Annotated in this window: 59 protein-coding genes and 1 pseudogene (1 of these 60 running past the window's edge); 17 read left to right on the top strand and 43 right to left on the bottom strand. The window is 46.3% G+C overall.

The window, feature by feature from the left end; all coding sequences use genetic code 11:
- Positions 1-285, top strand: a pseudogene (locus tag Q9M42_RS09145) (hypothetical protein); the annotation flags it as partial.
- Positions 286-319: 34 nt separating this feature from the next.
- On the opposite strand, the gene Q9M42_RS09150 reads toward Q9M42_RS09145, so the two are convergent.
- Positions 320-478, bottom strand: coding sequence for a hypothetical protein (locus Q9M42_RS09150; RefSeq protein WP_176967740.1), 159 nt, complete (start codon positions 476-478; stop codon positions 320-322).
- 110 nt (positions 479-588) lie between these two features.
- Positions 589-2,307, bottom strand: coding sequence for an acetate--CoA ligase (acsA, locus tag Q9M42_RS09155; protein ID WP_322526189.1), 1,719 nt, complete (start codon positions 2,305-2,307; stop codon positions 589-591).
- A 173-nt stretch (positions 2,308-2,480) separates the two neighbouring features.
- Between acsA and Q9M42_RS09160 the strand changes: the two genes are divergently transcribed.
- From Q9M42_RS09160 to Q9M42_RS09170, 3 genes are read left to right on the top strand one after another with little or no spacing between them, the layout of a single operon-like run.
- Entirely contained in the window at positions 2,481-3,113 is a 633-nt protein-coding gene (locus Q9M42_RS09160) for a GNAT family N-acetyltransferase (protein ID WP_322526385.1), read from the top strand.
- A gap of 33 nt (positions 3,114-3,146) precedes the next feature.
- On the top strand, positions 3,147-3,788 hold the full coding sequence (locus Q9M42_RS09165; RefSeq protein ID WP_322526386.1) for an acetoin utilization AcuB family protein: 642 nt from the start codon (positions 3,147-3,149) through the stop codon (positions 3,786-3,788).
- Positions 3,785-4,951, top strand: coding sequence for an acetoin utilization protein AcuC (locus Q9M42_RS09170; RefSeq protein ID WP_322526387.1), 1,167 nt, complete (start codon positions 3,785-3,787; stop codon positions 4,949-4,951). Before Q9M42_RS09165 ends, Q9M42_RS09170 begins: the two co-directional genes overlap by 4 nt.
- Positions 4,952-4,988: 37 nt before the next feature.
- On the opposite strand, the gene ccpA is transcribed toward Q9M42_RS09170, so the two are convergent.
- The 14 genes from ccpA to Q9M42_RS09240 all read right to left on the bottom strand — a co-directional run bounded on the left by ccpA (position 4,989) and on the right by Q9M42_RS09240 (position 19,401).
- Entirely contained in the window at positions 4,989-5,999 is a 1,011-nt protein-coding gene (ccpA, locus tag Q9M42_RS09175) for a catabolite control protein A (protein WP_322526190.1), read from the bottom strand.
- A 341-nt stretch (positions 6,000-6,340) separates the two neighbouring features.
- Positions 6,341-7,417 carry a bifunctional 3-deoxy-7-phosphoheptulonate synthase/chorismate mutase gene (locus Q9M42_RS09180; protein ID WP_022795222.1) on the bottom strand — a complete coding sequence of 359 codons (1,077 nt, stop codon included), beginning with the start codon at positions 7,415-7,417 and terminating at the stop codon, positions 6,341-6,343.
- Between the two features lie 205 nt (positions 7,418-7,622).
- Positions 7,623-8,054 (bottom strand): YtxH domain-containing protein, encoded by a 432-nt coding sequence (locus Q9M42_RS09185; RefSeq protein WP_322526191.1) that lies wholly within the window; start codon positions 8,052-8,054, stop codon positions 7,623-7,625.
- Between the two features lie 15 nt (positions 8,055-8,069).
- A complete protein-coding gene (locus Q9M42_RS09190) occupies positions 8,070-8,483 on the bottom strand; it encodes a DUF948 domain-containing protein (protein WP_022795220.1) in 414 nt (137 codons plus the stop codon).
- A gap of 210 nt (positions 8,484-8,693) precedes the next feature.
- Positions 8,694-10,004: a UDP-N-acetylmuramate--L-alanine ligase gene (gene murC, locus Q9M42_RS09195; RefSeq protein ID WP_322526192.1), complete on the bottom strand. Its 1,311-nt coding sequence runs from the start codon at positions 10,002-10,004 to the stop codon at positions 8,694-8,696.
- A gap of 180 nt (positions 10,005-10,184) precedes the next feature.
- Complete coding sequence (locus tag Q9M42_RS09200; RefSeq protein ID WP_322526193.1) at positions 10,185-10,826, bottom strand: hypothetical protein; 642 nt, start codon at positions 10,824-10,826, stop codon at positions 10,185-10,187.
- A gap of 25 nt (positions 10,827-10,851) precedes the next feature.
- Entirely contained in the window at positions 10,852-11,952 is a 1,101-nt protein-coding gene (locus Q9M42_RS09205; protein WP_322526194.1) for a nicotinate phosphoribosyltransferase, read from the bottom strand.
- Positions 11,953-12,058: 106 nt separating this feature from the next.
- Complete coding sequence (locus Q9M42_RS09210; RefSeq protein ID WP_322526195.1) at positions 12,059-14,647, bottom strand: DNA translocase FtsK; 2,589 nt, start codon at positions 14,645-14,647, stop codon at positions 12,059-12,061.
- A gap of 99 nt (positions 14,648-14,746) precedes the next feature.
- Positions 14,747-15,385: a YtpR family tRNA-binding protein gene (ytpR, locus tag Q9M42_RS09215; protein WP_322526196.1), complete on the bottom strand. Its 639-nt coding sequence runs from the start codon at positions 15,383-15,385 to the stop codon at positions 14,747-14,749.
- A gap of 63 nt (positions 15,386-15,448) precedes the next feature.
- The gene (locus tag Q9M42_RS09220) at positions 15,449-16,249 is read right to left on the bottom strand and encodes a DUF1444 family protein (protein WP_322526197.1); all 801 of its coding nucleotides are present in this window, start codon (positions 16,247-16,249) and stop codon (positions 15,449-15,451) included.
- Between the two features lie 120 nt (positions 16,250-16,369).
- The gene (locus Q9M42_RS09225; RefSeq protein ID WP_322526198.1) at positions 16,370-16,705 is read right to left on the bottom strand and encodes a thioredoxin family protein; all 336 of its coding nucleotides are present in this window, start codon (positions 16,703-16,705) and stop codon (positions 16,370-16,372) included.
- Positions 16,706-16,742: 37 nt separating this feature from the next.
- Positions 16,743-17,753, bottom strand: coding sequence for a PTS transporter subunit IIC (locus Q9M42_RS09230; protein WP_322526199.1), 1,011 nt, complete (start codon positions 17,751-17,753; stop codon positions 16,743-16,745).
- A 62-nt stretch (positions 17,754-17,815) separates the two neighbouring features.
- Complete coding sequence (locus Q9M42_RS09235) at positions 17,816-18,325, bottom strand: DUF84 family protein (protein WP_322526200.1); 510 nt, start codon at positions 18,323-18,325, stop codon at positions 17,816-17,818.
- Positions 18,326-18,327: 2 nt separating this feature from the next.
- Positions 18,328-19,401, bottom strand: coding sequence for a M42 family metallopeptidase (locus Q9M42_RS09240; protein WP_322526201.1), 1,074 nt, complete (start codon positions 19,399-19,401; stop codon positions 18,328-18,330).
- A gap of 153 nt (positions 19,402-19,554) precedes the next feature.
- Between Q9M42_RS09240 and Q9M42_RS09245 the strand changes: the two genes are divergently transcribed.
- Positions 19,555-19,860: a PepSY domain-containing protein gene (locus tag Q9M42_RS09245; protein ID WP_298785361.1), complete on the top strand. Its 306-nt coding sequence runs from the start codon at positions 19,555-19,557 to the stop codon at positions 19,858-19,860.
- Between the two features lie 99 nt (positions 19,861-19,959).
- Here Q9M42_RS09245 and Q9M42_RS09250 read toward each other — a convergent pair whose 3' ends face one another.
- From Q9M42_RS09250 to Q9M42_RS09275, 6 genes are all read right to left on the bottom strand, one after another.
- On the bottom strand, positions 19,960-21,972 hold the full coding sequence (locus tag Q9M42_RS09250; protein ID WP_322526202.1) for a PTS fructose transporter subunit IIABC: 2,013 nt from the start codon (positions 21,970-21,972) through the stop codon (positions 19,960-19,962).
- Between the two features lie 13 nt (positions 21,973-21,985).
- A complete protein-coding gene (gene pfkB, locus Q9M42_RS09255; RefSeq protein WP_322526203.1) occupies positions 21,986-22,924 on the bottom strand; it encodes a 1-phosphofructokinase in 939 nt (312 codons plus the stop codon).
- Positions 22,921-23,676 carry a DeoR/GlpR family DNA-binding transcription regulator gene (locus Q9M42_RS09260; RefSeq protein WP_322526204.1) on the bottom strand — a complete coding sequence of 252 codons (756 nt, stop codon included), beginning with the start codon at positions 23,674-23,676 and terminating at the stop codon, positions 22,921-22,923. Before Q9M42_RS09260 ends, pfkB begins: the two co-directional genes overlap by 4 nt.
- Positions 23,677-23,939: 263 nt before the next feature.
- Positions 23,940-24,794: a YtnP family quorum-quenching lactonase gene (locus Q9M42_RS09265; RefSeq protein ID WP_322526205.1), complete on the bottom strand. Its 855-nt coding sequence runs from the start codon at positions 24,792-24,794 to the stop codon at positions 23,940-23,942.
- A 46-nt stretch (positions 24,795-24,840) separates the two neighbouring features.
- Positions 24,841-25,482, bottom strand: coding sequence for a tRNA (guanosine(46)-N7)-methyltransferase TrmB (gene trmB / locus Q9M42_RS09270; RefSeq protein WP_322526206.1), 642 nt, complete (start codon positions 25,480-25,482; stop codon positions 24,841-24,843).
- 85 nt (positions 25,483-25,567) lie between these two features.
- Entirely contained in the window at positions 25,568-26,404 is an 837-nt protein-coding gene (locus tag Q9M42_RS09275; RefSeq protein WP_322526207.1) for a phosphotransferase family protein, read from the bottom strand.
- Positions 26,405-26,749: 345 nt separating this feature from the next.
- Between Q9M42_RS09275 and purU the strand changes: the two genes are divergently transcribed.
- Positions 26,750-27,619 (top strand): formyltetrahydrofolate deformylase, encoded by an 870-nt coding sequence (purU, locus tag Q9M42_RS09280; RefSeq protein ID WP_322526208.1) that lies wholly within the window; start codon positions 26,750-26,752, stop codon positions 27,617-27,619.
- Positions 27,620-27,626: 7 nt separating this feature from the next.
- On the opposite strand, the gene Q9M42_RS09285 is transcribed toward purU, so the two are convergent.
- The 4 genes from Q9M42_RS09285 to thpR form a co-directional block, all read right to left on the bottom strand.
- Positions 27,627-28,550, bottom strand: coding sequence for a hypothetical protein (locus Q9M42_RS09285; protein ID WP_322526209.1), 924 nt, complete (start codon positions 28,548-28,550; stop codon positions 27,627-27,629).
- Positions 28,551-28,656: 106 nt separating this feature from the next.
- Positions 28,657-29,346 carry an LrgB family protein gene (locus tag Q9M42_RS09290; RefSeq protein ID WP_322526210.1) on the bottom strand — a complete coding sequence of 230 codons (690 nt, stop codon included), beginning with the start codon at positions 29,344-29,346 and terminating at the stop codon, positions 28,657-28,659.
- Positions 29,339-29,707 (bottom strand): CidA/LrgA family protein, encoded by a 369-nt coding sequence (locus Q9M42_RS09295; RefSeq protein WP_322526211.1) that lies wholly within the window; start codon positions 29,705-29,707, stop codon positions 29,339-29,341. Before Q9M42_RS09295 ends, Q9M42_RS09290 begins: the two co-directional genes overlap by 8 nt.
- 16 nt (positions 29,708-29,723) lie before the next feature.
- Positions 29,724-30,266: an RNA 2',3'-cyclic phosphodiesterase gene (gene thpR / locus Q9M42_RS09300; protein WP_322526212.1), complete on the bottom strand. Its 543-nt coding sequence runs from the start codon at positions 30,264-30,266 to the stop codon at positions 29,724-29,726.
- A gap of 103 nt (positions 30,267-30,369) precedes the next feature.
- On the opposite strand from thpR, the gene cysK reads away from it, so the two are divergent.
- Positions 30,370-31,305 (top strand): cysteine synthase A, encoded by a 936-nt coding sequence (gene cysK / locus Q9M42_RS09305; RefSeq protein ID WP_322526213.1) that lies wholly within the window; start codon positions 30,370-30,372, stop codon positions 31,303-31,305.
- Between the two features lie 428 nt (positions 31,306-31,733).
- Positions 31,734-31,952 (top strand): DeoR family transcriptional regulator, encoded by a 219-nt coding sequence (locus Q9M42_RS09310; protein WP_091616630.1) that lies wholly within the window; start codon positions 31,734-31,736, stop codon positions 31,950-31,952.
- 47 nt (positions 31,953-31,999) lie between these two features.
- On the opposite strand, the gene Q9M42_RS09315 is transcribed toward Q9M42_RS09310, so the two are convergent.
- The 6 genes from Q9M42_RS09315 to Q9M42_RS09340 form a co-directional block, all read right to left on the bottom strand.
- Entirely contained in the window at positions 32,000-33,451 is a 1,452-nt protein-coding gene (locus Q9M42_RS09315; RefSeq protein ID WP_322526214.1) for a xylulokinase, read from the bottom strand.
- The gene (locus Q9M42_RS09320) at positions 33,441-34,187 is read right to left on the bottom strand and encodes a pseudouridine synthase (protein WP_322526215.1); all 747 of its coding nucleotides are present in this window, start codon (positions 34,185-34,187) and stop codon (positions 33,441-33,443) included. The genes Q9M42_RS09315 and Q9M42_RS09320 overlap by 11 nt, the downstream gene beginning before the upstream one ends.
- Positions 34,174-34,851: a hypothetical protein gene (locus Q9M42_RS09325; protein WP_322526216.1), complete on the bottom strand. Its 678-nt coding sequence runs from the start codon at positions 34,849-34,851 to the stop codon at positions 34,174-34,176. The genes Q9M42_RS09320 and Q9M42_RS09325 overlap by 14 nt, the downstream gene beginning before the upstream one ends.
- Before the next feature lie 106 nt (positions 34,852-34,957).
- Complete coding sequence (gene ftsW, locus Q9M42_RS09330; protein ID WP_322526217.1) at positions 34,958-36,109, bottom strand: putative lipid II flippase FtsW; 1,152 nt, start codon at positions 36,107-36,109, stop codon at positions 34,958-34,960.
- Positions 36,110-36,231: 122 nt separating this feature from the next.
- Complete coding sequence (locus Q9M42_RS09335) at positions 36,232-37,854, bottom strand: putative polysaccharide biosynthesis protein (RefSeq protein ID WP_322526218.1); 1,623 nt, start codon at positions 37,852-37,854, stop codon at positions 36,232-36,234.
- 129 nt (positions 37,855-37,983) lie between these two features.
- Positions 37,984-38,388: a secondary thiamine-phosphate synthase enzyme YjbQ gene (locus Q9M42_RS09340; RefSeq protein WP_322526219.1), complete on the bottom strand. Its 405-nt coding sequence runs from the start codon at positions 38,386-38,388 to the stop codon at positions 37,984-37,986.
- A gap of 131 nt (positions 38,389-38,519) precedes the next feature.
- Between Q9M42_RS09340 and Q9M42_RS09345 the strand changes: the two genes are divergently transcribed.
- Entirely contained in the window at positions 38,520-39,815 is a 1,296-nt protein-coding gene (locus Q9M42_RS09345; RefSeq protein WP_322526220.1) for an NAD(P)/FAD-dependent oxidoreductase, read from the top strand.
- 22 nt (positions 39,816-39,837) lie between these two features.
- On the opposite strand, the gene leuS is transcribed toward Q9M42_RS09345, so the two are convergent.
- A complete protein-coding gene (leuS, locus tag Q9M42_RS09350; RefSeq protein ID WP_322526221.1) occupies positions 39,838-42,258 on the bottom strand; it encodes a leucine--tRNA ligase in 2,421 nt (806 codons plus the stop codon).
- A 366-nt stretch (positions 42,259-42,624) separates the two neighbouring features.
- On the opposite strand from leuS, the gene Q9M42_RS09355 reads away from it, so the two are divergent.
- The 3 genes from Q9M42_RS09355 to Q9M42_RS09365 are packed head-to-tail and all read left to right on the top strand — an operon-like array spanning position 42,625 to position 44,795.
- On the top strand, positions 42,625-43,593 hold the full coding sequence (locus tag Q9M42_RS09355; RefSeq protein ID WP_322526222.1) for a TIGR01212 family radical SAM protein: 969 nt from the start codon (positions 42,625-42,627) through the stop codon (positions 43,591-43,593).
- Positions 43,594-43,625: 32 nt separating this feature from the next.
- A complete protein-coding gene (locus Q9M42_RS09360; protein WP_322526223.1) occupies positions 43,626-44,225 on the top strand; it encodes a class I SAM-dependent methyltransferase in 600 nt (199 codons plus the stop codon).
- Between the two features lie 6 nt (positions 44,226-44,231).
- A complete protein-coding gene (locus Q9M42_RS09365) occupies positions 44,232-44,795 on the top strand; it encodes a beta-class carbonic anhydrase (RefSeq protein ID WP_322526224.1) in 564 nt (187 codons plus the stop codon).
- 42 nt (positions 44,796-44,837) lie between these two features.
- Here the strand turns inward: Q9M42_RS09365 and Q9M42_RS09370 are convergent, their stop codons facing one another.
- Both Q9M42_RS09370 and Q9M42_RS09375 read right to left on the bottom strand, forming a co-directional pair.
- Entirely contained in the window at positions 44,838-45,896 is a 1,059-nt protein-coding gene (locus tag Q9M42_RS09370; RefSeq protein ID WP_322526225.1) for a tetraprenyl-beta-curcumene synthase family protein, read from the bottom strand.
- 32 nt (positions 45,897-45,928) lie between these two features.
- Positions 45,929-46,705, bottom strand: coding sequence for an alpha/beta hydrolase (locus Q9M42_RS09375; protein WP_322526226.1), 777 nt, complete (start codon positions 46,703-46,705; stop codon positions 45,929-45,931).
- A gap of 122 nt (positions 46,706-46,827) precedes the next feature.
- On the opposite strand from Q9M42_RS09375, the gene Q9M42_RS09380 reads away from it, so the two are divergent.
- Positions 46,828-47,349 (top strand): gamma carbonic anhydrase, encoded by a 522-nt coding sequence (locus Q9M42_RS09380; protein ID WP_322526227.1) that lies wholly within the window; start codon positions 46,828-46,830, stop codon positions 47,347-47,349.
- A 16-nt stretch (positions 47,350-47,365) separates the two neighbouring features.
- Here Q9M42_RS09380 and Q9M42_RS09385 read toward each other — a convergent pair whose 3' ends face one another.
- Positions 47,366-47,491 carry a hypothetical protein gene (locus Q9M42_RS09385; RefSeq protein WP_322526228.1) on the bottom strand — a complete coding sequence of 42 codons (126 nt, stop codon included), beginning with the start codon at positions 47,489-47,491 and terminating at the stop codon, positions 47,366-47,368.
- Positions 47,492-47,665: 174 nt separating this feature from the next.
- On the opposite strand from Q9M42_RS09385, the gene Q9M42_RS09390 reads away from it, so the two are divergent.
- Positions 47,666-48,565 (top strand): helix-turn-helix domain-containing protein, encoded by a 900-nt coding sequence (locus Q9M42_RS09390; RefSeq protein WP_322526388.1) that lies wholly within the window; start codon positions 47,666-47,668, stop codon positions 48,563-48,565.
- Between the two features lie 45 nt (positions 48,566-48,610).
- Here Q9M42_RS09390 and Q9M42_RS09395 read toward each other — a convergent pair whose 3' ends face one another.
- The gene (locus tag Q9M42_RS09395) at positions 48,611-49,255 is read right to left on the bottom strand and encodes a FusB/FusC family EF-G-binding protein (protein WP_322526229.1); all 645 of its coding nucleotides are present in this window, start codon (positions 49,253-49,255) and stop codon (positions 48,611-48,613) included.
- Between the two features lie 167 nt (positions 49,256-49,422).
- A complete protein-coding gene (locus Q9M42_RS09400; RefSeq protein ID WP_322526230.1) occupies positions 49,423-50,295 on the bottom strand; it encodes a LysR family transcriptional regulator in 873 nt (290 codons plus the stop codon).
- A gap of 108 nt (positions 50,296-50,403) precedes the next feature.
- On the opposite strand from Q9M42_RS09400, the gene Q9M42_RS09405 reads away from it, so the two are divergent.
- The gene (locus tag Q9M42_RS09405; protein ID WP_322526231.1) at positions 50,404-51,396 is read left to right on the top strand and encodes a YeiH family protein; all 993 of its coding nucleotides are present in this window, start codon (positions 50,404-50,406) and stop codon (positions 51,394-51,396) included.
- 81 nt (positions 51,397-51,477) lie between these two features.
- A complete protein-coding gene (locus tag Q9M42_RS09410) occupies positions 51,478-52,347 on the top strand; it encodes a DMT family transporter (RefSeq protein WP_322526232.1) in 870 nt (289 codons plus the stop codon).
- 150 nt (positions 52,348-52,497) lie between these two features.
- On the opposite strand, the gene Q9M42_RS09415 is transcribed toward Q9M42_RS09410, so the two are convergent.
- Together Q9M42_RS09415 and Q9M42_RS09420 are read right to left on the bottom strand one after the other, a co-directional pair.
- On the bottom strand, positions 52,498-52,644 hold the full coding sequence (locus tag Q9M42_RS09415; RefSeq protein WP_322526233.1) for a hypothetical protein: 147 nt from the start codon (positions 52,642-52,644) through the stop codon (positions 52,498-52,500).
- A gap of 144 nt (positions 52,645-52,788) precedes the next feature.
- Positions 52,789-53,037, bottom strand: coding sequence for a hypothetical protein (locus Q9M42_RS09420; protein ID WP_322526234.1), 249 nt, complete (start codon positions 53,035-53,037; stop codon positions 52,789-52,791).
- Between the two features lie 364 nt (positions 53,038-53,401).
- On the opposite strand from Q9M42_RS09420, the gene brnQ reads away from it, so the two are divergent.
- Positions 53,402-54,727 (top strand): branched-chain amino acid transport system II carrier protein, encoded by a 1,326-nt coding sequence (gene brnQ / locus Q9M42_RS09425; protein ID WP_322526235.1) that lies wholly within the window; start codon positions 53,402-53,404, stop codon positions 54,725-54,727.
- Between the two features lie 42 nt (positions 54,728-54,769).
- Here brnQ and Q9M42_RS09430 read toward each other — a convergent pair whose 3' ends face one another.
- The 3 genes from Q9M42_RS09430 to Q9M42_RS09440 all read right to left on the bottom strand — a co-directional run.
- Entirely contained in the window at positions 54,770-55,609 is an 840-nt protein-coding gene (locus Q9M42_RS09430; protein ID WP_322526236.1) for a formate/nitrite transporter family protein, read from the bottom strand.
- A 99-nt stretch (positions 55,610-55,708) separates the two neighbouring features.
- Positions 55,709-56,881 carry an iron-containing alcohol dehydrogenase gene (locus Q9M42_RS09435; RefSeq protein WP_322526237.1) on the bottom strand — a complete coding sequence of 391 codons (1,173 nt, stop codon included), beginning with the start codon at positions 56,879-56,881 and terminating at the stop codon, positions 55,709-55,711.
- 166 nt (positions 56,882-57,047) lie between these two features.
- Positions 57,048-57,671: the 3' portion of a hypothetical protein gene (locus Q9M42_RS09440; RefSeq protein WP_322526238.1), read on the bottom strand. Its footprint extends 438 nt past the window's final position; 624 of the gene's 1,062 nt are visible here — the last part of the coding sequence; its start codon lies off the right edge, out of view; it ends in the stop codon at positions 57,048-57,050.

A 57,671-nucleotide genomic window follows, 5' to 3' on the forward strand; every position in this document is an offset into this window, starting at 1 on the left:
ACTGACGAAGAGGAATCCACTGAGGACTCCTCTTCTGCTCCTTCTGAGGATGACAGCACTGAAGAAACCGAAGACTCCGGTGGAGAATCATCCACTGACGAAGAGGAATCCACTGAGGACTCCTCTTCTGCTCCTTCTGGGGACGACAGCACTGAAGAAACCGAAGACTCCGGTGGAGAATCATCCACAAATGAAGAAGCCCCTGACGAGAATTCTTCGTCAGAGACTTCTAGTGATACTGAAAATGAAACAGATGAAGGCAGTTCTTCCGAACAAGAAGAGTAAGGAATAAAAAGCCATTATGTATTGAAATTAAGAATTAAGCCATTTGGGCCAGTCCAATCCATACCAGCAATATCGCAATAGGCACTGAAACCATTCCTGCTGTCCGCAGAAAACGTCGATTTTCTTTACTTCCTTTAAATATTAAATAGAAACTTTCCAGTAAAATAATAATACCAATAATTAAAGCAACCAAAACCGCCTCGCCCCCTTTCTATTCTTTCTGTATATCATACCTGAAGGGTCATTAGAAATAAAGAAGCCTCCGTACTTATTATGTACGGAGGCTTCTTACATTTTCGCACTCTAGTCTTCCATAGTAGAAAGATCACCAGTAGGCAGATCAAGCTCCCATGCTTTCAAGACACGGCGCATAATCTTACCACTTCTTGTTTTCGGAAGTGATTTACGGAATTCAATTTCTTTCGGTGCAACGTGACCAGCAAGTTCTTTTTTCACGAAGTTTTGAATTTCTTCCTTCAACTCGTCTGAAGCTTCATATCCTTCCCGCAGGGCTACAAATGCTTTGATGATTTCCCCGCGTACCGGATCCGGCTTGCCAATAACCCCTGCTTCACCTACAGCCGGGTGTTCAACCAGTTTGCTTTCTACTTCAAATGGTCCGACTCTCTCACCAGCAGTCATGATAACGTCATCTACACGGCCCTGGAACCAGAAGTAGCCATCTTCGTCCATATACGCAGAGTCACCGGATACGTACCAGCCATTTAATTCAAAGTAGCTGTCATATTTTTCTTTTCTATTCCAGATAGCTCTCATCATTGCCGGCCAGGTTGGCTTGATAGCCAGATTACCCATTCGATTCGGCGGAAGCTCATTGCCCTGATCATCGACAATTGCTCCGTAGACTCCTGGGATTGGTTTCCCCATGGAACCGGCTTTAATTGTCATTGCCGGGTAGTTACATATCATCATTGCACCTGTTTCTGTCATCCACCATGTGTCATGAATGCGGAGATTGAACGCTTTTTCGCCCCAGCGTACCACTTCTGGATTTAACGGCTCCCCGACACTCAAAATGTGTCGCAGCGAAGAAAGATCATATTCTTTCACAAGTTCGTCCCCGGCACTCATGAGCATCCGGAAAGCAGTTGGTGCACTGTACCATACGGATACATTGTACCGATCCAAAGTATCATACCAGTCCTGTGCGCTGAAGCGTCCGCCGCGCACCACGTTTGTTACTCCGGCAAGCCATGGACCGAATATGCCGTAGGATGTGCCGGTTACCCAGCCCGGATCGGCTGTACACCAGTATACATCCCCGTCTTTCAAATCCAACACCCATTTCGCTGTCTGATAATGCTGTATCATCGCATTGTGTACGTGATAAACACCCTTGGGCTTTCCAGTAGAGCCTGAAGTATAATGCAGAATCAGTCCGTCTTCACGGTCTACCCATTCCGGTTCAAAATCGCTGCCTGCCTGCTGAAGTCTTGCATCAAAATCCAAAAATCCGCCTTTTTCATCGTCTACGCCTCCGTGGATGAACACCGTTTCCAGATTTGGAAGGTCATCAAACGGTACCCGTTCTACTAACTGAGGCGTTGTAACGAGTGCTTTTGCTTCGCTGTCTTCAAGACGGTCCCGGACAGCTCCTTCCATGAAGGCTTCAAACAATGGGCCAACGATAGCGCCCACTTTAACTGCTCCGAGAAGAGCAAAGTAAAGTTCGGGAGAACGGGACATGAAAATGAAGACACGGTCTCCTTTCTCAATACCTGCTTCCTTCATTACATTTGCTGCTTTGTTTGTGTATTTTTTCATATCCGCAAATGTATACTCCTCTTTGCGGCTTCCATCTAAATAATGAAGTGCTACCTGATTTTGCTTATCAGGATTCTCAGCATGGCGATCAATTGCTTCATATGCCATGTTTACTTTTCCTGTTTCGTACCAAGAGAATTGTTTTTCGATTTCCGACCAGTCAAAGTTTTGTTTTGCTTCTTCGTAGTCTTGTAGGTTGTAATTTCCGTCAATTGGTGGAAGCGTTTGCACTTTCATTTGAAACATTCCCTTCTGTCGATCTTGATTTGCACAAATTCATTATAATATAAGTTCATACATTGTTCAATTCTTTCATTTCTTAATATTCTCATTTCTTCCACCAATCTGAAGTAATTTTCTGATATGATAATAATGTAAGCAGTACCATAGGTGGATGAAGGATGGTGTACATGATTCACAAAAAGACCTATTATTCCAGGGAAATCGCATGGAACAACCACACTTTGCTCATGGAAGGCCCTGTTTCTGGTAAAACACTTCACGATTACGACTTTCATCCAGGCCTTACAGCGTTTCGCTCCCATGAAGAACAAAAAAAGGCATTGATTGGCATTGCTGATCTTCCTGAAGGGCGTATTAATATTGTCGCTGATGGCAAAACGATTGTCGGCTATGTCACATTTGTCTATCCGGATCCTTTAGAACGCTGGTCAGAAGCCCGGTTGGACAGTCTCCTGGAGCTTGGGGCCATAGAAATAGCCAAAGAGTACAGGGGAGCTAAAATTGGCAAACGTCTGTTAGAGTTTTCTGTGCTCGATGATGCCATGGAAGACTATATTATTATTACCACAGAATACTACTGGCACTGGGATCTTAAATCAAGCGGCTTAACCGTCTGGGAATATAGAAAACTTATGGAAAAAATGATGAATGCCGGCGGGCTCGAATGGATGGCAACTGACGATCCTGAAATTTGCTCTCACCCCGCAAATTGTTTAATGGTAAGAATAGGCTCACGTGTATCAGATACCGATATTCAACAATTTGATAATGTTCGTTTTACTAATAAATTTATGTTTTAACCGCCTGCACAGAGGAGGAATGTTTGCTTGTTCGTGGAAGAAATTATGGTTAAAGACGTCATAACAATTGAACGCACCACGCTTATACGCACAGCTTTAGAGCTTTTGGAAAAGCACCGCATCCGGCATATACCTGTGATTGACGAAAATCGTTATGTCGTTGGTATTGTAGCGGACAGGGATATCCGCGATGCCAGCCCTTCCATTTTTCAGCCTGGCGATGACAAAAAAGAATTGGAACAGCCCGTTTCTACAATTATGACTTTTCCCGTCATCACCATCATGTCCTATGATCTGATGGCTGATGCTGCAGTAGTCTTATATGAGAACGATATCAGTGCTCTCCCTGTCGTTTCCTCAGACGATAAACTGGTCGGCATACTAACTGAAACCAACGTTCTGCATACGTTAGTAAAGATGACAGGAGCCAATCAGCCGTCCTCTCAGATAGACGTTGTTGTTCCTAATTTATCCGGGCAGCTGGCAGAATTATCATTGATTTTTAAAGAAAAAGGGACAAATGTTATCAGTGTACTGCTCTTTCCACACAATGAAATTGATAAGCAGGTGCTCAGCTTCCGGGTGCAGACAATGGACCCCCGAAGGCTGATTGCCGCCATTGAAGAAAAAGGGTACACCGTACAATGGCCGAGAATGCCGGAGCCGGGATCATGACAATGAATCACGCTCTCGTTTATTCTCCGGATATGCCGCAGTACAAATTTAATGACGATCATCCTTTCAGCCCCCTTCGTCAGCAAATTACCTTTGATCTGCTACTGGAAATGGGGGCAATCAATGATAATCAGCTCATTCCGTCACGGATGGCAACGGACGAAGAAATAATGCTTGTACACGACCAACATTACGTAGAGGCAGTTAAAGCGGCAGGAAAAGGCGAGCTTAGTATTGGCGTTGCAAACAACTACGGCCTGGGAACGGAAGATACACCTATTTTTGACCATATGCACGAAGCTTCTGCCACGCTTGTCGGCGGTACTCTTCAGGCTGTTGAAGCAGTTCTTTCCGGGAAAGCAACTCATGCCTTCCACCTTGGCGGAGGTCTGCATCATGGCTTTCAGGGAAAGGCTTCGGGCTTTTGTGTATATAATGACAGCTCCATTGCCATTGAATACGCCCGTAAACAATTCGGTGCACGCGTTTTATATGTTGATACCGATGCCCACCACGGAGATGGAGTCCAGTTTTCTTTTTACGAGGAACCGGATGTTTGCACACTATCAATTCATGAAACAGGAAGATACCTGTTTCCAGGCACCGGCAGTGTTGGTGAGAAAGGCGCCGGGCAGGGCTACGGTACTTCCATCAATATACCAGTGGACGCCTTTACAGAGGATGAGTCCTTTCTGCATTGCTATGAGACAGCATTGCGGGAAGCAGCCGAGTTTTTCAAACCAGACGTCATTTTTACACTTAACGGGGCAGACGCGCACTATTTCGATCCACTCACTCATCTCTCCTTAAGCATTGAATCATACAAGGCCATTCCTGCTATCGCCCATCAAGTAGCCCATGAATACTGCGAAGGCAGATGGATTGCAGTCGGTGGCGGAGGTTACGATATGTGGAGAGTCGTACCAAGAGCCTGGGCAGCCGTATGGCTTGAAATGAGTGAACAGACCCAATTATACGAACAAAACTGTCCAGAAGAATGGCGGAGCCGCTGGGGAACAAATGCGCCTATCGAGCTTCCAACCAAATGGCTGGACCCGGAGCAAATGTATGCCCCTATCCCCAGACGACCGGAAATTGAAGAAAAAAATATACGTTCATTAGAAAAAGCCCTTTTTCATATTAGAAATGAAAAAAAGCCGTGATAATATAAAAATAAGGGAAGCAGCCAGGCTGCTTCCCTTATTTTTCGGGGATAGTCGTTGATTGTCTGTACTCCAGACGGTGTGGAAGGACTACAGTGCTTTCATCCACTTCCTCTTTGTTCATAAATTTCGTCAAAAGCCGCATTGAAACTGCTCCGATATCATACATCGGCTGTACTACAGTCGTTAATGTCGGCCTAACCATGGTAGCAAGACGTGTATTATCAAAGCCGATGACGTTAACCTGCTCCGGTACGCTGAAGCCATCATCCTGAAGCCCGTGAATAACACCAAGAGCCATTTCGTCTGTAGAAGCAAAAATAGCAGTTGGAGGGTTTTCAAGCTTCATCAGGGACTGGGCAGCCCGTAGTCCGGAATCATATGAATAATCTCCTACTGTTACTAATTCTTCTTCAAAAGTAATATTGTTTTTATTCAGAGCTTCCTTATATCCGCTGAATTTTTTATATCCATTTACCGGATCTTCAAGAGAGCCGGAAACCATACCGATTCTTTGGTGGCCGCCTTCGATCAGTTCTTCTACAGCATCAAAAGCAGCATCTGCATAATCAATATTTACTGAAGGCACTTCCTTATTTTCATCAACTGTTGCAGCCAGAACGATCGGCACCGGGGAGTGCTTGAACTGTTCTACATGCTCCTCAGTAATTTCGCCGCCCATAAATACAATCCCATCCACCTGTTTTTCAAGCAGCGTATTAATCAGATTGATTTCCCGGTCTTTATTCTGATCGGAGTTGCTCAGAATGATATTGTATTTATACATCATCGCAATGTCTTCTATCCCGCGGGCCAGTTCAGCAAAGAAAATGCTTGATATATCCGGAATAATCACACCGACAGTGGTCGTTTTTTTGCTTGCAAGACCACGTGCTACAGCGTTTGGACGATAGCCGAGCCCTTCAATGGCATCCAGCACCTTTTTTCTTGTAGCTGGCTTCACGTTTGGATTGCCGTTCACCACACGCGAGACGGTCGCCATCGAAACGCCAGCCTCTCTTGCTACATCATAAATTGTTGTATTCACTAGTAATCCTCCTTCAAGTCCCTTTCATCCACTTCTTAACAGATGATGCTATCATATAATAATGGTTATCGCCTCTGCAATTCATTTATGAAAACTTTTCATAACTTCCTATTCAACAAAGTAAGTTCCGGGTTGTTCTTTTCTTCACAATCACAGATTTTCCAATCATACCATATTAAGCGCAAAACGTCTTTATTCTTGATTTGGCTTGTTTTCAATTGTTTTCATTTTACTATGTTTTCATGCTTGTTTTCAAGAAAACGCTATCAAATAATTTAAATTAATCAGCAGGACTTATCACATAAAAAAGCACAGGAAGCCCTGTGCTTTCTTGTGCTGAATTATGATTTGTATAATCCGGAAGCCCGTAAAGAATCCAGGAACGATTCAAATTGAGCAAGATCCATTTGCTGAGCGGAATCAGAAAGAGCGACAGCTGGATCAGGGTGTACTTCAGCCATAACTGCATCTGCACCGATAGCAAATGCTGCACGTGCTGTTGGTTCAAGCAGATCTCTTCTGCCCGTAGAGTGTGTCACATCCACCATTACTGGAAGGTGTGTTTCTTTTTTTAGAATTGGTACTGCAGAAATATCGAGGGTGTTTCTCGTTGCTTTTTCGTACGTACGGATGCCGCGTTCGCAAAGAATAATATTTTCATTCCCTTTAGCCAGAATGTATTCGGCGCCTTTAATCAATTCATCAATAGTCGAAGACATCCCGCGTTTCATTAAGACAGGTTTGTCTACGCCACCCACTTCTTTTAATAGTTCAAAGTTCTGGGAGTTTCTCGCGCCGACCTGAATAACGTCGAGGTAATCCAGTGACATCTCTACATCCTGCGGGCTCACAATTTCGCTGATCACTACCATATCCAGCTCATCAGCTACACGGCGCAGAATTTCAAGGCCTTCCTTGCCAAGTCCCTGGAAATCGTACGGGGAAGTTCTCGGTTTGAATGCCCCGCCGCGCAGAAGGCGAATGCCCTGGCTTTTCATGAATTTAGCTACTTCATACACCTGTTCGTAGCTTTCCACGGAACAAGGACCTGCAACAAGACGCTGAGAACCGTCTCCGATTTTCTCGCCTTTCAGGTCAACAATTGTATCTTCAGGCTTTTTCTTACGGGAGACCAGCAGTTCTTTACGATTATCGTCTTCCTGAAGCTCAAGGCCTGCCTGGAAGATTTGTTTGAAAATATGCTGAACCGTGGAAGTGTAGAAAGGCCCTTCGTTATGTTCTGCAATATGATCAAGCATATGGCGCTCACGTACCGGATCGAATCGCTTCTGTCCAGACTTGCTTTTTACGTCCCCGATTTCCCGGACTAGGCGTCCACGTTCATTAATCAGTTCCAACAGCTTTACGTTCACATCATCCAATTGTTCTCTCAGGGCATCTAACTGTTCGTTACTCATACTCTCCACTCCTTCAGTCAATTACTTATCTTTTCGATTACGCCCCATTATAAACGAAGAATTCTGTTCTGTCAGCCCTTTTTTCTTTATTTCTTAAACGCTTTTAAGTATTAAAGCGTTTTTACCTTTAGAATAAGCTTTTCGTCTATATTTGATTAAAAAAACATATTAAAAACCGCTGCGTTTGACGCAACGGCCTTAACTTTTACGTATTATTGCTGTTGTTTTCTGTTGAATCTTTATGCAGATCGCGTACATCTTTTTTTACATCTTCTGCCGCTGCTTCTTCACTTTCATCAATACGTTCATTAAGTTCTTTTGCCAGCTCTTCAGCAGACTTTTCCTCGTTTTCTCCCGAGCTTCCTTTCACTCGTTCATATAAATGAGAAGACTGGGCAGAAACATTTTTGGCCAGCTCGCTGGACTTATCTTTAGCACGATTTGCCCAATCACTGCCTTTTTCGTACGCTTCGGAAGTTAATCCGCTTGATTTCTGTTTTACTGACTGGGTGCCTTCAGAAAGATCCTGGCGCCATTCTTCCCCTGACTTCGGAGTAAGAAGAAGCGCTGTTGAAGCCCCTACAATACTTCCTATAATCGTGCCAACAATAAAGTCTTTTGTGTTGTACGAAGCCATTCTTTATCGTCCCCTTTATTTTGTCCGTTTTTTCCAGCGGGCATACAAATCAATAAAGGCATTCCCCCACTGAATCACCTGGGTGACCTGCTCTGATTGTTTTGAAGAATAATTGGAAACAGAATCGGCTACACGGCGGAATGAGTGGTTAACATTGTCCACCGATTCCCCGACATTTTGCAGCGACCCTACAAAACCATTAATACTTTCTGTTTTGGTCTGCACGTCTTCCATAATAGTATTAGAACGGTTAAGCATAGCCTCTGATTCCCTGGTAATGCCCTGTACCTGCTGCTCCACTTGTTCCATTGTATTTCCTACGCGCTCCATCATTGTGGTAGCTGTCTTCAGCGTTTTCACGAGGAAAATAATTAGAACGGCAAAAGCGATCGCTGCAATCAGCGCGCTTATGTACCCTAAAATAGCCATATCACAATACACCTCCTGTCGCCATTTTACCACTATTTGTCTGGTTTGAAACTCCATTCTTCATAGAGGATCTTTCTATTCCACTTTTCCCCTTCTCCGTAAAAAGTATGCCTCTTGACTGAAAAAACAATCACCTAAATGCTGGTTCATCCTCTTTTTTTGCTAGTGATACAAAAAAACGGAAAGCTATTGCTTTCCGTCCTTTCAATTTTACTGTTTGGAGGATTCAAGGTGAGCTTCATAGGCACTTTGAAACTTTTGAATGTCTCCGGCTCCCATAAATAAAAGCACAGCATCATTATGCGTTTCAAGCACCTGGATACCGTCCTCCTGAATTATTCTTGCTCCAGGAATACGCTGCTTTAAATCATCGATGCTTAAGCTTCCATCCTTTTCCCTGGCTGAGCCAAAAATATCGCAAAGGTAAACGTAGTCTGCCATCTGCAGACTGTCTGCGAAATCATCAAGAAAAGCCTTGGTTCTTGAAAACGTATGCGGCTGAAAAACAGCTGCTACCGAACGGTTCGGGTACTTTTGCTTCGCCGACTCAATGGTGGCCCTGATCTCCGTAGGGTGATGGGCATAATCATCAATCAACACCTGCGACCCGGAAATTTTTTCTGTAAACCGGCGTTTCACCCCGCTGAAAGAAGCCAGCTGTTCACGGATAATAGAAGCGGGCACCTCTTCATAGTGGCAGATGGCAATAACGGCGAGCGCGTTTAGAATATGATGGTTGCCATAGCCCGGAATAGTAAAACGGCCGAAACGGTCCCCGCGGATTTGAACATCGAAGCTGGTGCCGTTTTCGTCTACTAATATGTTTTCTGCATTAAAATCATGCTTTCCTTCAATACCGTAATAAACAATTGGTACCGGAGCGTGCAGCTTTTGAAGATGCTCATCATCACCGCAGGCTACAATACCCTTTTTTACTTTTTGAGCCATTTCATTAAATGCCTGCACCACATCGTCCACATCAGAAAAATAGTCCGGGTGGTCAAAATCGATATTTGTCATGATGGCGTAATCAGGTACATAGTTCAAAAAGTGACGGCGATATTCACAGGCTTCAAACGTAAAAAAGCGGCTGTTTTCCATGCCCTTTCCTGTGCCGTCACCAATCAAGTATGAGGTTGGCTTATACGCTTCGAGCACATGGGCTAAAAGACCGGTGGTGGTCGTTTTACCGTGAGATCCTGCCACTGCTATCGATGTAAAATTCTGAAGAAATTCTCCTAAAAACTGAGGGTATGAATGAACTTCCAGTCCTGACTGCTTTGCCTTTTTCACTTCTTCGTGTGTATCACCATAAGCTGCTGAAGCAACTACTGTCTGGCCTTCATGGATGTTATCAGCCTGAAAAGGAAGAATAGAGATGTTTTTCTTTTCAAGAGGCTGCTGGGTAAAAAACGTTTTTTCAACATCTGAGCCCTGTACAGTATGATTCATATCGTGCAGAATCTGGGCAAGAGCACTCATACCGGATCCTTTAATTCCAATAAAATGATAATTAGACATATTGTCTTCCTCCGTTCTTTCAAAAAACCTTGCCGCCGAAACGCACAGGTGAAAGAGATCGTTTTTCATGGTGTGTATCATATGTAAACATACTTGTCTTATTATAGCAAAAACCTTTAGTTCCTCCAATGGAACGGCTTGAATTGGGCAGAAAAGCTTGAATCCCGTCTTCGTTTAAAGTTAAAAACTAACAGACGGGAGTGCAAACTGCAGCCAGGAAGCCCCTTTTTCTTTATGCCAACGAATGTGTTCTTCTTTCTGGTAAGCTTTTTCCGCCTCAAGCATAAGTGCCTGAAAACCTTCGAAATCAGACCGGAGCGGTACTGCCTGTCCCAGGCGGGTATCCTCAAAACCCACACGTGCTGTCCGGGCGAGCCAGATGGAGGACGCAGCCGGTTCCAAAGCAGCGTCCTGCTGCAGCCGGTTTGAAAATTCCTGTTTGCCTACTGCTCTCACCCAGTAATTTTTTTCATTCAATTCCACTGGCATCCAGGAAGCCGTTAACAGCAGACCTCCGAGCTGGAGATCCATCCGGGTCCTCGCAGGCAGCGTCTGCTTTAAGAACATATCAAATAAATGCGTTCCGATGATAGTTACATAGTCATATGAAAACCATTCCTCAAACAGCATGTCCCACGGTTTCTTTTCCACCTGGCCCACCTCGACCCCAGTCTGTTCGGCAAAAAGATGCTTGGCACGCACCTTTTCACGCAGGTTCGCATTTTCTTCTTTCCAGGCTTTAAATGCTGTGAGCAGGCTTTCGAGGCACCGGTCTGCTTCCGCCTGCCGGCGCTGTCGATACCTTTGTATATCCGAACGCACGGCCAAGAACTCCTTTCCAGGAAAATTAATACTCAACGAGCTCCATTCGATTATTCGGGCGGTGTTTCCGCCCCGCTTTAGCTTCATGTTTTCCATTTAGCAATACATTGTCTCCCGTAAAGCCGATATGGATTTTTAATAGGCTGCTGCCAATACCATAAATATCAACGGGAACGTCTTTAGCTTCATATTCCTCAATACGGGCCGCGTTGAAACCACCACTTACCATTATTTTAACGTGCTGAAATCCTTCTTCGTCCAACACTCTCCGTAAGGCAAAAATTAATTCGGGGTTGGCGCCGGTAGGATTGAAGGAGCCAAGCACTTCCGGATGCCGGCAGAAATATTGATCCACCATACTGCCCGACGTATCGAGACGCACTGTCTGAAGCTCACTGCCAAATTCCCTGGCCACTTTCAAAGAGTCGGTAATAACATCATTATTATAATCCACCAGTGCTACGAGTTCATCTTCAGGGAATGTTTCTTTGTATGCGCGTGTCGCCTGAATAATGTCTCCCTCGAAGAGCTGGAGCAGGGCGTGCGGCATCGTGCCCATTCCCTTTTTCCCCCACCATTCGCTCATCGCGTGAGTCGCCTGTGCCTTGGATCCCCCAATAAAAGCGCTGTATCCGTCTCCTGCCTGCTGCGTGAAATGATCATCTCGGTCTCCCATAAAAATTACAGGCTTTTTTCTTCCGGAAATTTTTGCCGCATTCACGACGTTAAAGACATTTGTAGCAACAGATGTACGCCTCGCAAGTATACCGTCGATCAGGCCTTCGAGGAAGCCGAAATCCTGGTACTTTCCTTCCACCGTCATTACCGTTTCATACGGTTCGATTTTGTTGCCGTCTTCAAGGGCATGGATGACAAGTTCTCCTGGATTGGAGGAGAAGGTTTTCACTAAAGCAACAGCTTCATCCACTCCGCATAAAACGGCGTGATCCTTTTGAAAAAACTGCATCAGCACGCGTTCGTCCGGCTTATATTTCTCTGCGATTTTTTTGGTCTTCAAAAAGTATACTGCGGAGAACCAGCCTTCCTTTACCCGTTCGTCAAATTTAAAGGTTTCGTTTGTTAATCGTTTTTGTTTTCCTTGCAGTTTGAGTTCAATCTCTTTCATAACAGCTGCTCCTTAACCTATGTATCAGAATAAGAGCCCGTGATTTTCCACGGGCTGCTTGTTTTTATTCTATTTATCATATAAAACCTTTCAAGGGAAAGCAAGCCTATACCGACTGCTCCCACTCCTGCCGGGTTACTAATACATTTCTCGGCTTGCTGCCTCTCGCCTCTGAAACAATACCGCGGTTTTCCATCGTATCGATCAGCTTGGCCGCGCGATTATACCCTAAAGAAAACCGGCGCTGCAGCTGGGAGGCGGAAGCCTGCTTTTGATCAATAACGAATTCACATGCATTATCATAAAGGGGATCCTGGTGCTCTTCTTTTTCGAGGTGCTTCTGCAGCTCCTCTTTTTGGAACTGATAAACAGGCTTTTTCTGTTCTTTTACAAAGTCTGTCACGGCATCTATTTCTTCATCTGTTACAAATGTGCCCTGGACACGTGTTGGTTTGGATGCCCCGTTCGGATAGAAAAGCATGTCGCCCTTGCCAATTAACCGCTCAGCGCCTCCCCCGTCCAAAATAGTCCGTGAGTCGACCTGGGAGGACACAGAAAATGCTATTCTCGTTGGAATATTTGCTTTAATAAGACCTGTAATGACGTCTACTGATGGACGCTGCGTGGCCACAAGCAGGTGCATGCCGCAGGCTCTTGCTTTCTGCGCAATACGACAGATCGCATCCTCCACATCCTGTGGCGACACCATCATCAGGTCTGCCAACTCATCAATTACAATGACAAGGTACGGCATTTTATCAGCATAGCGCCCCTGTTTTTCCATGCGCTCGTTATATTTTTTCATGTCTCGCACGCCTTCGCGGGCCAGTCGCTCGTAGCGGTCTTCCATTTCCTGGACCGCCCATTTCAGCGCTCCCGTGGCTTCCTTGGCATCGTTTATTACCGGTGTAATAAGGTGAGGAACTTCCCGGTACGAAGCAAGCTCCACCATTTTAGGATCGATCAGCATCCATTTGCACTCTTCCGGAGAAGATTTATACAACAGGCTCAACAGAATGGAGTTGATGCAGACACTCTTTCCTGATCCTGTAGCACCTGCAATCAACCCGTGCGGCATGTTTTGCAGGTCGGCTATGACAGGGTTGCCGCCAATGTCTAGACCCATGGCTACTGAGAGCGGCGATTGATGATTTTTAAATACGTCCCGGCGGAGAATTTCCCGTAAAAATACCGGTGCAGATGTCGGATTGGGCACTTCAATACCAATAGCATTCTTCCCCGGGATAGGGGCTTCCATTCTTAAATCTTTCGCCGCGAGAGCCATTTTAATATCATCTGTGAGGTTAGTTACTTTTGTCACTTTCACGCCTGGCGCCGGCTGGACTTCAAACCTTGTAACCGAAGGTCCTTTTGTAATCTGAGAAACCTTTGCATCCACATGAAAGTTTTTCAGCGTAGTTTCAAGCTGTTCTTTCTGCTCTTCAAGCTCACTCTCATCTTCATCTTCTTTTTTAGGAGGAATATTGAGCAGTTGAAGCGATGGCAGCCGGTAGCCCTTTTGTTTTGGCTGCTGAACGGAACGCTTATCTTTAGGATACATCATGACATTAAACGGGGTAGACGTGGACGTCCGCTTGCTGCCGTTTTGTTTTTTCGCCGGTGCTTTCGCTTTTTCTTTCACTGATGAAGGCGAAGGAGTTTTCAGTTCTTCTGTTTTCGGTTCTTTTTTACTCACGGGCAGTTCGCTTTTTTCCTGTGCTGGCACAGGTTTGTTTTCTACTGCTGCCGGCTTTGTTTCCTGCACGTCTTCTGTGACAGTCTCTGGAGTACGTTCTTCTTTCCAATGGAGCGAGGCCGTCTGAGGAGCATGATCTTGTTCCAGCCCCTCTTTTTCGACAGGCTCTTTATCTGCTTCTTCCTCCGGCACTATTTCAAACGCAGTGCCTGAGGGAAACAGATCAGAGTCTTTTTTTTCTTCTGACTCAGGCTCAACCTCCGATATACTGTTCTCTTCTTCCTGGCTTTTTGCTTCTGAGTCCCATCTCCCGCTTCTCTGTGCCCTGCTGATTTCCATAAAGCGGTCGGTATCTTCCTGCAGAATGGAAGGTGCCCTCCGCTTTCGCCCCGCTTCTTTCTCTTCGACCTGCTTCGTTACGGATGAAGGCCTTCTATCTCCCGCGCGGATTGAATTCAGGAAAGCAATATCCTCCCGAATCTGTTCCTGCACAGAAGTTTCCTTTCTGTTTTCCGCCTCCGGATCTCTTAAATTACCCGGATGCAGGTCGGCCTGCTGATACCCAAATATTGGGGAAGGGATACTGCCTGCTTCAAAGTTTTTTCCCCGGAAATAGCTGGACTCCTCTGTTTCGGTCTTTTTTTCTCCTCTGGGCTCAGAACGTTTAGAGCTTTTCCCACTGCGTTCCTGTTCGGTTTCCCATCGGTCGTGACCGGCTGTGCGCGGTTCAGCAGAAGATCCCGAAAGCTTTGCTGGGCTCGGCCGGTCAGGGGCGCGGGCACTGCTTTTTTGTTGTTGTGCTTCCTCATAGCTTTTAGGGTAAACGTTAAACATTTTCACCGGCTCAGATTCCTGATACGTCATTCTCGCTATGTATGGAGGAGGATCCTCTCCGGAGCGCTTTATACGATTTTCACGGTTGTTTTCCTCTGGTTGCTCTTCATCGTTAAAAAGAAAATGCTGCATTCTTTTCATCCATTGTTGAAAGGATGACGGCATTTTCAACCCCTCCTTTTCTTACCGGGCCTTTTTGAGTTTATTTTTCTTTACCTGCACAAGAAAAACCCCTAGCACGACTAGCGGTTTTTCATTCACTTACTAAACGGAGGCCGATACCGGTCGTTCATGATACTGCTTATAAAAGTCCTCTCCTGTTTCATAAGCATCACTGAGAACGAGGATACCTTTTTCTGTCTGCTTTTCCGGCAGGGCAAGCTCAGACACCGAGCAGATCATACCAGTAGAAGTCACACCGCGCAGCTTCGATTTTTTAATTTTCATTCCTGATGGCATCACTGCCCCCGGTACTGCTACAGCCACCTTTTGGCCTTTATCCACATTCGGGGCACCGCAGACAATCTGAAGCGTGTCTGCTCCTGTATCCACCTGGCAGACGCTCAATTTATCTGCGTCCGGGTGCTGTTTTTTCTCAGTCACATAGCCCACCACAAATTCGGACTGGGACGGCACTTCAAGCGAACCGTCTATATTGTTTTCTTTCAGGACTTTATTAATGAGCTGGGTATGGCCTGCATCCGCCGCTATTCTTCCTGTTCCTTTGATGTCTCCGTAGGAGGAGGCGTTAAAAATATGGTAGCCTGCTGTTTCTTTCGTTGTAGCATGGGTGAGCACGGCCACATCTCCGTGTCTTACCGTTTCACGCTGTTTTGAGTTTATTGGTTTTAATGAGATGAGAAGTACATCCCCGATTCCTTTGGGATTATAAAAAATATTCATTCGTTGTGGCTCCTTTACGCTAACTTAACTTTTATTGTATCACAGCTTGAACGCTCCCGCGAATCAGGTTTTAGGGCGTTTTTTAGCTAAAATAAAGATTGGTTCGAATTCTCCGTTTTCATACATAAACGGGAGAGCCGTAATCGGTACCCGGCCATCATTAAAAAAGCGGAAAGCCATCTGTCCGAGTACATCGAAGCCGTTATCGTTTGTGATATCTGCAATAATAAAGACGTCGTTATGGGGAACTGCTACTGCCATATCCCCCTGCACATCTTCAGCCACACTCTGCAGTAAAGCCTCGTTTAATATACGACTTGCATCATAGCCATCATTTGTATTAATAAAATAAAACGTGTTTCCTGCCACCGTATCTTTCTTCATAGGAACTTCCAGCTTTTTCAAATTACTGCTTGCAGCCTGGCGGATGCTCTCCGTTTCTATCTGTTCAGCTTCGAGCGTTTCCTGTTCGATCAATGAATACGCTTCTCCCATATCAAGAGCATAAAAAATTCTTGTTTCCGCTGTATGGTCGTCCCATACGAGCTCCTTTCCGTCTTTCGTTTCGGTTGGAAAAGAGGTCGAACGTATTACTGGATAAATATATTGTTCCTGGCCGGAAAGGGAAACATCACGTTGCATGGCACGAAATGAGGTATCGATATAATGCACAACCTCCTCCACGGCCTTTTCCCCTTCTCGTTCATATTTTGCTGCCCACTTGCTTAAATCCAGATCAACTCCGGTTTTCAGCTGCTTGTGCTCGACCCGCAGGGAGCTTTGTTCATCATCATATTTAAACGTACGGGAATTGTCGTCTTTTAGTCGTTCCCGCAGTATTCGCTGTAGCTTACGTACTTCCATTCTTAATCGCTCCTCTTGAACATTCTTAATTCCATCGTAACATGTGCAAAGGTGTACTCCCACACTCGTGCTTACTGTCAAAAAAAGACTGCCCCTTTTTAGGGACAGCCCTCTACACCTTTATGAATCAGCGTTGACTTTTTCTAGTGATTCATTCAGGAAATGCTGTACTTCTTCCGGCGTCTTCCGCTGCTTGCTTACAAAGCGGTGCACTTCTTCCCCGTTATGAAAAGCAAGAAAACTCGGTATGCCCATCACTCCGTAATCAATGCATACATCCATAAGCTCGTCACGGTCCGCTTTGTAGAATGTAAACTGATCATACTGCTGTTCGATTTCCGGCATCGCCGGGTCAATATACGTGCAATCCGGACACCAGCCGGCGGAGAACATAATCACTGTATTTCCACTATCAATAGCTTGATTGAAAGATTCCTGAGTAGTTAAATTTTCCATGGTTTTGCCTCCTTTAAATTAATGCATACAGAGAAGGTTATCCTTCCCGTATCTTCATATCCCCCATTCTAATCCAATTTCGTTTGCGCATCCACTCTGACAAACCGAGACTGATTAATGCGGGGGCAGCGATATGAAGCAGGAGAACTGCACCAAGCACTTCAAAAGAAAAACCCATCGTCTGGAAAGTCATAATCTGGCCTACGAGACCACTCGTGCCCATGCCCGCACCTGCTGCATTATTTTCCATCATAAAGACCATTGTGGAAAAAGGAGCAACGGCCATACCGGCAACTGTCGGCGGAATTAAAATGAGCGGCCGCCTCACAACGTTTGGAACCTGAAGCATGGATGTACCAATGCCCAGAGCAGCAAGGCCGGAAAATTTATTTTCCCGAAAGCTGCTGGCTGCAAAACCAACCATTTGTGCTGCACACCCAACAGTCGCTGCTCCGGCTGCAATACCGTTCAAATCAAGAATAATAGCAATAGCGGCACTTGAAATCGGTGCTGTGAGGGCAAGACCCATTAATCCGGCAACTAAGATGCCCATAATAAGCGGCTGCCGTTCCGTGGCCCATACGATTACATCTCCAAACCCTGTCATAAACGCTTGAATACCGGGACCGAGAAGCTGTGCTATTCCATAGCCGGCAATAATCGTCCCGAGCGGCGTTACTATGATATCCAGACGTGTTTCTTTAGATATCAGCTTACCAAGCTCCACTGAAACGAGAGCTGCGATAAAAGCCCCTGCCGGGCCCCCGAGCTCCGCTCCGGCAGCTCCCGTAGCTACTGCGGAAAAAATAACCAGCGGCGGTGCCTGGAGGCCATATGCCACTGCTACACCGATCGCCGGCCCCATTAATGAAATCGCAAGCGTACCCATGTTTTCAAAAAAAGCAATACCGAGCTGCTGACCGATTGTCTGAATAATTAAACCAATAATTAAAGACGCAAACAGACCAAGCGCCATGTAGCTCAAAGCTGTAACTCCATATGTCTTTACACTTAAATTTACACCCTTTTTCAAAAAAAATGAACGCATCCACTCTCTCCCTTTCTTTTATTCCATTGTACTCGTATTTTAATTTAATGAAAAGGCGCCGTTTAAAACCGGCGCCCCGTTTGATATATCCACTGGCCATAAAGCAGAGAGACTATGTGATGAAATAATGCAGTACGGTCCACCTGGCCGGCGGTTAAAATACCGATAGCCCCTTCATTTTGATGCACATTTTCCAGCTGCGTATAGTGGTCCACTGCCGTTTTTAATTCCACTCCATTGTGAAGCATAACGGCAATACGTTCCGGAAGCAGTATACGGGCCCCGCCCGCAGTCCACACAGCGGTTCCATCCGTAAGCGCTCCCCAGCTGCACAAATATATATCCTTTCCTTCCGGCTGAACGCCGCCTTCAAGACCTATGCCGATATCAGCATATTTTTGTGCATGCCATGACCGGTTCACAGCTCCTTCTCTAGTTTCCTGATCAGAAAATGGCTGGTCATTTACTCCTGAAGCAGCAGACATGCCTGCCACAGAAAAGTCCGGGCTCAATACCTGGCGGACAGCCGCCACCTTTACAGCATTTTTCGACCCCACCATAACCTTTTTCAACTTCAGACTCCTTTATGAATCATATCGAGAGCCTGCTGGTCTGTAGTTCGCACAAGCTTCGTCAGCAGTTCCTTTGCAGCAGCATAATCATCTACATGCAGCAGTGAGGCAGACGTGTGAATATAGCGGGAGCATACACCGATAACTGCAGATGGAATACCTTCATTGGCCATATGCACCCGGCCGGCGTCTGTCCCTCCCTGGGAAATAAAGTACTGATAAGGAATACTGTTACTTTCTGCAGTGTCGAGAACAAAATCCCTCATACCGCGGTGCGTAATCATCGTCTGATCAAATATGCGCAGCAGCGCCCCTTTACCCAGCTGTCCAAAGGCATCCTTACCACCTGTGGAGTCGTTCGCCGGACTTGCATCCAGCGCGTAAAAAATATCCGGCTGAATCATTTGAGCAGCCGTCTGCCCTCCGCGCAGTCCTACTTCTTCCTGCACTGTAGCACCTGCATACAGCGTGTTCGGAAGGGTTTCATCCTGGACTTCTTTCATCAGTTCGAGTGCCAGTCCAACTCCGTACCGATTGTCCCAGGCCTTCGCCATAATTTTTTTCTCATCCGCCAGGGGAGTGAAAGGGCACACCGGAGATATTGGCATTCCCGGGCGTATGCCCAGCTGTTCTGCATGCTCACGGCTGTCGGCTCCAATATCAATAAACATTTTATTTAACGGCATAGGCTTCTCGCGCTGCGCTGGTTCAAGCAGGTGCGGAGGTGTGGATCCGATCACCCCCGGCATACTCCCTTCCTCTGTATAAATCTGTACACGCTGTGCCAGCAGAACCTGGCTCCACCAGCCGCCAAGCGTCTGAAATCGGATCATTCCGTTTTCATCAATGGCTTTGACCATAAAACCGACTTCATCCATGTGACCGGCTACCATAACCTTTGGTCCTTCCTGCCTGCTGCGCTTCACTCCAAACACACTGCCAAGCCGGTCCTGCACGATTTCGTCACTTACCGGTTCAAGCTCTTTTTTCATATATGTACGAATCTGATGTTCAAATCCCGGGACCGCCGGTGTCTCTGTTAGATACTTAAACATGTCGAGTGTTTCCTGCTTCATAAAATACTCCTTTCAATTATCAGGCTTTGCCTAATTTTTATTTTATCGGACGAGTCACGTTTTTACCACTATTGAAAACGGGTATGTATTTGGATATACGCAATATTTGCGGTATACTGATTAAATAAGAAATGGAAAGGCAGGGACATAATAATGAGTACAAAGAATATTCTTATTGGAGTAGGTCTTGGTGTTGCTTTGGGGATTTTGGTTAAGCAGTTCACAAAGAAAGATGAGATTTCTCCGGAAAAAGCGCTGAAGACAGTAAAAGAAAACGTGCAGGATCATCTTCCAGTTAACGGCTCCTGGATTCACATGACGCCGGAAACGTACAAAAAAGACGACCTGGAATACAAAGTTTACCGCGGCGGTCTTTCGAGCACCAATCAGGGAGAGACCCGTCAATTAGACTTTATTGTAGATGCTGAAACCGGCACTATTTTGGAGCTAAGCTCTTAACTCAACATAGTCTCCGGCCCTTTAAAAGGCCCGGGGGCTTTTAATTTCCGCTGAACAAAAAAGACAGGCCGCACGATCGCGGCCTGTCTTTTGTATTAATTACGATGCTTCTTTTTTCTCTTTGGAGTCCTTGTAATCCTGCACTTCGTTTTTCGACTGCTCCAGCGGCTTCTTCAGAATAGCCAGCATAATCATCGTCACGAGCGATCCGATCAGAATCGCAAGGAAGTATAGGAAAACTCCTCCGCCCTGTACAGCGTTTAGGAAGAACACGAGGAATCCTCCGTGCGGTGCAAGCAGTTCTACGTTGAACAGCATGGCCAGACCACCTGCTACTGCAGAACCAGTAACGATGGAAGGAATAACCCGGAGCGGATCCGATGCTGCAAATGGAATAGCACCTTCAGTAATGAAGAACGACCCAAGGGCATAGTTTGTATACCCGGCTGAACGCTGCTCTTTTGGAAAACGGTTCTTAAAGAACGTAACCGCAAGTGCGATACCAAGCGGCGGCACCATTCCGCCAGCCATGACAGCTGCGTGCGGGGCGTAAATACCCTGTCCGATTAAAGCGACGCCGACGGTGAAGGCCGCTTTGTTAAACGGTCCGCCCATATCGATTGCCATCATACCGCCGAGAAGAATACCAAGAAGCACTAAGTTGCTTGTACCAAGGCCGGTGATCCAGTCCTGCAAAGCCGTGTTAAGAAATGCGATTGGTGTAATAAATACGTAGTACATCAAGAGACCGGTGATCAGGATATTAATAACTGGATAGAACAAAATCGTTTTAATACCATCAAGCACCTGCGGAAGCCCCGACAGTGCTTTCTTAACACCGAGGGCAACGTACCCGCCGAGGAAACCGGCAATAATACCGCCAAGGAAACCAGCTGTTGCATCTTCAGACCCCGGGATACCCTGAGTGGCCATAAAACCGCCGACCATTGCCGGCATGAAACCAGGACGATCTGCGATGCTCATGCCGATAAAGCCGGCAAGCACTGCTACGAATAATCCAAACGCATACTGTCCACCTATCGCGTTCAAGGCCTGGGCAAATCCATTAAACTGGTCACTTTCCGGATCTGCTGAGTTAATTCCCCAGAAGAACGAAATAGCGATAAGAATCCCGCCGCCGATAACGAATGGCAGCATGTTCGAAACCCCGTTCATCAGGTGACGGTAAATAGCATTACCAACTGCTTTTGCACCGCCTCCGCCGCCGGCAGAAGCTGATTCTTCATCCGACGAAGAGCTTCTTCCAGAGCCACGGTATTTCGAAAATTCTCCGTTTACAGCCTGGTTAATTAACTGTTCCGGTTTACGGATTCCGTCCGTAACTTTCGTGGATAAAAGCGGTTTTCCATCAAAACGTTCCATTTCAATTTTTGTATCGGAAGCTACGATAATTGCTTCCGCATTTGCGATTTCTTCAGAGGTGAGACGGTTTTTGACCCCACCGGAACCGTTTGTTTCCACTTTAATGGAGACACCTAGCTCCTTTGCCTTATCTTTAAGCGCGTCTGCTGCCATATACGTGTGAGCGATACCAGTCGGGCAGCCGGTCACTGCAAGAATTCTCGGCGTACTGCTGTCTCCGGCAGCCTGAGCTGAAGAAGCTTCTGATTCTTCTTCCTCGTCGCTTCCAAGCTTATCTCTTTCTTTTGCATCCACAGCCGCCATAATCTCGTCTTCAGATTCTGCATTCAAAAGATCCTGGCGGAAGTTTTCATCCATTAACAGCGTAGATAAACGGGAAAGCGTAGTTAAATGCGCTTCGTTAGCCCCTTCTGTCGCTGCAATCATGAAAAACAGATGTGCCGGCTGTCCGTCCAGTGATTCGTAATCGGCGCCTGCCTGAGAACGTCCGAATGCGATGGCCGGCGTATCCACGGCACTTGTTTTTGCGTGAGGAATGGCAATGCCTTCACCAATACCTGTGGAGCTCTCTGATTCCCTTTTTTCAATCGCTTCTTTAAAAGCACGCCGGTCATTTAAACGGCCGGCAGTGTCAAGCTTGTTTACCAGTTCATCAATCACTCCGGCTTTGTCTGTCGAAGAGAGAGACAGCAGCACGGTATCTCTTTTTAATAGATCAGTAATTTTCATTCTGCTCACCCCTTTAAGCTTGATTAGTTTCTTCGCTTTCCAGCGAACGAATAGTTATTTTTTGGCTTAGTTCTTCTACTTCTTCTTTCGTGCAGAATGTTTCAGAAAAAGCTGTAGCGCTTCCGGAAGCGACTGCTTTGTTCAGCACCTGATCCGGAACCAGACGCTCCGTAATTCCGGCAGCGAAGCCAGCTACCAGGGAGTCCCCCGCTCCTACAGAGTTCACGGCTTTCTGTTTTGGCACAGAAGCATGGAGAGTCTGTGATTTATTAATATATACAGCACCTTCCCCTGCCATCGATATAACGACGTGCTCAATATCAAAATCCTCCAGAAGCTTTCGGCCATACACCGCAGCATCTTCCACGCTGTTTACTTCCACTTCGTACAATTCTGCCAGTTCAAGATGATTCGGCTTAACGAAATAAGGCCGGCCTTTCAACGCCTCACCGAGCGCTTCTCCGCTCGTGTCCAAATATACCCGGACTCCTTTGTTTTTCACCCGTTCCATCATATCCAGATAGATGGTGTGAGGAAGCGAGGAAGGAACGCTTCCCGCGAGTATTAATTCATCCTCCTCCGTAAGCACATCCAGCTTCTGGTACAGCGCTTCCACATCCTCGCGTGCGACTCCCGGGGAAGCTCCATTAATTTCTGATTCCTGACCGCCGCGGATTTTCACGTTAATTCTTGTGTCCTCTTCCACCTGTACAAAATCCGTTTGAATCTGTTCTTTTTCCAGGGTTTCTTCAATATACCGTCCGGTAAAGCCGCCCACAAAACCTAGCGCAGTGGACTGCTGGCCGAGTCTTTGCAGTACCCTTGAGACGTTAATGCCTTTGCCGCCTGGATATTTCAAATCATTTTTCGAGCGGTGGATACTCCCTGGAATGAATTCTTCCAGCTCTATTACATAATCGATCGCCGGGTTCAGCGTTACTGTGTATATCATGTACTCACGACCTTCACATCTGTGTATTTCTTCAAGTTTGTCCGTTCATCGTCCCGCAGTCTGTCCGACGTAATAACTTCCGCTAAAGCGAGTTCACCAATGTTTGCAAACGTGATGGAACCGACCTTCGAATGATCCGCCAGCACATAGCTCCTTTCCGCAAGGTCGAGCGCTGTCCGCTTAACCACTGCTTCATCCGGATCCGGGGTTGTATACCCATGAACGGGATGAACGCCGTTAATGCCGAGAAAGCAGGCATCAAAACAAAATTCCCTCAATGCCTCTATAGCTTTAATTCCTACCAGTGCTCCTGTTCCCTGCTTACCTTTACCTCCGATGACATACGTTTCAATGCCTCTTTCAAGCAAAAGCGGTATATGGGGAATGCCATTGGTCACTACGACAAGATCCCGGTCCGCCAAATAAGGAATCATCTCCAGGGTTGTCGTTCCGGCGTCTAAAAAAAGGCATTCTCCAGGTTCAAGCAGGGATGCTGCAGCTTCTGCAATCTTTTTCTTTTCCCATTGGTTTACGCTGCTCTTTTCTGCGATAGTTGGTTCATTTCGGCGGCGCCTGGAGAGAGAAGCTCCGCCGTGGATACGTTTAATCTGCTCATCAGATTCCAGTTTGGATAAGTCTCTTCGAACTGTTGCTTCTGAAGCACCTGTTAATTCCACCAGTTCATGAATGGAGGCAGTATCTTTAGTTTTTAAAATCTCGATGATTGTTTCCCTGCGCTCCGTGTGAAGCATCCTCTTCCCTCTCCTTTCCGGCTCCGCCGTATAAGCAACAGGCATCCGCGAAAGTTTTGATCGTTTTCTGCGTCTGCTTGTTCGATTAACTTCATTGTACACGCTTACTTAATCATAATCAATCAATTTTATTCAAAAACAATCAATTATTTTTGTTTTTTGATCGAAAATGACATTTTTATTCTTTAAAACCGTCACATATTTCCAAACGAAAAAAGCACGTCTCCTTTTTCAGAAACGTGCTTGAAGGTATACAACTGTTATCAGCTGCCATTCAGCTTTTCCCGGGTCACTGCTTCGATTACCTCTCCCGAGGGATTAAACTTTAAAGCGCGGTACAGTTCATCGTGGTAGAATGTAAACCATGCGTGGCGCTGACAGCCCCAGTTCATGTAGTGCTCTTTCATGTACACAGAATCCATCGGATAGTCATCATAGGCTGTCACCCAGAGAACATTCTGGTGGGCATGCGTTGGCATATTGTCAGCCATGTGAATCAGCGTACTGCTTTCATCTTCAATCAGAATAATGCTCATTCCGGCGCTGTGTCCGCCTGTATGAACCATCCGTATATTTTCAGTAAGCTGCAGCTCTGACTCAAATGTCTCCACCTGGTGGGCCACCGGCTTCCAGTTTTTTTCCCAGTACGTGTTCTCTGAACGGATGTTTGGATTTTTCATTTCCTCCCATTCCGTTTCCGACACATGAATGACCGCATTTCGAAAGACCGGAACGCTCTGTCCCTGTTCTTCCCGGGCAAGCCCTGAGGCATGGTCAAAATGCATATGCGTCATCAGCACAGCGTCAATATCCGAGGCGTAAAGGTTCATTCTTCTCAGGCTCTGCTCGACATTTGATTCTTCCGTTACGCCGTAGTTCCGCTGCTGCTTTTTGCTGAGCCGGCCGTTGCCAAGACCTGCATCGACCAGTATGTTTCTTCCTTCGCCCTGTATAAGCAGCGGGTCGGTCGGCAGCGGCACCTGATTGTTATCATTTACCGGGTATTTTTTGGACCAGAGAGGTTTTGGAACCACCCCAAACATCGCGCCTCCATCCATGTTAGTCACTCCGCCTTCAAGCCATGTAATTGTATAATTACCTATGGTTAACTGATTCATGACAGCAGTGCCTCCTTTTCATCAAAGAAAGCGCCTATCGCACACATTACGGTCTCACCGCTTCTGTAAAGTAAATAGGCTCTCCCTTCGCGTAAAATTTCTCTTCGTATTCTGTCATCACGTTTCCTTCGGCTTCTTCACTTTCATGGAGATGAAGACGCACTTTCCTCAGGGCAAAGCCAAAGGTGGAAAGAGAAGATAGGGAATATTCAAACAGCCCCTGATTGTCAGTTTTCATCTGGACTGTGCCCCCGGGCACCAGAATCTGCTTATACAGCTCCAGAAAATCAGGGTGCGTTAGCCGCCGTTTTTCATGGCGCTTTTTCGGCCAGGGGTCGGTAAAGTTAATATAAAGAGTTGCCACCGAGGAAGGCTCGAAGTAATCCATTACATGGCGCACATCCCCGTGAATGAAGGCAAGGTTCGCCGGCTGCTTGAATAAAGCACGCTGCACTCCTGTGGCAAGAACACTTTCATACATTTCCATCCCGATAAAATTAATGTCCGGATGCTTGATACTGTTGTCGCTTAAGTATTTTCCTTTGCCCGTGCCTACTTCTAAATGAATAGGCTGGTCATTTCCAAATCTTTTTTGCCAGTCTTTATTCACCTGTTCCGCTTTTGTGACCACCAGTTCCGGGTGTTCCTGTAAAAACTCGTGAGCCCACGGCTTATGACGGAGTCTCATCGTACTTTTCCCTCTTTCTTCATATATTAACTATATATTTAACATATAAAATCCGCTGAAAACGCAGTGACGTTCCAGCGGATTTTTATATTTGCAATGAGTCCCGGTCCAACACAGCTTCCAGCTGTTTTTTATAAAACTCTGCTTCTTTTATCCGGTTCGTAAGTACTGCCTGCTGGGCGTAGTCAAGCAGGTGGCTGATAATCTGCCAGCGCATCCGCCTTTGTAAATGGGGGGTTAAAGGAAGACCGTATCCCTGAAGCCAGTCGTCCCATTCCTCTTTTGGAATGTATTCATACAGGATAAGGGCCAGGTCTAGCGCCGGGTCGCTGACGGTGGCATTGTCCCAGTCCACTAAATATAAATCCCCATTGGCATCAAACATCCAATTATTATGGTTCATATCACCGTGACAGACCACGAGACGGGGAGGTTGGACTTCACCCGAGGTCCCTGCAAGTTCTTCGAGAGCACCTGCCATTGAAGTCGTAATATAGGGAAGCTGCTCCTGCTGCTCTCTTAATACAGCTATTGTTGCTTCCGGCGTGCGGGCATGGTTTCCTATTCTCTTAAACATATCCAGCAGTTCGCTCGACGAATGAATTTTGGATAACAGCTGAGCCACGCGTGTATTATCCATATCGCCGCCTGTTAATTCGCGGCCGTCAACCCAGCGCTGAGCGGTAATTACGTCACCGTTAGCCTGGCGCTTTGTCCAAAGCAGCTTAGGCACTATTCCTTCTGCCGAAAGCACAGCAAGAAATGGAGAAGAATTTCTTTTCAGAAATAACACTTGTTCCCCGGCACGCGCGAGGTACGCTTCTCCTGAAGAGCCACCGGCTGGTTCAATCGTCCATCCGTCTCCCATCAGCAGTTCCAATACTTTCACCTTCGATCTATCATAGTGGTCTGAATATTTCATAGCCGATCCTTTTTAACAATATTTTATTCCCATGCTTGTCTTATTTTATTTAATTGTATGTATAAAATACCCTCTATGAAATGATCTCCTCTACTTCTCGTGCGGGTAAAAGTGTTTCTGTTTACGTTTTTAATTTTACAGCGAATCGTTCTTAATAATAGCAAACATTGAATTTATAAGTCAATCGACCAAAATACTTGTGACCGACCTCTCGGCTGCTCTTCTTCCGAGTATCTTCTATTTAATCTCTCTTCGTAACTTCCCCTTTTTTTCCATCATTCAGAGTGGTATAGTAATTTCGTTCATTATTACATGACAACTGTTTATCTGAAGGAGGACGTTACTATGTCAGACCGCTCATTCGGTAATGGCCGGCTGCTGATTACCTGCCCGGACCAGCCGGGGATTGTGGCCGCTATATCTGATTTTCTGCACCAGCATGGTGCTAATATTATTCATTCTGCCCAGCATACAAATGATCCGGAGGGTGGACGTTTTTTTATGAGGATTGTCTTCTCCATCTCTCCGTACCCGGACAAATTTTATCAGGTAAAAGAAGAGTTCCTTCCTATTGCTGAGCATTTCGGTATGGAGTGGTCTTTAGAGCGCGAAGACCGCAAAAAAAGTGTTGCGATTTTCATCTCAAAAGAAGACCATTGTTTAACAGAATTATTGTGGAGATGGCGTTCCGGAGAACTGCCCATTCATATCAGCTGCGTTATCAGTAACCATACGACGCTGAAAAATGTGGTCGAAAGCTATGAAATTCCTTTTTATCACATACCGATAGAGAAAAACGCCAAACCGGAAGCAGAAAATAAAATACTGCGCACGCTTGAGCAGTATCCGATTGATTTCCTTGTCCTGGCCCGGTACATGCAAATACTGTCACCGGATTTTGTCGCTCACTACCCGGCAAAAATAATTAATATCCACCACTCATTTCTTCCTGCCTTTATCGGAGCGAACCCTTACAGACAGGCTTTCGAGCGTGGGGTGAAGCTAATCGGTGCTACTGCCCACTACGTGACCAACGACCTGGATGAAGGACCGATTATTGAACAGGACGTACTTCGGGTTAATCACCAGTACAATGCCAACGATTTAAAAATTACCGGGCGCAATGCCGAAAAAATTGCGCTGGCAAGAGCCGTTACCTGGCATGCAGAAGACCGTGTTATTGTCGATGACAATAAAACGATTGTTTTTCGATAATCCCTTTTTATCCGTCATACTCGCCCGGAGAGTAGATTTCGCTCCGGAGTACAGAAACGGTTGCAGTCTGCTCCATCAGTGCTTCAGCAGAAAACAGCTGCCGGTTTTTCACCGGGGACGGATTGGTGATGCGTTTTTCCATCCATCGTTTGTATTCACGTTTGTCTGCTGTATGAGCGTATAAAATTTCACGATTATCAATGATCGAAGCGGGAGAAACAACCGTCGCCTGAGCGGGGAAGGTGGTCCCCGCTTGTTTTAATACGGCTTCCACCACATTCATTGTTCTTTTCAATGCAAGCACCGGGCTGACAAAGGTATGCTGCTTCTGATTCACATACTCCTTCCAGAATCTGCTGTCTGCCGGCTCGAATACACTATACATTGTGCCTTCTAAAATGTGTATAACGTCTATTCCCACAGGCCCGATGATGGTTATAGCGCCCTCCATGGTGGTCTGCTTTGTGTGGAATACTGGATAATACATAACAAAATACGTATCGGGGAGCTCCCGGAGCAGGGTGCGCAGGCGATAGTCATATTTCAATTTCGGATCCATCATCGAAATTTCAGAAATGGTGGAGGAAGCCCATTCCAATTGGATCAAAAACCAGTTATCGTAAAAAATATCCTTCAGTTCCTCGAGCGTTTTTCCTTTAAAAAACAAATAAGCATCCTTCTCGTTTATTTCCGCCTCTTCTTCATTTTCTTGCTTCCACCACTTTAACCGGTTCACTGCTTTTCCCATCCGGTTGTTTTTCTCCAGCAGCTCATCCTCCGGTGCTTTCGGGGCCGATTTGTTTGCGATCATCCAATCTGTTTTCATTCGCTTCCAGTATGCCTGCTTCGCTGATAAAAATTCCGCATTTTGATGAAGAAAATGATGTTCATAACGCGAAGCGTAATCTTTCATTTTTATTAATTGAGCCATTCAACTCTCCCTTCTCTCCCGTCGCAGCATTTTCACGGCATTTGCGCAAAAAACTGTGGAACTCCGCTTTTATTATAATATCGTCATTGCTTGTGTATTATTCACGTTAAAGGAATAAATTACCTGCCAACGGAGCCAAAAAGGCCACAATAACAGCGCTGACTGTCATGGCCACCGAACTGACAGCTCCTTCCGTTTCACTGTTTTCAAGCGACTTGGCTGTGCCTATTGCATGAGCGGCGCTCCCCATGCCTATTCCTTTGGCGACCGGGTCCGTCACGCCAATTACATCCATTACCCTCGCATGAACAACTACTCCGCCAATACCCGCCACCATAACAAACATGGCCGCTAAAGGGGCATCGCCACCGAGTGTCGTTGTAATATCCATTGCTACCGGCGTCGTTACCGACTTAGGCAGTACCGCTGCGACCCATTCTTTGGACGCGCCAGCTGCCGCTGTAAACACAAACCCGGAAACAATACCTATAACTGCTCCTGTCCCAATGCCACTGAGAATTGGGAGCAGATACCGTTTTAACAGATGCCTTTGTTCATAAAGCGGACAGGCAAGTGCTACTACTGCCGGCCCGAGCAGTGATTCTATCCACTGGCCTCCGTTCATGTAAACACTGTACGGAATTCTGGAAACCAATAAAAATAATATGATAACAATGGTGCCGGTAACGATTGGAAGCATTAGCGGAATAGGAAACCACCGGTACGCCCTTTTAGAAGCAGCATATACTGCTATCGTTCCCGCAATGGCCGCTGCTGCTGTCCACCATTCACTCACGGTACCTCTCTCCTTTTTTCAATAAATACTGAGTCACCCACGAGCCTGTTCCCATTACAAGAAGCGTACTGATAAACACAGCGGTTACCAGCCCGGCTCCAAGCAGCGAAAACAGTTCTCCATGCACCACCAGCCCGGCAGTCACAGGCAAAAAAAGCAGCGGCATATTCCCAAGCAGCAGCCCGGACCCGTCCTGAAGCCATCTTGGAGTAGCTGCCGTAAAAACAAAAACCGCAAGCAAAAGCAGCATGCCAATAATACTCCCCGGGATCGGAAGCTGTAGCACATCCTGGATCCAGGTGCCCAACCAGTAAAATACGTATAAAACTACTATGTGAATCACCATTCTAACTAAACGCATATGGTCCCCTCTTTTACTAAGTCAATTCCGCCCAATGTACTGTTTCATATTTTACACTCCGTCCTGGATGAATGCGATAAAGGTGCAAATGAGCAGCCTCGAAAAATATCGTTTCCGGAAGCGGCACCGCAGGCCATGCGAATTCGAGTTCTTTTATCCGCTTTTTGGCCAGGGTCATATGAGGACTGTACGGGCGCTCCCCGGTCTTCATTCCCAAATCATTCAATTGAACTTTCCATTCTTTATATAAAGAAAACAGGTCCTCCTCTGCCTCTACTCTTGTATATAAAACGTTCTCACGCCCTTTCGGACCGAAGGAATCTACGCCGTTGAGACGGAGTCCGGGCTGGTAAGGTAATTTCACTTCATTCATCTTTTTTTCGATAATACCCAGCTGTTCCGGGGAAAGCTGTCCAAAAAAGTGAAGCGTAATGTGAAAATCCTGAGGATGGACCCACTGCTTAAAAGGAAGATCGTTTTTTACCTGTGAAATCCACTTCCCCCATACGGACCTCGCCTTCTCTGGAACCGGCAGACCAAGAAAATAATGATTATCCATCGATTTCTCTCCCTTCCTTTCCTCAAAGCTGTTATGAACGAATAAACGCTGTAAATGTGTTAGAATATACGAATGAATGATAGAAAAAGGATGTGTAGCAATCATGCGTGTAGCAAATAATATGTCAGAACTAGTCGGCGATACGCCTTTAGTTAAATTAAACCGCCTTCCGGATACCGGGGGAGCAGACGTATACTTGAAGCTCGAATTTCAAAACCCGAGCGGAAGCGTGAAGGACCGGGCCGCAAAAAATATGCTGAAGCAGGCCGAAGAAGAAGGGAAAATCAACGAAAATACTACTATTATAGAACCGACTTCAGGAAATACCGGTATCGGCCTTGCCATGAACGCCGCTGCTCGGGGCTACCGGGCAATACTGGTTATGCCGGACACGATGTCCCAGGAAAGGATTAACCTGTTGAAGGCTTACGGAGCAGAAGTAGAACTCACGCCGGGTGATAAGAAAATGCCCGGGGCCATTTCCCGTGCTCATGAGCTTGTAGAGACAATTGCTGACAGCTTCATGCCTATGCAGTTTGAAAACGAAGCCAACTCGGATGCTCACCGGGAAAGTACAGCACTTGAAATTGAAGAAGCGATGAAAGAAATCGGCAAGCCGCTGGCTGGCTTCGTGGCCGCCTCCGGCACGGGAGGCACTGTAACAGGAACCGGAGAAAAATTAAAAGAGCTGTACCCCGACGTTCAAATTCACGTCGTGGAACCATTTGGCTCTCCGGTTCTTTCCGGCGGAAAGCCCGGGCCCCATAAGCTTGTCGGCACCAGTCCAGGGTTTATACCACCAATTTTGAATCAGGATATATACGACCATATTTACAAAATTACCGATGAAGATGCCTATAAAACTACAAGAGCTCTCGCCGGCCAGGAGGGTATTTTGGTCGGGCCCTCTTCAGGTGCTGCCTGCTTTGCTGCTATGGAAACAGCCAAACAGATGTCATCGGATCAGGTTGTCGTTGCCATTGCCTGTGATACCGGCGAACGGTATTTATCCACTGACCTTTTCCGATTCGATGACTAAAATAACTTTATTCAAGGCGCCTTTACACAAAAAGGTGTCTTTTTTTACATAATTTTTACATTTGTCTTTCTGTGAAATAAAGCAGGTGGTTTCATCGATCGTTCTGCTTTTTGAAGCTTAATCACGTACAATTTCGCATGTTATTTTTCAATTCATTCGCGTTTTATTTTTATTCACAGATGAATTGAGCAGTTTTTCGACAAAAATTTTGCGATATATAAATAAATAGTATAAACTATTAATTACAGGGACGCTTACAAAATATTTTGAATACTCTCATCCTACTTGCTGCTGAATTTCTTTTCAGAAAGTTTTCCAGAGCAGCTGACGCAGAAACAGTCGAAGCCATCAAATATAATTCCTACTTACGTGCGCAGTCCCGGGCATGTCTTCAAGTGCCATAAATTCATTGGCTAAGGAGTGGTTTTTTGAGAACGTCCACCGACCGAATGATAACCCGTATTAAGTCTATCTATCTCTATATTAAAAAGAGAGGAACGGTGACCACCGGGGAATTGGTTGACGAATTCGGAATTACACAGCGCACTATTCAGCGTGACCTGAATGTACTCGAATACAATGAATTGGTCAGCAGCCCTTCCAGAGGGGCCTGGACGACGACTGCCCGAAAAGTAAAAGCTTCCTGAAATGACTATATCTATGTGCGGCGCCGGAATTAAACTTCCGGCGCTTTTCACGTATCAAAAAGTCCCCGCATTCTTCCAGCTGCTTCGGTGAAAAGGCGTTCCTTCTGCTCTAATTCTTCTTTTTTTGATACGTCAGGGGCGACAATAATATCTTTTTCCTCCACACTCTGCACGGCCCTCGCTGCCTTCACCCACGAGCATGTATGGATCGCTCTAAAGGCGCATGCAGCCGCTCCAAATGAAGCCAGACGCTCCTGTTCAGCACTCACCTGCACCCTGCATTGAAACACATCTGCCACTGTCTGGCGAAAAGCTCTGCTTTTAGTGCCGCCACCAACAAGAAAGAGCGTGGAGGAAGCAATCCCGGCCTGAACAAAGGTCTGCTTTAAAGAAAAAGCCAGGCCTTCAAGCACCGCCCTGGCCATTTGTGACTGCGTCACCTGGCCGTCGATGCCGATAAATGCGCCCCTGGCTTTCTCATCAATTACTGGATTCCTTTCACCATTTAAATACGGAATAAACAAGAGCGGACCGGGTACTGAAACCTGCTCGGCCATCAGCTGTTCAAAAGCTTCGAAGTCACCTCCGCACCACGTATGCACCGCCCATTGATGAACATTTCCCATGTTAAGCAGGGGCATGATTTTAATAAACCGGCCATGCTGAGGCGCAGCCAGATGAAATACACTGCCTTCCTCTGATACGGTCAGCGTATCGGCAGGTACCGCTGTCCATCCTGTTGTTCCTGCGTACGCATAGCCCTGGCCATCACCCGCATGAGCACTGGCAGCAAGAGTCACCGCGCCTCCGTCCCCGAGGCCACAGTAAACGGGGGTTCCAGCTGGTATTCCCGTCTGGCTGGCAGCTTCCTTTAATACATAGCCTGCTGTTTCTTCGGGCTCCAGAAGACGGGGAAGCTGGCGCCGGGAAATCCCGCTCCCTTCCCAAAGCTTTTCCTCCCATGCTCTTGTATGTATGTCCATCATTCCTGTCACAGTGCCATTTACCGGATCGCAGACTGATGAGCCCGTTAAATGGTAAATTAAATAATCCTTAGAACCAAAGAGTACCTGGTCCCACCGCTCCGGGCATTCGTCCGCCAGCCACTTCATTAGAGGAGTTGTTGCTTTCCAGTCGTTACCTGTAAACGCCGTTACCACATCCGGAGGCAAATGCCTCTTTGTTAATCCTCTGCTTCCTCTGGTATCAGAATAAAGGACCGCTGTTTCTGCCCTTCCATCTTTAAAAGGGATAAAATCCTCCATCTGCCCAGTGCACACGACTCCATCAACGTCCAGGCCAATTCCCTTACTCTGCAGAGTACTGCATGCTTTTCTAAAGCTCTGCCACCATTCCGAGGGCTTCTGTTCGTGATTCCCTCCGTCGGTATATGTATGGATAGGCTCTGACGCACTGCCTTCGACCTGGCCTCCGCAGTCCAGGACCATTACTTTTAAAGACGTCGTTCCCAGATCTGCACTCAGCAGTCTACAGCTCATCACTGCCCGCTCCCTCTGATTTCTCACCGACGCTGTTCCGAAGCAGCTGAATTTCATCATCATTTAATTCCCGGTATTCTCCCGGCAGCAAATCCTCGTCGAGCGACAGCTGTCCGAATGATTCTCTTTTTAAATAAACGACTTCATTGCCCACCGCCTCAAACATCCGTTTCACCTGGTGAAATTTCCCTTCGGTTACTTCCACATATACTTCGCGGTGGGTATCGGGTACTCTTCGCAGAACGGCAGGCTTACAAACATAGCCGTCATCAAGCTTTACACCCTTTTTGAAATGTTCAATATTCTTTTCTTCTATCGGCTGTTCGAGTACCGCCCGGTATATTTTTACTACCCCATGCTTCGGTGACGTAAGAAAATGGTTAAGCTTGCCGTCGTTAGTCAGCAGAAGCAATCCTTCAGTGTCAATATCAAGTCTGCCCACTGGAAAAGGTTCTCTTACTGCGTCTTCCTGTTCCAAAATATCCAGAACCGTATCATGAACGCTGTCTTCTGTGGCGCTGATGACCCCTGCTGGTTTATGCATCAGAAAATAAACAAATTCGGTGTAGTGAATGTCCTCACCGAATACGCTTACCAGCTGCTCTTCAGGATCCACCTGCACCGCCCCGTTGTTCACCGGCTCCCCGTCGACAAAGACTCCCCCTTTTTTCAGCATTTTTTTAACTTCCTTGCGGGTACCATAGCCTAGCTCCGCCAGTAATTTATCCATTCTCATGCTGATCACCTCTTTCCATCTGTTCGAGAATTCCTGCAGCAAATTCCCCATGCGATCCGTTCATATGAGCTTCAATAACTCCGGCAGGAATCTGACGGAGTACAGCCTTCTGAACTGTTTTTGATACGTTTTGCTCCTGGAGCCGTTTTTCAAGGTTTACTATCATCCGCAGCGTCTCTTCCACCGCTGTCTTATTTGCCGTTTCCACCTCTTGTTCGCTTCCTTCTATGACTGTGAAAGCGTTTCCCAGCCAGCTTTGGAGATATTTGCGATCACTGCTTCTGGAACTGTTAACGACAAAAACATTTTCTTCACTGCCGGCTGCGGCTCTTTCGGCATGCCCCGCAAATTTGGCTGCGGCCTTCCGTACATGGGCAGGCACTTCCACCTGCTCGGTATAAAGCGACGTTGCCGGAATATATATGACAGTTCCCTCAGCCAAATACGGTCCGTGCCAGTAGATAAAATCTTTTATTCCATCCGGGGGCAGTGCTAAAAATATATAGGGATAACGGGGAATCTCCAGCTCATTCACCTGTGAAATCTGCTTTGTTGTTTCCCTCATCCAGGCCTTTTCCCCGCCCCGGTACATCACAGAGACAGACGAAGGCTCACTTTTCACTGCGACAAGCTTCGCCAGCCTCCCGGCTCCCACTACTAACATTTTTGTTCCTCCAATATGTTTCGATAAGTTTCATTTAACACCTCAAAGCAGGTGCCCATTCACCAGTCTGAAAAAGAGACGTTGCTGTTAACAACGTCTCTTTACACTATGCGGAAGTTGGTTTATTGATCCCCTGATTCTGTACCCGGTCAAGCCGGTTGTTATTTCTGGAGATGTTTGCCAGAAGCCCAAGCATCCCCAGAGTTATTAATAAAGAGGAGCCTCCGTAGCTCAAAAGTGGAAATGGAAGGCCGGTAATCGGCATCATGCCCGCTACGGCTCCAGCATTAATGACAGCCTGGCTGAGGAGCTGGAAAACAATACCAAAAGCGAGGAGAGTGCCAAATTGTCCTTTAGCATTAAGGCCAATTTTTATGCCCCGCCAGGCGATAACACCCAACAGACCTACTACAAGCAGAACCCCGAAAATTCCAAGCTCTTCGGCGATAATCGGAATAATAAAGTCTGTATGTGCCTCAGGAAGGTAATTCATTTTCTGCACGCTTTCGCCCAAACCGACACCGAACAGCCCGCCGTGGGCAATCGCAATGTAGCTCTGAATCAGCTGAAAGCTACCTCCTCCGACCGCTTCTTCATTCGCAAACGGATCCATAAAGGATACAAGCCGGGCAAGGCGATAGGGCTCTGTCAGCGCAATATAAGCAAACAACGCTGCAGCCACCCCTCCGAGCATAAACATATGCCGAAACTTTGCTCCTGATAAAAAGACAATTACAATTGTGGTCATCATCAGGGCCGCGGCTGTCCCGACGTCAGGCTGCATCACAATAAATCCAAGCAGCACGGCAACAACGACCAGTGGAGGCATGACCCCTTTCATGAACGAGTCAATATACTTTTGTTTCTGGGAATAAACCTGAGCCAGATAAATAATCAAACTCAATTTTACAAATTCCGCGGGCTGAATGTTTATCGGCCCAAAGCCGATCCAGCTTTTCGCCCCGTTAACTTCATTGCCTATAACAAGCACAAGCATAAGTAAAAACACGGATATTCCTATGAGTAACGGTGTTGTTTTTTTCCATTTTTCATAAGGTACATGCATCATAAAAGCAAAACCCACCGTGCCTAATGCCACCCACATAATTTGTCGCTTTAAAAAGTGAGCAGCATCATCATAAGCCCTCATCCCTAAGGGAAAACTAGCACTATACACCATGATTATGCCCATTAATGTAAGAAGCGCAATAGCACCAATTAAAATCCAGTCATAATCTTTATATCTCCACGTTTTCATGTTTCACCTCTAATGCCGCACCATTAGCGAAGCGGCTTGATGCATTTGTCTTATTTCCATAAAGTGTATTAATTATATCACCATCCTTGCCTGAACAAAAGATTAGAAAGCAGGAGTTTTCTCTACGCCGAAAAGCGTTTTCCAAGTACTTTTTCCGCCAGCCCACTCTTCATTGCAAGGGCCATAAACAGCACCCCGCCGACACCGACACTGATGATTTCCACCATAAATAAATCCACCCAGCCGCTTCCAGCAAATAAAACTTCCATGCCGTTTCTTGTAATTAAGACGCCAATGCCCATTACTGCAGATAGAAGAACTACTGTACCTGCCCGGCGCGAGACCCCTCCGAAATGAAAACCGGTAAACTTCGCAATCGCCCAGGCGTTAAATATTACTCCACATGTAAATCCAATAATTGTGCTGTAAATTCCACCGACCGGTCCAAGAAGCAAAAGAAGAACGTACGCACTGATAATTTTCACCAGTAAACCGAGCATCAGAGAAGCAATGGCATATTTCTGGCGGTTGATTCCCTGCAGCACTGCCGCACTCACTGAGAAAAGGGAGAAAACGATCGCCGCATACGCATAATGCTGCAGCACATAGCTGCCTATTTCCAGTGACTCTGTTCCAAACAACACGCCAAATGTTGGCCTCGCAAGAAGTGACAATCCAACCGCAGCAGGCACCGATAAAAACAAAATCACCTGGTAAGTCTGCGTAATCTGGCGTTGAAGCAAATCCTGATCATTGCCTGTAAAGGATTTTGTAATGGTTGGGATAAGGGTGATTGACATTGCGGTGGCTATTGCTACCGGTATGAGAATCAGCTTATGGGAAGAGCCTGCAAATGCGCCGTAAGCGGTCTGAATCTGGCCGGATGTCCATTCTCCGGTTTGCTCCAGCGCCCGGGTGAAGGTGAACATGTCCACCATCTGAAACAGTGGAATGGCAAGTCCGACGAGGGACAACGGCAGCGCGTACCGGATGAGTTCACTGTACATGCTTGTTAAGGGAAGGTCACTCGATACTGTGCTTCCAGCCTGTTCCCGCTGCAAAAATCGCTGTCGTTTTTTCCAGTAAAAAATCAGTACGCCCATGCTTGCCAGCCCGCCGACAAATGCTCCGAAGGTGGCAAAGCCAATAGCTGTTCCAAGATTTCCATCGACAGCATACAGAATAAACAAAGCCATGGCCAAAATGAATACAATCCGTACAATTTGCTCTATAACCTGAGAGACCGCTGTCGGACCCATTGACTGGTGCCCCTGAAAAAAACCTCTCATAATTGCCATCGTTGGAATAATCATTAAAGCAAAGCTGACCATGCGGATTGTAAATACAACATCGTCTGAGGTGAAAGCTTCACTCGAATCAAACGATATTAAATTTACGATAAGCGGAGCACCGAAAAATAAAATAAGGAACGCAGCAATTCCGGTAAGAGTCATAAAAAAAAGACCCGACTTAAACAACCTTCGGCCTGTTTCAAAATCCCCCATCGCGTTATATTTGGATACAAACTTTGACATAGCCATCGGTATCCCCAGTGTAGCTACGCTAAGCATTAATGTGTACGGCTGGTAGCCGTATTGATAAAGTGCGATTCCCTGCTGGCCAACCATGGCTGCGAAAGGAAATATGTAAATCATTCCTAAAAATTTTGAAATAAACGTCGCTATGCTTAAAAGAAGCGTTCCCCGCAAAAATTTTGAATCAGACATTCTTATGTTCAGCTCCATCGTGTAATCGTCTTTTGCTCTCTATGCGAATTTTACCATACTATTTTCCATTCTGGCGTCCCTTTGCCTGAAAATTAATACCGGAGGCAAAAGAAAGCGCCCGTTCTGGATAAACGGGCGTACTTTTTATTATACATCACTTAATCCTTTAATATAAAACGTTCGCTTTCGCGGACCGTCAAATTCACAAAAATAGATGCCCTGCCATGTGCCGAGCACTAGCTCTCCCTGCTCTACTATGACTGTCTGCTGCGTTCCCATCGTACTCGCTTTTAAGTGCGAAGCAGAGTTCCCCTCGGCATGCCGGTATTTTTCATGCTCCCAGGGATACACTTCATTGAGACGCATAAGCATATCATGCTGGACGTTTGGATCAGCGTTTTCATTTACAGTAATTCCGGCCGTCGTATGCGGAGAATAGACGATCACCGCCCCGTGGTCGAGTCCCTCCTCCTTCACGTACATACGGATCTTCTCGGTAACATCTATCATTTCTGCATGTTCATTTGTAGATAGTTCAAGCTTTCGCAGCATTGGAGCCGCCTCCTTTATCCTTGTGTAAAAATAAATTTTCTCTTATGATACAATACAGCTATTATAACCGATTACGAAGCATTTTAATCTTCATGAGCTATGCTTCGCAGTCGTAAGGAGAGAATGAATAAATGACGAACGTCATTGTTATCGGCGGCGGCCCTGCAGGCTTAATGGCCTCGGTTGCTGCCGCAAAGCACGGCGCCGATGTTACGTTAATAGATAAGGGATCGAAGCTTGGAAGAAAGCTCGCCATTTCCGGCGGCGGCCGCTGCAACGTCACAAATCGCATGGAACGAAAAGAACTGATCGAACACATTCCCGGCAACGGCAAATTTATGCACAGCCCATTTTCCATCTTTGATAATGAAAATATTATCCGCTTTTTCGAAAATCTTGGTATCGACCTGAAGGAAGAAGACATGGGCCGGATGTTTCCTATTAATGATAAAGCTATTACCGTCGTGAATACGCTGCTTGACGAAATGGAACGGCTCGGGGTCCAGACACGGACCAACACCAAAGTCGCTTCCATCGATTATGGCAATACCAAGGTCCAGGGGCTTTATTTAGAGGACGGCACCTACCTTCAGGCTGACCGCGTTATTATTGCATCCGGAGGCAAGTCCGTACCCAAAACCGGTTCCACCGGAGACGGCTATCCCTGGGCGGAGGCGGCCGGGCATACAATTACGGAGCTGTATCCAACGGAGGTGCCTATTACTTCTCCCGCTGTTTATATCCAGGACCGCACGCTTCAGGGAATTTCGCTTTCCGGTGTCGCCCTGACAGTTTACCGGCCGGGCGGCAAAGCTATTAAAACTCATACCGGCGATATGATCTTTACCCATTTTGGTGTTTCCGGACCGATCGGTTTGAGATGCAGCCAGTATGTGGTGAAAGCCTTAAAAAAATACAAAGCCGATCAGATAGAGCTCGGCCTTTCCCTTTATCCCGAGGAAAACCATGAATCCATGTTTCAGCGCCTTGTTTCGCTGAAAAAAACACATGAAGCAAAAACGGTTAAAAATGCCCTGAAGGGACTCACTACGGAACGACTGCTGCTGTTTTTCCTGCAGGAAGCAGGCATTTCCAGCACGATGACCATCGGTGAGGCAGCGAACAAAAAACTGCGTGCCCTTGCTCTCTTGTTTACCGATTTTCGTTTCCCGGCAGATGGAACGCTTTCCATCGAAGAAGCATTTGTAACCGGCGGCGGGGTATCCATCAAAGAAGTGTTTCCAAAACGGCTTGAATCCAGGCTGAAAAGCGGATTATTTTTCTGTGGGGAAATTTTAGACATTCACGGATACACTGGTGGCTTTAACATTACCTGTGCCTTCTCCACTGGCTATACCGCCGGAAAGTCCGCGTCCGAACAGCCAACTGAGCAATCCGAAAAACACCCTTCCTATTCAAAAAGCTGACCGCTAATGCGGCCAGCTTTTTTTAATTAGCTACAATATTTACAAGTTTTCCTGGAATGGCAATGACTTTTCGCACTGTCTTTCCTTCAAGCTCCTGCACAATTTTTTCCTGCTCCATTGCCGTCGATTCGAGGTCCTTTTCATCAGCATCTCTTGGCACCACTGCTTTTGCCCGAAGTTTACCGTTGACCTGAATAATGATTTCAATTTCCTCTTCAATGAGCATCTGTTCATCGTGTACCGGCCAACTGCTTCTTGAAACCGAATGTTTTTCCCCTAGACGGCTCCACAACTCTTCGGCCAGGTGAGGAGCGATAGCGCTCAGCAGCTGAAGAAATCCTTTTAATTCCTTTTTCGGCAGCATCTCCTGCTTGTTCGCTTCGTTGACAAAGACCATCAGCTGACTGATGCCGGTATTAAACCGCAGTTCAGTGAATTCTTCAGTTACCTTTTTCACCGTCTGATGATACGTTCGTGCAAACGATTCCGATGCTTCCTCCTCCCGAATCTCCGGACGGATAGATCCTTCGTCGGTTACAAATAAGCGCCAGATCCTGTCCAAGAAACGTCTCGCTCCGTCCAGGCCGCTGTTGGACCAGGCAATCGAAGCGTCAAGCGGGCCCATAAACATTTCATACAACCGCAGCGTATCTGCCCCGTGGGTACGAATGATTTCATCCGGGTTCACGACATTCCCTTTTGACTTACTCATTTTTTCATTGTTTTCCCCGAGAATCATTCCCTGGTTGTACAGCCGCTGGAACGGCTCTTTTGTAGGCACAACTCCGATATCATATAAAAACTTGTGCCAAAAACGTGCGTACAGCAGGTGGAGCACTGCGTGTTCTGCGCCACCGATATATAAATCAACCGGCAGCCATTTCTCCAGCGCTTCTTTCGAAGCAAGCTCTTCATCGTTATCCGGATCAGCAAAACGCAGGAAGTACCAGCAGCTGCCGGCCCACTGCGGCATAGTATTTGTTTCCCGGCGTCCTTTCATACCCGTTTCCGGATCAGTGACCTCCAGCCATTCCGTATTGGTGGCAAGCGGTGATTCACCTGTGCCTGAAGGACGGAACTCATCCATTTCCGGAAGCTCGAGCGGCAGCTCTTCTTTCGGAAGCGTCGTCATCGAACCGTCCTCCCAGTGAATAACCGGAATCGGCTCTCCCCAGTACCGCTGGCGACTGAAGAGCCAGTCACGCAGGCGGTAGGTTGTTTTTTTCCGACCAATATCTTTTTCTTCAAGCCATTCGAGCATTTTTCCAATAGCTTCGTCTTTATATAAACCGTTCAGAAACTCGGACCTTACATGCGGCCCGTCCTCCGTATACGCTTCCTTGGACGTGTCTCCGCCTTCAACCACTTCCACGATCGGAAGATCGAATGTTTTCGCAAATTCGTAGTCCCGCTCATCATGCGCCGGCACGGCCATAATCGCTCCACTGCCGTATGTAGCGAGAACGTAATCGGCTATCCAGATTGGCATTTTCTCCCCATTTACCGGGTTGATGGCGTAGGAGCCTGTAAATACGCCGGATTTTTCCTTTTGCAGCTCTGTGCGTTCAAGATCACTTTTCATGGCTGCATCATGCTGGTAGTTTTCTACAGCTTCCTTCTGCTCCGGCGCAGTAATTTCCTCTACGTACTCATGCTCCGGGGCAAACACACAGTAGGTCGCTCCAAACAAAGTGTCCGGACGGGTCGTAAAAACGTCAAATGAGAGATCCTTCCCTTCAACGTGAAAGGTCAGCTCCGCCCCCTCCGAACGGCCGATCCAGTTGCGCTGCATTTCTTTAATGCTGTCCGGCCAGTCCAGGCCGTCCAGGTCTTCAAGCAGACGATCGGCATAGGCTGTAATTTTGAGCATCCACTGCTTCATCGGCCGGCGTTCCACCGGATGGCCGCCGCGCTCACTTTTCCCATCGATCACTTCTTCATTGGCAAGGACTGTTCCAAGCGCCGGGCACCAGTTGACCGGCACCTCGTCAATATAAGCGAGACCGTGTTCATACAGCTTTGTGAAAATCCACTGGGTCCATTTGTAGTAATGGGGATCTGTCGTGTTAATTTCCCTGGCCCAGTCATAGGAGAAGCCCAGTTCTTTAATTTGGCGTTTGAAATTGGCAATGTTCGCCTGAGTGAATTCCCGGGGATTTTTTCCGGTATCGAGCGCGAACTGCTCCGCCGGCAGGCCAAAAGCGTCCCATCCCATCGGATGCAGCACATCGTAGCCCTGCATGCGTTTCATTCTTGATGTGATGTCTGTTGCCGTATAGCCTTCAGGATGGCCGACGTGCAGGCCGGCTCCGGAAGGATAAGGAAACATATCCAGTGCATAATATTTCGGGGCGCCGGTATCTGCGTTGGATACGGCAAAGATTTCATTTTCCTCCCAGTATGACTGCCATTTAGGTTCTATCTGTTGGTGGGGATATGCCATGATTGTCGTTCCTCCTTTAAATAGTTGGAGCATCTGTACTCATTTTATCTGTAAAAAAAGCCTCTCTCCCAGCTGGAAAGCAGGGACGAGAGGCTTAAATTCCACGAAACAAACGGCGGGACGCGCACACGCCACTCAAGTGCGTTTCCGACTCTGACGCTTCGCTCACCCGTTTTCGTCAAGCGTCTGCTGGGTGCATAACGATAAACAAAGTACGCCGATATTCAATACTTGATATTTTATGAATTTATCCCCCTGCTGTCAAGCCTTTCTACGTGGTTCTTTTCCTTTGTGCTTTGGGAATGCAGGCAAAACATGCTAAAATGAGAAGGAATATTTTATGCACGATGGAAGGAGAGGCTCTTCATGAGCTCGGAATTATCTAACGAAGAACCGCTTGTCTGGGGAGAGAAGCGGTATCATACATGGAATCATCACTTAAAGGAATCATTCGGTCATAAAATCTTTAAAGTGCCGCTCGACGGCGGGTTTGATTGCCCAAACCGTGACGGAAATGTCGCCCACGGCGGCTGCACGTTCTGCTCTGCGGCAGGATCCGGGGATTTTGCCGGCAATCGGGCCGACGATGTGGTGACCCAGTTTCATGAAATTAAAGACCGTATGCACAAGAAATGGAAAAACGGAAAATACATTGGTTATTTCCAGGCATTCAGCAATACTTACGCCCCCGTGGAAGAACTGCGGGAAATGTACGAAGCAGTGCTCGCCCAGGATAATGTCGTCGGTCTTTCCATTGCGACTCGCCCGGACTGCCTCCCGGACGATGTAGTCGAATACCTGGCCGAGCTGAATGAACGCACCTACCTGTGGGTGGAGCTCGGGCTGCAGACGGTGCATGAAACGACTGCTGAAACAATCAACCGGGCTCACGACTTTGAATGCTATAAAGAAGGCGTGGACAAGCTCAGAAGGCATAACATTCGCGTATGCTCCCATATCATTAACGGCCTTCCACAGGAGGACCATCAAATGATGATGGAAACAGCCCAGGCCGTGGCTGATCTGGACGTTCAGGGTATTAAAATTCACCTGCTCCACCTGCTGAAAAAGACACCGATGGTCAAGCAGTATGAAAAAGGAATGGTGGAGTTTCTCGGCCGGGATGAGTACGTCAGTCTTGTCGTGGATCAGCTCGAAATTCTGCCGCCTGACATGCTCATTCACCGCATTACCGGTGACGGCCCGACCGAGCTTCTTATCGGACCAATGTGGAGCGTGAACAAGTTCGAAGTATTAAATGAAATTCATAAAGAACAGGTTCGCAGACACAGCTGGCAGGGAAAATATTATCAGCCTGCCCCGGCAGCTTTATGACCCTGCCGAAAGCCGTGGCCTTCGCCCATTGGATGATTGCACAAAATATCCGCCCGGGAGACACCGTGATTGATGCCACCTGCGGAAATGGCGGGGACACCGCCTTTCTGGCAGAGGCAGTGTCTCCTTCCGGGCATGTGCATGCCTTTGACATTCAAAGCGAAGCCATCCAAGCTACATACGCACGATTAAAAAAGAAAAGCCTGGAGCCATACGTTACGCTGCACCATTGCAGTCATGAATACGCAGCGTCTCTGCTCACTGCTGAGGAAAAAAACAGCGTCCGTGCAGCCGTTTTTAATCTCGGTTATCTGCCGGGTAGCGATAAACAGATTGTGACGTCTGCTTCTTCTACCACTGCAGCGGTTCTTTCTTGTCTTCATACGTTCCCGCCAGGCGTTCCGGTTATCGTGGTCATTTACCACGGTCACCCGGGAGGAAATGCAGAACGCACAGCCGTTGAGAACCTTGCAGCTGAATTTTCGGAACACGAAGTACGGGTGCTGAGGTACAGCCTCGAATTTCAGGAAAAGGCTCCTCCCTATGTGTTAACCTTTGAAAAAACAGCAGAAGAAACTCCTTATTTATCCAAATTAGTTCAAGCTTATTCACATATATCTACGAAGGGATGATGAATCATGTCAAAAGTGGTGAAATCTATTTTAGAGCATAATCAGCAGTTTGTTCAAAACAAGGAATATGAAGCTTTTCAAACGGATAAATTCCCAAATAAGCGTATTGTCGTTTTAACGTGTATGGATACCCGGCTCATTGAACTGCTCCCTAAAGCTATGGGCATCCAGAATGGGGATGCAAAGCTGATCCGTAACGCCGGGGCAATGATTACGGATCCATATGATAGTATTACCCGCAGTATTCTGGTGGCCTTATACGAATTAAAAGCAGAAGAGGTCCTGATTGTCGGACATTACGGATGCGGCATGACTGGTCTTCAGGCTGGCCAGGTGCTTGAAAAAGCGTACGACCGCGGAGTTTCATCTGATGCAGAGGCAGTGATGCATGCTGAGGGAGTCTCCGTGCACGAATGGCTGCGCGGCTTTTCGGACGTGGAGGACAATGTGCATCAATCGGTCCAGGTTATGAGAAATCATCCGCTGCTTCCACCGGGAACCCCAGTGCACGGCCTTGTTATTTCCCCGGAGACCGGAGAGCTGACGTCGCTTGATACGGCTGAGATGTAAAGAAGAACCGCCTTTTCTTTTTCGGAAGAGGCGGTTCTTTGTTTATATTTTTTTCCGGTACATCCACGAGTTCCAATAGTAAATAAGCGAGGTAATGCCTCCAAAGCGTAGGAGATGCTTTGCCTGCTGCTTCATTGTTTCATTTGCCTGTACTTTTTCGTCGGACAAATAGATGGAGAGAAGACCTTTGTTTAGTTGTTTATGAAAGCCTGCTTCCGGGAGCTTGGCTACTTTTTTGTCAGCCTCGGACTTGAAAAATTCCAGCCTGGACATCATATGACCGGCAGACGCGTATTTTTCGGTGAAATTCAGAGAGCCCTGCTCCACGTCTTCCTCCTGGTCAATAAAGTAATCAAGCAGAATGTGCATTCCCTGCACATAAGGAAAATGGGCTTCTTTAATCGATTTCGCCTGAAGCTCTGCAAGCGGTGAACGTGCAGCATACCCGGCCAGTGCATAGATACCGAGCGTGGATCCGGAAGCAGCACAAAATTCATACCATGTCATCGGTGGAACCCGGTCTTTAAAGTGCTCATAAAGCTCAATCAGCTTGGCTTCACGCTCATTGACATCAATATGCTTGTATATCTGCATCTCCCTGTAATACATGGACAGCTCTTCCATAAACGGCTGCGCACCAGAAAAGCCCGGAAAGCTCTGCAGAGCGGACTGGCACGTTTCAACCAGGTCTGCTAAGAATCCGCCGTCCCCGTCCCCTTTTTTCTTTTTAAGGTAATCCTGCTGACTGGCCCCGGGATCCAGAGCATGCTTCAAGGCTTCATGAATATCACGATAAAAGGTTACGCCCTCCTCCTGGCTCATATCACAGATACTATCCAAATAATCGCTGATATTTTGATAGGCTACAATAAAACGCAGTAACTCGCTCCGAATATACTCTGGGGCGATCAATGCATAGAGCGATCCCCCTTCGTAATGAAAGGTTTTTTCATCAATTGCTTCAAGCGCTGCCTGGCGGTATAAATCATCCGGGATCTGCTCTGCTTTATGCTTCCATTCGCTTAAATACTGGCGGGCAGCCGGCAGGGCCTGCTTCACCCCGTAATACATAATAGTTGGTATAGACGTTGGTGCTGACATTTCAAAAGGCCTCCTTGAGTGGTTGGTTCATATTAGGAATGCTGGTTCATAAAGTGAATGATATATCTTACTACCCGTTCCTGCTCCGGCTCATTTAATATTTCATGATAAAGATTATTCCATATTTTGATCGTTCGTTCAGATGTATGCAGCCGGTTGAACCAACGTACAGTCGCTTCTTTATCAACGATATAATCCTCCCCGGCCTGCATAACCAGAAGCGGAGTATCCGGAAAGCTTTCCGGCTGCGCTAGGCTGATCCGCATCGAACGGATCATTTCCTGGTACCAGCGGACGGAGACCGTATCATTCACCAATTCATCCCTTTGGTAATCTGCTCTTGTTTCCGGATTTCTTGTTAGATACTCGGCCTGGATGCCCGTCCGGAGAGGCTTGCCCGGCATAAGCCGGTGTGCCAGCCTGCCGGAGAACTCCCGGATCCTGTTTGGATATTCGTATAACCCGAGTGCCGGAGAAGATAAAATAATTCCTTTTACCGGCATGTACCGCTCGGACACCGCCCGAATGACAATTAATCCTCCCATACTGTGCCCAAGCATAAAAATAGGCAGCTTAAAGGAAGCTGCTTCTCTGTACCATTCATATACTGTATCTGTGTATTCACGGAAGCTGTCTATATGTCCTCTTCGCCCTTCAGTTTCTCCGTGTCCCGGCAGATCTCCGGTTATCACATGCAGATGCTGACGCTTCAATACATGGATCAGCCATTCATATCGCCGGTAGTGTTCTCCTGATCCATGAACCAGCACAACAACTCCACGTGGGCGGTCCACTAATCTTTTTTCCACTATTATCGCCCCCTTTTTCCTCAATCCAGTGCCCCGGGAAATATATCTTTCTTTATTTTACTATTATTTTTGCTACACTTGCATTAGAAATGCAGAATAAATTTCGGAAAGTGTGGTTTTTTATGATTTATCCGTACAACAACCAGTATCCTTCCATTGCTCCCACCGTTTTTTTAGCAGATTTCACGGTCATCACTGGTGACGTTACCATCGGCGAAGAATCAAGCATTTGGTTTCACACCGTTATTCGCGGGGACGTAGCACCTACGCTGATTGGCAGCAGAGTCAATGTGCAGGATCAATGCCTGCTGCACCAAAGCCCGAAGCATCCTTTGATTATTGAAGACGATGTTACTGTCGGTCATCAGGTAATGCTTCATTCCGCCATTGTAAGAAAAAAGGCACTCATCGGTATGGGGTCGACAGTGCTTGACGGTGCAGAGATCGGTGAAGGGGCGTTCATTGGTGCCGGCAGCCTGGTTCCACCCGGAAAAACGATTCCTGCCGGCGTACTTGCCTTTGGACGTCCGGCCAAAGTCGTTCGTGATCTCACTGAAGAGGACAAAGAAGACATGGAGCGTATCCGCCTCGAATATGTTGAGAAAGCCAAGCAGTATAAAGAAACAAGCCGCAGGCATCAATGATGTCCACGGCTTGTTTTTAATATTGATGTGGGATGTCTCTCGTTATAATTTCACCTGCCACCGGTGCTGTCTGCTGAACCGGTGCAGCTGTCGCCATTATAATCACAATGAACGCAGCATACCATAAACCTGCCTTTTTCATTTCTTCACCTCTTTATTATATATTCATTTTAGTATATTTGAACTATAAAAAGAGTGTTTTCCGCTTCTGGCTCCAAAATCGATCATTTTCCTAAGACTTTCCTCTTTTTTCTACGGATTTCTTCCCGTAAAATAATTATAGGAATATTTGAGAGATAGGGAGAGAACTATATTGATGGATTTTTCACGGGTGGGAAATAAAATACAGGAGCTGCGAAAATACCGTGGCTACACACAAAAGGAGCTTGCCAAAGATATTTGTACCCAGGCGCAGATCAGTAAAATTGAGAAGGGGACCATCGTTCCGTATTCAAGCACCATGTTTTATATTGCTGAACGGCTCGGAGCCAGCATGTATTACTTTTTTGAAGAAGCGTTAACAGACCGCAGCGACTACGTGCGCTCTGTATTCAGTATGCTTGAAACGTGCCGGTTCGAGCATGATTACGTTTCGATGCGGGAGCTTCTTTCCAGGGAGGAAGACAACCCTATTTTCAAAATCGGCTATTACGAGCAATACATGCTCTGGCACAAAGCTATTTGCGCCTACGAACTGGACAAAGATCCAGAGCGGGCTCTTGAACTGGCTTCTTCTGCCCTCGATGCGTACCATAAAGGAATTTATACGGAACGTAAAGGTGAAATCATAAACGCCATGGCGATTATTTACAACCTTGAACACGAATACAAAAAAGCTGCGGACGTATGCCGGAAAGCGCTGCAGGACCATCAGAGCCTGGTGCACCCGGAGAATAAATACATTGAATTAAAGCTGACATATACTTTAACTAAAGCGCTGACCTATCAGGGTGCTTACCAGCAATCCATCGACTGGTGTTCAAAGGGAATCAACCGCTGTATTGACCTGCAGAACAGCTACGTTTTAGGGGAACTGCTTTATCAGCGGGGACAAAACCTTCTGGTTCTGGGATTTGATGAATCCGCTCTTCAGGACTGGAGTCAGGCATGTTCCATGTTTGATACGATGAAGCAAATCGGCCTCGCAGACCACATTCGCCAGGAAATCAACGATTATGAAAGAGACGGGACCATTCATCTGCACACACTGCAATAATATATAAAAGCCGGGGAAACGTTCCTTCCCCGGCTTTTATGGTATTCACTTTTTCAAATGGTACATGAACGTTTCAAGCTGCCGGAGATCCGTAATATTTTCATTGCATCTGCGACTGTCATGGCAGATATAGTTGCCCCGGCTCGTATATGTTTCTTTTCCCGCCTTCACTACTGCCATAAAAAGCCCTGTCTCCTCTTGCTTGTTGCAGATCGTACAGATTCCTTTTCCGGGAGTGTTCCGAAATGTCCCAAACACGCCCGTCAATCTCCTCTGATCCGTAGTAATAATATATTTTCGTTCAGCCCGGATGTCATTCCAGCCCAGATAAGATATATTTTTCAGTTCCACTTCTTCCAATGATGGCATTGTCAGCTTTTTCGCCTTTGGAAACAGCTTTTTAATCCGTTCTACAGTTACAGCCGGGAATGGAACCACATACATTTTTAACTCACCGAGAATCTGCTCTGCCTGAGTGCTGTCCTCTACATACAGAACCTTTTCTAACAGGCGTTCCTGCTCATCGTTCATCGAATGAAAGCTGTTGATAATTTGATCAAAGGCACTGTGTTTTAATGCACTGATTACATCAGCATCTTTTACTGTAGCGTGTGCATGGGCGAATTTCCATACATGCTCTTTAATAAAATTAAACTGATCATTGCGCAAAAATGGTTCAATTTGAATCATTTACCCATTCCTCATTTCAGTATAGTAAGCTTCCGTTTTTGCGTTGAACAGAATGCTTTATACAGCAGTGAATATAAATCCATTATCGGTAATTCCCTTAAGTTTGCGGTATTAGTATACAACAAATTAGTTTTTGTAGAAAACTATAAAAAAGAAGCCGCCGAACGTCAGCGATTCTCTGTCAGGCACCGGATCATAAACTGAATATTTTTTGTCCGCTCTGTTCTTTTTGGAAGTACATATGAAAAAAATCTTTTCGCATCGATGCCCTCAATAGATAAAAGCTCCAGCGTGTTGTGTTTTTGTTCTTCTTCAATCGCTGCTTCTGATAATAAAGATAGTCCAAGGCCGTTTTTAACAGCTTCTTTAACCCCCTGCGTGCTGCTGATCATCAGCAGTGAACGTATACGGATCCCATTGGCATCCATCACATAATCAAACGATTCCCTGGTACCGGACCCCTTTTCGCGAACCACCCATTTCTGGTCCTGCAGCTCCTCCCGGGTGACAGGCGAAAAGGAATTGGATGTACTCTTAACTACCGCCAGGCGGTCCGTTTGAAACGGTGTCAGCGTAATGTCGGCAGCCCCGCTGTGCCCTTCCACCAGGCCGATATCGACTTTCAGCGTCCGGACCAGCTGAATGATTTCCTCTGTATTGGCAATCGTCACTTCAAACTGAATCCCTTCATACTCCTGTTGCATTCTGGCCATTACTTTTGGGAGCACGTATTCCCCAATCGTAAAGCTGGCCCCTATATGAATGGTTCCGCTCACTTCCTCGTGCATCATATATATAGCTTCCTTCATATGGGCGTAGGTGCCCATCAACTGACGGGCATGATCCAAAAACACCTCACCTTCTCTTGTAAGCATCAATGACTTTGTTGTCCGCTGAAAAAGCGGGGCAAGAAATTCCTTTTCAAGATTTTTTATATGCACGCTTACAGTAGGCTGGGAGAGGGAGAGCACCTCTGAGGCTTTTGTGAAATTTTTTTCCTCCACGACGGTCAAAAAAGTTTTTAATTCGTCAATATGCATATGTCCTCCTATTCATTAAAAATATTAATTAATTGTATTATATATATTTGTTTTTATAATAAAAAGAGCCGGAGTACAATAGCATTAATGATTAGGAGTTGAAGACTAATGAAACGATTTGTTTCTTCCATTCCCATGCTAATGTCCGGACTTATCTTTACGTTTATTGCTGCTGTGCTCAGCAGCGCACTCGCAGAGTCCGCTCCATTCTCAGCAATGGGCGCGCTTGTTACTGCAATACTTTTAGGCGTATGCTGGCGGTTCACCGCCGGGGTTCCCGATCGAGCGCTTCCGGGAATCACTTTTTCCAGCAGGCACTTGCTTAGGCTCGGCATTATTTTCCTGGGTGCGCGTCTGCATTTAGGAGATATTTACGAATCCGGATTTAACGCTTTTTTTATCGCTGCTTCCGGGTTACTAATTGCGCTTTTTTTCATTTACCTTGCTGCGAGAGCTTTAAAGATAGATAAAACGCTCAGTCTGTTAACAGCCTGCGGTACAGCTATCTGCGGAGCTTCAGCTATCGCAGCTATTGCTCCGATTGTAAAAGCAGAACAAAAAGCAATCACTGCGAGCATCGCGATTATCGCAGTGGTTGGTACTGTTTTTTCCGTTTCCTATACTTTTTTGTTTCCGTTTCTGGGGATGAATGCATATGAATATGGCGTTTTATCCGGAGGAACTCTCCATGAAGTAGCTCACGCTGTAGCAGCATCTGAAGCCGGCGGTACAGTTTCGGAGGACCACGCCCTGATCATTAAATTAACGAGAGTTGCACTTCTCATCCCGGTAGCACTTGTAGTTGCCACGCTTCAAAGCCGTAAAGAAAAACGGGCCTCACATACGATTCCGGTTCCATGGTTTATTTTCGGATTTTTAGCAGTGAGTCTGGCCAATACCTTTAATCTGCTCAACGATTCGGCAGCTGCTTTTATGGTCTCAGCTTCATATATTTTTCTTGGCATGGCCATGGCCGGCTTTGGGATGCAGATGCCTGCCGCCTCTTTTAAAACCATTAGTTTAAAGATGTTTATCGTGGCAGTTTGCGGCTCGCTTTTATTATCTTTTTTTGGCTACGTTCTTATTGAAGTTATGCTTTAATCTGACCGGTGCTGCAAAATCTGTTTGAAGCAGCTTCTTTAAGGGTAAAAAGTTATATTCACACTACCGCGGAGGCTGACAATGAAATTTTCAGGCACGATTTTAGTTGTAATGGCTGCGGTACTATGGGGTATTTCAGGTGGATTGGCAGATATACTATTACATAAGGGCTGGGACCCGTTAGTTATTTCATTTTACCGGGGGGCCGTAGGTTTTGTCTGTATTTTTATATGGTTCCTTCTACGGCTTCGCCAGACCGGGTCCCCATCCGCCCGCTTATTTATATGGGCAGCTCTCGCCGGGGCAGGCGTCGCCGGCAATTTCACCTTTTACTTCCTTAGTATCGAGGCCTCGAGCGTAGCAATTGCCGCTACGCTAATGTATACCGCACCTATATTTGTATTTTTGATTTCTTTTTTTCTAAAGCAGGAGCCCTCTACTTTTTTCAAATGGGGATGTATTGCAGTAGTGCTTGTAGGTATTTTTCTGCTGACAGGTGCTTATGATACAAGCGGTTCCTCGGTTACACTTGCCGGCGCCGCTGCTGGCCTCGGGGCCGGTCTTTCGTACGCGTTGTTTATTTTCGGATTTAAATACGCCTCTGCAGTCGGCAGACCCGAAACCTCTTTAACAATCGCTTTCTTTGTCTTTTGTGTGATTCTTCTGACGTTTGTCGACCAACAGGAAGCAGTATCCGTTTTAACATCCAGTGACCTTGGGTGGTTTTTGCTGCTCGGGCTCGTTGGTGCAGGCATTTCCTTTGTACTCTACGTTATCGGTATAAAGCTGACTACTCCGGTTACTGCTTCAATGGTCGCCATGGCAGAGCCGGTCACCGCTTCTTTGTTTGGGGTAGTTCTACTTGGAGATAGTCTGGCAATTATTCAGGCTCTGGGTATCGTTATCATTCTTGTTTCTATTACTGCGTTTAGCGTACGCCAGTCAACCTAAAAAAGCAGCTCCCAAAAGGGGCTGCTTTTCGTTTGAAAAAAAGCTGTATACTATATGCTCCGATGCAGGCCCGGAACCACTTGTTTTTTTCCGTGATAAATAATAAAAAGCCTCCTGCAGATAAGCAGAGAGACCCGTATCGCATATATATTATAAAAAACTGATGGAGGTAATGGATTTCAAAATCTGCTGTACACCTGTCAGCATGGTCGGCATTTGCTCAATACTCATAAACGGCACAATAACATAAAACATAGAAAGACCCATTACCATCATTAATACAATTGGGTTTCGCAAATTGCAGACCTCTTTTCTCCGAAATAATTAATTAAACACTATCATATCAACCCAAATATGATTTTTGTGTTTTAATATCCACTTGTAACGTAAACGTAATTTCTTTAATCTTTTATTCATCAAATGGTTATTTTTGTTACTTTTTTACCCGGAATTCATTCTTTGCTGGCTCCATGGGATTTTAAAACCTACAAGTTCAATCTGCAGCTGATCGATACGCTTTGTCTGACCTTCCACATATCCGTGATCATGAAGAACATTGATAATTTCCTGTATTTCCTCCCACTGCTCATTGCTTGCTGTATAAGGTACTTCCAAAATAACGATGTCATCATGCTCTTCAACTGTAGAACAAAACTGATGGTTTTTAACCCAGTTCATACCTTTCCCCATAATTCTCCCCTCCAAGTGATATTGGACCTATGAATATATACCCTCTCACCTATGATATACACTTGAAATTATTAAAAATTTGATTTTTTCTTTGTATTTTTTCAAGCAATTACGCGTATCCGCTTACACTCTTTTTATTTGTCTTAATGCACGCTGACGGTTTACTTTCAGTCAGATCCGCGTTACATTATAGAATGATTATTAACCTTACATAATGCTTTTCCTTATATAGTCATTTTCTCACAAGATGATCCAGTACAGCATGATATTTCAAGGACTCTCTTAAGAATTTGACTCGTTTCCATTTTGGAAACGGGTTTTTTGCGTTGTGTGGCGTCATCACTTACGTACAGGAGGTGCCGACATGAAAAAGTCACGTATTCTTTTTATCGGCTTTATGCTTTTCTCGTTATTTTTCGGAGCTGGAAATTTAATTTTCCCGCCATTTCTTGGCTATTCTGCAGGAGACAACTTCACACCTGCTATCTTTGGTTTTCTCTTTACGGGAGTCCTTCTCCCTATTCTTGCCATTATGGCTGTTGTGCAGGCACGACACGGACTTATCAGCATGGGAAGCAGAGTCCATCCCATGTTCGGTCTGTTGTTTGCGGTGCTGATTTATTTATCCATCGGAGCTTTATATGGAATTCCGAGGGCTGCGAACGTCGCCTATGAGATCGGTTTTGTCCCGGCTGCAGGTATCGGAACCTGGTGGACACTTTTACTTTTTTCCTTAATCTTTTTCACAGTTACTCTTTGGCTGAGCTTAAATCCTGAAAAAATAGTCGATCGTCTGGGCCAATGGCTGACACCTATTCTATTCGTTACTTTAGCCGCTTTATTTGTACGGGCATTTTTTGTTTTCGATACAAATTCTTCTTCAGCTGAAGCCCCTTATAATAATTCTCCTTTTATTGGAGGCTTTCTAGAAGGATATCTGACGATGGATGCTCTCGGTGCCCTTGCCTTCGGAATGGTTATTGTTAACAGCCTGCGCACCCACGGGGCGTCTTCTAAACGTGAACTGATGTCCGGCGCTGCAGCAGCTACTGCAGTAGCTGGAATCGGTCTTTCAATCGTCTATATTTCGCTTGGATGGATCGGTGCCCGGATGTCACAGCAGGAAGGAATCACTGACGGGGCCGGCATCCTTGAACCTGCCGCAGCCATGCTTTTTGGCCCATCCGGCAGCTTCTTTTTTGGTTTGATCGTTCTGCTTGCCTGCCTGACCACCAGCGTCGGCCTGATAACAGCATGCTCCGAATTTTTTCACAGCGTAATGCCACGCATTGCCTATAAATCGTTTGTCGTATTTTTTACAGTCATCGGGATGCTGGTTACTAATTTAGGCTTGTCTTTAATTTTAAGCATCGCAGTTCCTTTACTCGTGTTTATTTATCCGCTTGCCATTGTGCTCATCGTCCTTTCACTTCTGCGTCCTGCTATTGGTGAAGGCTCACTAATGTATCAGCTGGCGATTATCTTTACAGGGATATTCGCGCTTTACGAAGGACTTTCAAGTATAGGAGTCTTTGTTCCGGCTATCACAAGTATTCTTCAGACCTCACCGTTTTTTGAGCAGGGGCTTGGCTGGGTGGTGCCTGCGTTTATCGGGGCTGCCGCCGGATATCTTCTCGAAAGGCTGATGCCTTCTCAATCGCCGCAAAGGACTTCTTTTCATGAAAAATAATATTTCATAAAAAAACTGCCCCTTTTCAGGAGCAGTTTTTTTCTATTCAATACCTTCACCATCACGAAGCTCTTCCCTGTAGGCAAATAAGAACAGCAGAGAAACAAGGAGGGCACCACCGATTAAATTCCCAATACTTGCAGGGATTAAATTAAAAAGCAGGTATTCGTACCATGCGTGCTCAGTATCTGCAAATACCCCCATGCTGAAGTAGCCCATGTTCGCTGCGCTGTGCTGAAAATTACCAGCCACAAATAGGATAACCGGAAGCGCAGTAGCCACTACTTTCCCCGTAACATCTCTCGCGGCTGTGGTAAGAAACGATGCCATGCCGATTAACCAGTTAGCCAGAATGCCGGACAAAACGACCTGGAACCAGCCGATTCCGCCAGACTCTTTAAATTTCATCTTGTCCGATAAATAAACCTGCAACTCTCCGTAAAATTCCGAAGTCAGGGATCCAGAAAGCTGAATAACTGCTGCAACGAATAATGCACCGACAATATTGCCGATGTAAGTAGCAAGCCAGAACCTTGCAATCGGCATAAAATAAACACTCGGCTTTCGAAATAAGTAACTCGGAAGCAGAATATTAATTTCTGTAAATAGTACAGCACCGGATAAAAACACCATGACATAAGCCGCCGTAAAACCAATTCCTGACAATAGATAGTATAGCCCTTTCGCTTCTACGCCTGTTGCAAGGAGAATCGAAAAAACCGCTCCGAAGGTCATAAATGATCCTGCCAGTATCGCCAGCAGAAACTGCGCTCTGAATTCCTTACTTAAGTGGTTACGTCCATTTTCCCCAAACGCCTGTACCACCTCGGGCGGTTCTTTATACTGCCGGTCGGTTGCCCCGAGCTTTTGTTCTTTCGGCATAACACATCTCTCCCTCTCCTGATCTCTGCCACAGGATCAGTACCAAAGGAAAAACCCCGAAGCAATCGGGGTTTCCGGTTTATCTTTTTCCTTTTATACTCAGCCTTTTACCAGAGCTTCTTTTCCGTAATATGAAGCTTTGAACAAGTCCTTCATCTGCTCGAAGGATGTTTCCCGTGGATTGGTTCCAGTACATGGATCGCTTAGTGCATTTTGAGCCATTGTGTCCAGATGGTCTTCGAAATCCTTTTCAGGAACACCGAATTCTTCAAGCGTAACAGCTAATCCTAAATCCTTGTTGAGTTCAAAAATATACTCTACAAGCGAATCTGTCAATTCTTTATCTGTCTGCCCTTTTAAATGCAGGCGGCGTGCAATTTCTGCATAGCGGTCTTCTACCACTGCACGGTTGAACTCAATGACATACGGCAGATAAATCGCGTTGGCATAGCCGTGGGGAATATCAAACGTAGGACCGCTTTTATGAGCAAGGCTGTGTACATTGCCAAGCACCGCGTTCGCAAACGCCATCCCGGCCATCGCCTGAATACTGTGCATCTGCTTTCCTGCTTCGTGATCGCCGTTGTACGATGCCTTCAAATTATCTTTAATCACTTCTGCACCGCCGAGAGCAAGAATGTTAGTGTATAAAGTCCGCGGCTTGGCTACGTAGGATTCGATAGTGTGGGTAAAAGCATCCATACCCGTGTAAGCGGCAATATGTTTTGGCAGATCTTCCACCATGATTGGATCAATAATAGCTATATCCGGCGTCAGACCAAAGTCTGCAAGTGGATACTTAACGTTTGTTTTTTCATCTGCCACTACTGAAAGATTGGAAACTTCAGAACCACTGCCGCTTGTCGTAGGAATACCGGCAAATTTCGCCTTGTGGCGGAGACGCGGCAATTCAAAAGGTTTCGTTGCATCCTCAAAGGAAAGCTCAGGGTGTTCATAAAACAGCCACATCGCTTTAGCAGCGTCCATCGCAGAACCGCCGCCGATGCCTATAATCCAGTCAGGTGCAAAGGAGCGCATTTCTTCTGCTCCTTCTTTGACCATTTTTGCGGTTGGTTCCGTATTGTATCCCTCAAGAACTTCAGTTTCAATATCTGCTGCAGCAAGATGCTCCTGAATGCGGGCTAAATTGCCGTTCTTTTTCACAGAGCCGCCGCCAATAACGAGCGTGGCTTTTTTCCCTTCAAATGTGCGCAGTACTTCAAGCGCGTTATCTTCAAAATAGATGTCTCTTGGGATCGTAAATCTGCTCATTAGTGAAGCCCCCTTAGTGTTTTAAGCTAAACGAAGATGTCTGGTATGATTGATAAACATCTATTTTAACTACAGAACAAGCATTTCCTTTTAATCCGGAAGATTAAACATGTCCGACGTCTCTGCCATGTTTATAAGCATAAAAAAAGCCCGGGAACGGGCTTTTTTAGGCGGATTCATCTTTTGCAAGTGCACTGTTCAAGTCTTTTTTGACACTTTCCATGACCTCAGACTTAATTTCATCCAACAGGTCACTTTTTGAATTACCGATTAGTTCATCATGCAGCTGTTGCACTAGTTCCTGCTTTACATCTTCATATAAATCATCTTTTAATTCGTTAATCAGCGAATGCTTTACATCTTTGACGAGCTGGCTGGTTGCTTCTTCGGAAATGAACGACGAACCTTCCTCTGCACTGTCTTCTTCGGCTGCCGGTTCTTCCTGCTCCACTTCACCGCTATTTTCTTCTTCTTTGTTATCTTCTGATGAATTTTCCTGTTCCTGCGAAGAGTCTGCTTCTTCGTTTTCTTCCGCATCGTCTTCTTCAGCCGGCTCTTCCTGTTCTTCTTCACCTGACATTTCTTCTTCACTGCTGCCGGCTTCTGAAGAATCTTCATCCGCATCTTCCTCACTGTCCGTTGGATCCTGCTTTTGTTCCCCAGAAGCCCCGTCTTTATTTTCTTCGGGCTGGTCCTCGCTTTCCCCACTGTTAACCTCGGCCATGATTTCATCAATCATTCCTTTTTTATCTGTAGAGGAGAGCTCCAGGCCGCTCTCTTCAGCAAGAGC

This window comes from Marinococcus luteus, from assembly GCF_034497705.1.
GTDB lineage: Bacteria > Bacillota > Bacilli > Bacillales > Marinococcaceae > Marinococcus > Marinococcus luteus_A.

Coding starts and splice junctions, on each gene's coding strand:
- Q9M42_RS09335 (WP_322526218.1), bottom strand. CDS start 37,854: ATGGAGCTGAACATAAGAATGTCTGATTCAAAATTTTTGCGGGGAACG.
- ftsW (WP_322526217.1), bottom strand. CDS start 36,109: ATGAAAACGTGGAGATATAAAGATTATGACTGGATTTTAATTGGTGCT.
- Q9M42_RS09190 (WP_022795220.1), bottom strand. CDS start 8,483: ATGGCTATTTTAGGGTACATAAGCGCGCTGATTGCAGCGATCGCTTTT.
- Q9M42_RS09260 (WP_322526204.1), bottom strand. CDS start 23,676: ATGCTTCACACGGAGCGCAGGGAAACAATCATCGAGATTTTAAAAACT.
- Q9M42_RS09370 (WP_322526225.1), bottom strand. CDS start 45,896: ATGTCAGCACCAACGTCTATACCAACTATTATGTATTACGGGGTGAAG.
- Q9M42_RS09250 (WP_322526202.1), bottom strand. CDS start 21,972: ATGAAAATTACTGATCTATTAAAAAGAGATACCGTGCTGCTGTCTCTC.
- pfkB (WP_322526203.1), bottom strand. CDS start 22,924: ATGATATACACAGTAACGCTGAACCCGGCGATCGATTATGTAATAGAG.
- acsA (WP_322526189.1), bottom strand. CDS start 2,307: ATGAAAGTGCAAACGCTTCCACCAATTGACGGAAATTACAACCTACAA.
- Q9M42_RS09230 (WP_322526199.1), bottom strand. CDS start 17,753: ATGCGTTCATTTTTTTTGAAAAAGGGTGTAAATTTAAGTGTAAAGACA.
- Q9M42_RS09360 (WP_322526223.1), top strand. CDS start 43,626: ATGATTGCACAAAATATCCGCCCGGGAGACACCGTGATTGATGCCACC.
- ytpR (WP_322526196.1), bottom strand. CDS start 15,385: ATGAATATTTTTTATAATCCCAAAGGAATCGGGGATGTACTTCTCATC.
- Q9M42_RS09420 (WP_322526234.1), bottom strand. CDS start 53,037: ATGGGGAAAGGTATGAACTGGGTTAAAAACCATCAGTTTTGTTCTACA.
- Q9M42_RS09410 (WP_322526232.1), top strand. CDS start 51,478: ATGAAATTTTCAGGCACGATTTTAGTTGTAATGGCTGCGGTACTATGG.
- Q9M42_RS09435 (WP_322526237.1), bottom strand. CDS start 56,881: ATGAGCAGATTTACGATCCCAAGAGACATCTATTTTGAAGATAACGCG.
- Q9M42_RS09430 (WP_322526236.1), bottom strand. CDS start 55,609: ATGCCGAAAGAACAAAAGCTCGGGGCAACCGACCGGCAGTATAAAGAA.
- Q9M42_RS09160 (WP_322526385.1), top strand. CDS start 2,481: ATGATTCACAAAAAGACCTATTATTCCAGGGAAATCGCATGGAACAAC.
- Q9M42_RS09385 (WP_322526228.1), bottom strand. CDS start 47,491: ATGAAAAAGGCAGGTTTATGGTATGCTGCGTTCATTGTGATTATAATG.
- Q9M42_RS09405 (WP_322526231.1), top strand. CDS start 50,404: ATGAAACGATTTGTTTCTTCCATTCCCATGCTAATGTCCGGACTTATC.
- Q9M42_RS09395 (WP_322526229.1), bottom strand. CDS start 49,255: ATGATTCAAATTGAACCATTTTTGCGCAATGATCAGTTTAATTTTATT.
- Q9M42_RS09225 (WP_322526198.1), bottom strand. CDS start 16,705: ATGGAAAATTTAACTACTCAGGAATCTTTCAATCAAGCTATTGATAGT.
- leuS (WP_322526221.1), bottom strand. CDS start 42,258: ATGGCATATCCCCACCAACAGATAGAACCTAAATGGCAGTCATACTGG.
- Q9M42_RS09320 (WP_322526215.1), bottom strand. CDS start 34,187: ATGAGAATGGATAAATTACTGGCGGAGCTAGGCTATGGTACCCGCAAG.
- Q9M42_RS09315 (WP_322526214.1), bottom strand. CDS start 33,451: ATGAGCTGTAGACTGCTGAGTGCAGATCTGGGAACGACGTCTTTAAAA.
- Q9M42_RS09325 (WP_322526216.1), bottom strand. CDS start 34,851: ATGTTAGTAGTGGGAGCCGGGAGGCTGGCGAAGCTTGTCGCAGTGAAA.
- Q9M42_RS09400 (WP_322526230.1), bottom strand. CDS start 50,295: ATGCATATTGACGAATTAAAAACTTTTTTGACCGTCGTGGAGGAAAAA.
- cysK (WP_322526213.1), top strand. CDS start 30,370: ATGCGTGTAGCAAATAATATGTCAGAACTAGTCGGCGATACGCCTTTA.
- Q9M42_RS09345 (WP_322526220.1), top strand. CDS start 38,520: ATGACGAACGTCATTGTTATCGGCGGCGGCCCTGCAGGCTTAATGGCC.
- Q9M42_RS09295 (WP_322526211.1), bottom strand. CDS start 29,707: ATGCGTTTAGTTAGAATGGTGATTCACATAGTAGTTTTATACGTATTT.
- Q9M42_RS09210 (WP_322526195.1), bottom strand. CDS start 14,647: ATGCCGTCATCCTTTCAACAATGGATGAAAAGAATGCAGCATTTTCTT.
- Q9M42_RS09240 (WP_322526201.1), bottom strand. CDS start 19,401: ATGAAGCAGGAAACACTCGACATGTTTAAGTATCTAACAGAGACACCG.
- Q9M42_RS09275 (WP_322526207.1), bottom strand. CDS start 26,404: ATGAAATATTCAGACCACTATGATAGATCGAAGGTGAAAGTATTGGAA.
- trmB (WP_322526206.1), bottom strand. CDS start 25,482: ATGAGACTCCGTCATAAGCCGTGGGCTCACGAGTTTTTACAGGAACAC.
- murC (WP_322526192.1), bottom strand. CDS start 10,004: ATGTCTAATTATCATTTTATTGGAATTAAAGGATCCGGTATGAGTGCT.
- Q9M42_RS09340 (WP_322526219.1), bottom strand. CDS start 38,388: ATGCTGCGAAAGCTTGAACTATCTACAAATGAACATGCAGAAATGATA.
- brnQ (WP_322526235.1), top strand. CDS start 53,402: ATGAAAAAGTCACGTATTCTTTTTATCGGCTTTATGCTTTTCTCGTTA.
- Q9M42_RS09365 (WP_322526224.1), top strand. CDS start 44,232: ATGTCAAAAGTGGTGAAATCTATTTTAGAGCATAATCAGCAGTTTGTT.
- thpR (WP_322526212.1), bottom strand. CDS start 30,266: ATGGATAATCATTATTTTCTTGGTCTGCCGGTTCCAGAGAAGGCGAGG.
- Q9M42_RS09265 (WP_322526205.1), bottom strand. CDS start 24,794: ATGAATCAGTTAACCATAGGTAATTATACAATTACATGGCTTGAAGGC.
- Q9M42_RS09220 (WP_322526197.1), bottom strand. CDS start 16,249: ATGGAAGTACGTAAGCTACAGCGAATACTGCGGGAACGACTAAAAGAC.
- Q9M42_RS09355 (WP_322526222.1), top strand. CDS start 42,625: ATGAGCTCGGAATTATCTAACGAAGAACCGCTTGTCTGGGGAGAGAAG.
- Q9M42_RS09170 (WP_322526387.1), top strand. CDS start 3,785: ATGACAATGAATCACGCTCTCGTTTATTCTCCGGATATGCCGCAGTAC.
- Q9M42_RS09390 (WP_322526388.1), top strand. CDS start 47,666: ATGGATTTTTCACGGGTGGGAAATAAAATACAGGAGCTGCGAAAATAC.
- Q9M42_RS09245 (WP_298785361.1), top strand. CDS start 19,555: ATGAGTACAAAGAATATTCTTATTGGAGTAGGTCTTGGTGTTGCTTTG.
- Q9M42_RS09205 (WP_322526194.1), bottom strand. CDS start 11,952: ATGAAAGAGATTGAACTCAAACTGCAAGGAAAACAAAAACGATTAACA.
- Q9M42_RS09180 (WP_022795222.1), bottom strand. CDS start 7,417: ATGAGTAACGAACAGTTAGATGCCCTGAGAGAACAATTGGATGATGTG.
- purU (WP_322526208.1), top strand. CDS start 26,750: ATGTCAGACCGCTCATTCGGTAATGGCCGGCTGCTGATTACCTGCCCG.
- Q9M42_RS09185 (WP_322526191.1), bottom strand. CDS start 8,054: ATGGCTTCGTACAACACAAAAGACTTTATTGTTGGCACGATTATAGGA.
- Q9M42_RS09285 (WP_322526209.1), bottom strand. CDS start 28,550: ATGGCTCAATTAATAAAAATGAAAGATTACGCTTCGCGTTATGAACAT.
- Q9M42_RS09380 (WP_322526227.1), top strand. CDS start 46,828: ATGATTTATCCGTACAACAACCAGTATCCTTCCATTGCTCCCACCGTT.